We start from the raw sequence: 57,671 nt of genomic DNA on the forward strand, positions 1-57,671 counted from the left end.
GGCCCGAAGGTCCCCCTCTTTGCTCCGAAGAGATTATGCGGTATTAGCCATCGTTTCCAATGGTTATCCCCCACATCAGGGCATATTCCCAGGCATTACTCACCCGTCCGCCGCTCGCCGCCCATAAACGCACCCGAAGGATTGTTTATGTCGCTGCCGCTCGACTTGCATGTGTTAGGCCTGCCGCCAGCGTTCAATCTGAGCCATGATCAAACTCTTCAATTAAAGTTTTGGCTCAATGAATACTGTTAATTCATTACCGAAGTAATGAATGAATTGACTGTGTTCTCCTCATATTCAGCTCAAGGCTGCTTCCGATTCGATTTGGTCACTCAGTTTCATTGATAATTCTTTTGTTGACTATCATTTCACGAGTGCCCACACAGATTGCATGGTCAAATTGTTAAAGAACAATACTGATTGGTTAGCGGCTTAAGTTGCCGTGCTCCGTGTCAGTGAGGCGGCATTATAGAGACTTGATTCATCCTGACAAGGGTTTTCTTTAAAAAAATTTCCACCTGCCGATTATTTCAACTAATGTGAGATAAACGGCTCTAATTTCAACATTAGAGGGCCGTCACACTCACAATCTAGCAATTCCAAGTCAATGAAAGTAATATCAATGTGACTTTGTTGTTAAAATAACCAAAAACGCCTTCTTTCTTTTTTCTTATGACGATGTAGTTAACTTATGAAATTATCCAAACAATCTCTTATGCCGGTTCTCGCAATCGCCGTTGTTGGGGGCTTAGTATTTAGTTTTCTCCCCATAGCCTCCGGTATTGCCTTTGCACTTGGTGCTATTTGTACTGCTTATATCCTACCGCTTATTCCTACCCAATCTTCTTCTGCAGAATCAAATACCGCGCAAGCCAGTAAAACCCTTTATGTTGGTAACCTGCCTTACCGAGCCAATGAAAGTGAAGTAAAGAAGTTATTCTCTGAACACGGTGAAGTATTTGCCGTTCGCCTTATGAAAGACAAGCGAACAGGCAAAAGACGTGGATTTGGCTTTGTTGTAATGAGCAGTAATGATGCCGATAACGCTATTGCTCAATTAAATGACAAGGAATACGGCCAGCGCACTCTGAAAGTACGTGAAGCCAATGAACCTAAAGGCGGGGATAATGCAGAGATCTAACGGGCTCTAGTTGCATTGCAGCCAAACTAGTATTGAGTGCCGCTGCGTTTATACCAGCGGCACTATTGTATGTAAGGTTTGGCTCTTTGCTGGTCGCTGTCACTTCCCCCAGCAAATCTTTCACCCTATTGGCGATAGCACGCCCTGAATCAACAATAGTGACATCCCCATCGAGTGCTTGGGTGATCTCATCCCTTATTAATGGGAAATGGGTACATCCCAAAACAATACAGTCAACCCGATTTCGCCAAGGCTGTAAAATCGCTTCAAGCTCCCTAATTGAAATGGTTTGTCCGCGAAGCTTTTGCTCGGCCATTTCAACTAACCGCGTGGAGCCTATTCTCAATACTTCACAGTGGCTAGCAAATTGACTGATCAATAATTCGGTATATTCACGTTGTACTGTTGCAGGGGTTGCCAATAAACCAATCACTTTTCGCTGGCTCAAAGTGGCTGCCGGTTTAATTGCCGGAACAACGCCGACAACAGGAATAGACAAAACGTCACGTAAGGTTGGTAACACAATGGTACTGGCAGTATTGCAAGCGACAACAACTAAATCGACAGAGTGGCGTTCAACCAAAAGCGAAACTATATGACGGGTGCGAGCTATTAATTCGCCTTCAGGCAATTCACCATAAGGAAATGCTGCATCGTCGAATGCATAGATATATTGAACGTTAGGCAACTGCGCATATATTTCCTGATATACGGACAACCCACCTACACCGGAATCAAAAATCAGTACCCGCTTCACTCTTAGACTCTGTCGTATTACTTACAAGGTGCAACATCATACTGCGAATTGTATAGCTAACCCAAATAACCGAGGTTATTTTTAAGTTAGACAGTAGCGCTGATAATGAAAGCGGCTTTGCTGCTCTATTTCCGTCAAGGCAATATCCAGTTTGCCATCAAAGCATGGGGCTTCAACAACAAGCGTGTGGAATTCACCGTCTTCACCACACGGATCGACGCCCTCTGGCAACGACTCTATGAGTTCGCGGTTATACCACCGACCACAAAAGTCACCATCTAATTGGCTGGTATCAATCGTCGTCAGTAAGGTTTTGATCCCGCGTAGGAGTATCTCATCAGCCAAGATGCGGCTGTCTTGCCCCATTAAAGGGAATACACACTGCCAGCCAACCGGTTCTATATAACTACGGCGATAGTCGGCAATGCCATTACAGAACATATCCCCGAAAGCGACAGCCTCAACCCCCAAACCGCAGACTCGTAACCCATCTATGACCAGTGATTGATAAACATCATTCGATGGGAACACTTCAGGCAAGGGTATTTCGACTAATGGTAGACCTGTCAAAGCGGCCTGGGCACGGACAACATCAAGAGGTGTAGCCTGAAAAGGTACTTCATCTTCCACATAGGTGGTGTATAAACCCACTACGTCATAGCGAGGATCTTCAAGCAGGCGGATAAGCGTGAGGGTGGAGTCTTTGCCGGAGGACCAGCTAATAATCACTTTCTTCATCTATAAATCTCAAAAAGCCGCCCGAAGGCGGCTTATCTTAAAACTCGTAACTAGCATTCATATAAAAGGCACGTTCCGGCGCAGGGTAACCAGCGGCCGTTTCATAATCTTCGTCGAATACATTATCAATTCGAGCATTTAAAGTGAGATGCTCATTCGCGTAATAGTTAGCTGACAAGTCAAACAGGTTATACGCATCAAGGTCCCCACCAAAATCAGGACGCTCACCAACATACTGATACCCTAGTGAGACATCAACGACATCAAAGCTTGCAATGGCGTTGTACTTGAACATCTTTTTCGCTCGACGTACAAGTTGCTCACCATTTCTATCTTCAGGGTCTTTAAAGTCAGCACTTAATTGATGTGAAATGAAAGCAGTATCGAATTCAGTGACAATCTCAATACCTTGCAATTTACTCTCACCATTAACGTTGTAGTACCTACTTGTCGATGAGTTAAAATCAATTAAATCATCAATACGCGTATCGTAACCAGTTACAGACCAGTGAACATCAGCCAATAAGCCACTTACCGTAAGTTCAAAAGAATCTGCTGACTCTGGTTTGAGTGACTGGTTTCCGTAAAGACCATTATAGAGTTGATATAGGTTTGGAGCTTTAAAAGATGTTCCATAAGAAGTTGTAATGGCAAGTAGCTCTGAGAAGCGATACCCCAAACCTAGGTTATAAGTCGACTCGCTACCAAACTGCTCATTATCATCGAGGCGAAGGGATAACTCACCAAAAAAGGCATCATAGTCTGCAACGGCAATACCATAAACGGCCAGGTTGTCACGCTCAAATTTATCACCGCTAGTCTTCACTTTGTAAGTCTCATCGCGCCAATCAACGCCACCGGCAAACGTTATCTGCTGCGTCAATTGATACTGAGCATTCCATTGAAGATTAAGTTGGTCTAACTCGTCGTTGCTGGCACCCGAGGATCCCTTCCCTTCTGATTGGATATAATCCCAATCTTCTTGGTTCTGCCAATTTACAGAAAATTGGGAAGATACGGCATTTCGTTGATATTCAACACCAGAAGAGAGCGCATAGTTTTCTACTTCTGCTTCCCTCAATTGCCGAGAAGTAAAGGTACCATCATATTGATAAGTGTTGTCAAAAATACGGAAGTTAGCAAAAGCGGACCATGAGTCGTCAAAACGGTGTGAGTAACCCGCGAGGCCGTTCAAAGACTCAAACCCATGACGATCACCATCATTAATGCCAGGCTGAGGCTTCACGTTGTAGCCATCATCAGCGTCGTAACCAAGTGCCAAATTAAGATGGCCTTGTTCACCGACCTCCACACCAGTGGTCAGAGAGGCTTCTCGGTAATCTAGGCTACCAACACCAGCAGCCAATTTAGTGGTATTGTTTGTCTTGGAGTTAGCAAGCGTAATAATGTTGATAACACCGCCAATCGCTTCAGAGCCATAAACTGAGGCTCGAGCCCCCCTAACATATTCAATCCGATCGACAAAGTTGACAGGCACTTGGCTAAAGTCGACCGACCCTTTAGTCGCTCGGTTAAAGCGAACACCATCAACAAGCACCAACACCTGATCAGCGTTCGCACCGCGTACAAAAATAGACGCCAGCTGTCCTCTGCCACCATTTTGCGTCACCTGGACACCAGTTAAACGACGGAAAACATCGATTAGAGATTTGGCTTGGATACGTTCTATATCGTCACGAGTAACAACCTCAACCTGGGCTGCAACAGACTGTGTACTTTGTTCAATTCGGTTGGCGGTCACGACCATCACTTCATCGGTTGAAGTGTCGGCATAGACCATAGACGGTAGGCACACTTGTGCCAACGCCACTGCTAAAAGCGTTTTTTTCATTATTTAGATATCCTAAGTCGCGTTGATTACTGAGCTTTGGGTAGCTCAATACACTGGTCGGTCTTCGGACTTAAGAGCGTGGCCGGACGGCCGCCTAGGCAACAACTTCCCACTTCAGGCACCTGCATTGCGCAGATTGTAGAAGCAGTGTTCGGAACTGTACGTCCATGTGCTTTCGTTCTCTATCACCGCTGCGCGTCAGTCACGGAGTTTCACCGTGTTCCCCAGCCTGCAAGCAGGCTAACCAGCGCAATTGCATGCTAATTATCCTACATTCGAATGTCTAGTTGTTATTGCTTTGAGCGCGAAATAACGACGTATTCACGATTTTATCCGGTACAACACTGGACATCGGTCAACAATACAATAAAATCTGGCGCTCTTATTTTGAGCAGTTTGAGGCAACCTTTATGGCAACCACCACTATCAATCCAGCTGAGTACCAATCGCAGCTAGATGAAAAAGCAGCGCGTATTCAAAATATCTTTGCCGATTTTGATACACCTGAGCTTGAGGTGTTTGCCTCTCCTGCCGAGCATTACCGTATGCGTGCTGAGTTCCGTGTATGGCATGAAGGTGAAGATCTTTACTACATCATGTTCAACCAAGAGACACGCGAAAAGTACCGCGTGGATCAGTTTCCAGCAGCCAGTCGTCTGATCAATGACCTAATGCCGCTGTTGATTGATGCATTAAAACCAGTAAAAGCCCTTCGCCACAAACTGTTCCAGGTAGATTTTCTGTCTACCCTAAGCGGTGAAATTTTGGTTTCCCTGCTTTACCACCGCCAGCTAGATGCCGAGTGGGAAAAGGAAGCCAAAGCACTTAAGCAACGCCTGAATGACGAAGGCTTCAACCTGAACTTCATTGGCCGCGCCCGTAAACAAAAGATTGTCCTAGACCAAGAGTTCGTAATTGAAAAACTTCAGGTTAATGACCGTGTACTGACTTATAAGCAGGTGGAAAACAGCTTCACCCAGCCAAATGGTGAAGTGGCTCAGAAGATGCTGGAGTGGGCGGTTGACTGCACCCAGGAAAGCCAAGGTGATCTACTGGAGTTGTACTGTGGTAACGGTAACTTTTCACTGGCCCTTGCCCAAAACTTCGAACGCGTTCTGGCAACAGAGTTGGCCAAGCCATCCGTTGACTCGGCACAATACAATATTGCCGTGAACAACATCGACAATGTACAAATCATCCGTATGTCTGCAGAAGACTTTACTGATGCAATGGAAGGCCGTCGTGAGTTCCGCCGTCTTAAAGATCAGAATATCGACCTGCAAAGCTACAACTGCAACACGATTTTCGTTGATCCACCACGTTCAGGCATGGATGAAGGCACCTGCCGTATGGTTCAGGGCTATGACCGTATCATGTATATTTCATGCAACCCAGATACGCTGAAGGACAACCTAGAGATTTTGTCTGAGACGCACCGCATTACTCGCTTTGCCCTGTTTGACCAGTTCCCATACACCCATCATATGGAAGCTGGGGTACTACTCGAGCGTAAATAACAAATGATAAAAAAGGCGCCTTCCGGCGCCTTTTTTAATATCAATGTCTAGGGGCTATTAAGCTTCAGACTGTGATTTAGGAGACATGATACCAAGCTTATACGCCACCCAGATGATCAAGCTTAGCGATACGATCAACTGGAAGTAGTTCGAGCCCATGTCCGGTACTTGCGCACGGACAAAGCCTGAATATCCAAATGCACCGACGAGGAAACAGGCAAATGCGATCGCAGGTGTCCCTTCGGCCATTGGCTTGCTCAAGTACTCCTGATACAGGCAGTACAGCGCCAATGCGAATGCAATCACTGGGAAGATAGAAAACGCCACCGCGCTTGAAGTAAACACTGCCAGTGTCGCATTACCACACAGGCCCGCTAGCAATGACAATACCAGCGTTTTGCGTTCAGCTTTAGTTTGTTCCTTGTTCATATCCTTTCACCAACATAATAAAGTTAGAGTTTTTGCCTGAGCTCTCTACGCTCACGCTCTTTGCGGTACCAATAAGCACCTTTTGCAATCATTCTTAATTGCATAATCAATCTTTCTGCATGCTCACCGCGGGCTTGGCTGTCCAAATCCAAAGCTTCTGCCCCAGAACTGAAGACCAAGGTCACCGAGGCTTCGGCCTGGGTAAAGGCCTCCTCATGGGTGACACCGGTTTTGGCCACGAGATATTCCGTTAGTTCCGCGACAAAATGCTGGATCTCCCGGGCAACAGCTGCACGGAATGCCGGCGAGGTACCGGAACGCTCACGCAACAGCAAACGGAATACGTTCGGGCTACTCTCGATGAACTCCATAAAGGTTTCAACCGAGGTGCGGATCACACTGCCTTCTTTGGCAATGCGCTGACGGGCTTGGCGCATCAGCTGACGTAAGATCAAGCCACCTTCATCAACCATTGTCAGGCCAAGCTCATCCATATCTTTAAAGTGGCGATAAAATGATGTCGGCGCAATGCCGGCCTCTCTGGCCACTTCCCGTAAACTTAAGTTAGAAAAGCTACGTTCAGCACTTAACTGATTGAAGGCAGCATCAATCAGTGAACGGCGGGTTTTTTCTTTCTGCTGAGCCCTGATTCCCATGGGGTTTTTGTTTCTCTTTGAATTATCTTGCGTCAAATTAATAGTCACTATACGCGCTTTTTCACTGCCATCAAAACATAGTAAATCCTGACTGGCGCTTAATCAAAGTCGTTCTTGCCAGTTTTTCTGCTAGCTCACAAACTCCGCCACCGCTCGGCACTAAACAAAACCCCCACCTACCTCCAACTTTTGCTGCAAAAATAATGCAGCAACGTGATCGCCCGCTCCCTATCGCAGCGCACTCATTCTACCTTGCTTTAGAAGAAGTTAAAATAACACGGTAGCAATGTTGCAAGGATGATAAATAAGGCCAAGCATGACAAAAAGCAAACACTCTTCTACCCAACACTTTGATGCCATTATCATTGGCAGTGGTCCAGGTGGTGAAGGGGCGGCCATGGGGCTAACCAAAGCCGGATTCAATGTGGCAATAATTGAACGTGAAGACAGTGTTGGTGGCGGCTGTACCCACTGGGGAACCATCCCTTCCAAAGCGCTACGCCATGCTGTCAGCCGTATTATCGAATACAACCAGAACCCGCTCTATTGCAAGAATAACTCCAGCCTGCACAGCACCTTCAGCCAAATCCTCGGTCACGCCCAAGACGTGGTTAACAAGCAGACCCGGATGCGTCAGGGTTTTTACGACCGTAACCAGTGCAGCATCATTTTTGGTGAGGCGTGTTTTACCGGCACCCACAGTGTCGTAGTGAAAAAGCCCGATGGTAGCCGAGAGCACTACAGTGCCGACAAATTTGTCATCGCTACCGGTTCGCGTCCTTACCAACCTAGTGACGTCGACTTTACCCATAACCGGATCTACGACAGTGATTCTATTTTGCAGCTTAAGCATGATCCCCGCCATATCATCATCTATGGCGCAGGTGTTATCGGCAGTGAGTATGCCTCAATTTTCCGCGGCCTTGGGGTCAAGGTCGACTTGATTAACACCCGGGACCGTCTGCTGGAATTTCTCGACAACGAAATCTCCGATTCCCTGTCCTACCATTTCTGGAACAGTGGGGTAATGATCCGCAATGGAGAGGTCTACGACCAGATTGAGGGGACCGAAGACGGGGTGATCCTCCACCTGAAGTCAGGCAAAAAGATGCGTGCCGATTGCCTGCTGTATGCCAACGGACGTACGGGTAATACGGACAAACTCCATTTGGACAAAGTCGGCCTGAAACCTGATTCCCGAGGCCAACTCAAGGTCAACCAGAACTACTGCACTGATGTAGAGCACATCTATGCTGTAGGGGATGTGATTGGCTACCCTAGCCTTGCCAGTGCTGCTTATGACCAAGGCCGTTTTGTGGCCCAGGCCATTGCCAACGGCGCAGCCGAAGGCCAGCTTATCGACCATATCCCCACCGGGATCTATACCATTCCTGAAATCAGCTCGGTAGGTAAAACCGAACAAGAGCTAACCGCAGAAAAAGTCCCCTACGAGGTTGGCCGTTCGCAGTTCAAACACCTGGCCCGGGCCCAGATCGCCGGAACGGAAGTGGGTAGTTTGAAAATCCTATTCCACCGCGAAACCCGGGAGATCCTCGGGATCCACTGCTTCGGTGAACGTGCTGCAGAGATCATTCACATCGGTCAGGCGATCATGGAACAAAAAGGGGAAGGCAATAGCCTCGACTATTTCGTCAATACCACCTTCAACTACCCGACGATGGCAGAGGCTTACCGGGTTGCTGCCCTCAACGGCCTTAACCGGTTGTTCTAACCCCTAATCCATTTACAATAAACCAAACAAAAACGGAGCCAATTGGCTCCGTTTTTTTGTCAGTCGACTTCCATCAACCGATTATCCGGCGTCAATATCGACGACCACGGCAGGCTCTCATCACCCAGGGTAATAAAGTTAGGGTTCTCTAGCGTATCGCGCTCGTTATAGGACAGAGGCGTTAGGTGGGTATTAAGAATACGCCCCCCTGCTTCTTCAACAATACACTGGGTCGCTGCCGTATCCCACTCTCCCGTTGGTCCGAGGCGCAGGTAACAATCCACCGCCCCTTCCGCTACCAAACAAGACTTGAGTGCAGCAGAGCCGAGCGGTACTAAATCATAATTCAGGGCTGGATCTAACCGGTTAGTGATAGCACTGATATCTTGACGGCGGCTGATCGCGACAGCAATCGACTGAGTCGGTAACTCATGCTTATGGGTAGAAATACGTACCGTCTCGCCTTCCGGCGTTGTTTTCCATGCACCTTTGCCGTTGTAAGCATAATACACGACGCCTGATACCGGCGCATAAACAACCCCCATTACCGGGCTGTTGTTATCGACCAAGGCAATAATCGTCGCGAAGTCACCGCTCCCGGCAATAAATTCCTGCGTGCCGTCTAACGGATCCACCAGCCAATACCGTTGCCACTTGGCCCGCTCGGTCAATGGGACATCAGCATCTTCTTCCGACAACACCGGAATATCTGGCGTTAACTCTGACAAACGCTGAACAACCAACTTGTGGGCTGCCAAGTCAGCACTGGTGACTGGGGTGTTGTCATGCTTTACTTGTTTTTCAAACTGGCCGCGCTGGTAGATATCCAGGATCACTTGCCCTGAAGAGCGAGCAATATCGATAACTTGTGGCAACAGGTGAGATAAGTCCATATTCGCTCCTATTTTCCAAGTTGCTTTAATGCCAGGAACAAGGCTGTGATACTTCTTGCTTCGGCAAAATCCATATGATGTAGCAGCTCTTCCGCCTGACTCAGCGGCCAGCGCACGATTTGAAGAGGCTCTGGCTCATCACCATCGAGTTTTTCCGGGTAAAGATCCTGAGCTAAGAACAAGGTCATTTTGCTCGAGAAGTATGACGGTGCCAACACCACTTCCTTTAGTGGTTGCAGTGCCTTGGCGCCAAAGCCGATTTCTTCTTTCAATTCACGATTAGCCGCTTCGGCTGCCGATTCACCTTGGTCAATCAGCCCTTTCGGAAAGCCAAGCTCATAACGCTCGGTCCCGGCAGAGTACTCTCGGATCAGTAGCAGATCACCCTGCTCTGTCACTGGCACAACCAACACAGCATGACGACCTGACGGTTTCATCCGCTCGTAGGTTCGCTCAACACCATTAGAAAAACGCAAATCGAGCGACTCAATCTTGAACAGTCGGGATTGGGCAACCACTTCTGTCGCCAAAATTTCAGGTTTGTTGTGTTCCGCAGTCATGTTATGTCCTATTCCTGGGAAAGCGGTCTACCGCCATTGAAGCGGAAACCAAGACAATAACTGCTATTTAATGGCAAGCCGCAAAGGAAATAAAGTAGTTTGTGGGGAAAACGTTAACCCGACTAAAAAAGTCGGGTATTACGATTAAAGGCGTCCGTTATACGAAATTTTGTACTGTCCCTTGGGATCGGGGTTACCCAACCACTTAAGTTGCTCGCCAAGCTGAGGCGGAAATTGCGCCCCCGGTTTGAACCAACCAGACAAGGAATAGGTATTGCCAGGGGCTAGGGAAGCCTGCCATTCACTGGCCACATCGTCAGAAGATTGAGCGACATCGGCTAGCAACTTGCCCTGATCACAGGTTAAGTCAGCAATAACCGGGCCGGGTTCCAAGGCGCCTAACGGTGAAGAGACTTGAGCGGCAGTCCATGCCAAAGCACCGTCTAGTTGGGCACAATAGGGTGCTGCAAACTGGTAGTTGCGCAGCGTCAGTTCTAAATTCCCATTGACCACAACCGGCAACGCCGTTGGGGAATACTTGATAACTTCACTGGCGGGCATGGAGACCAGCAGGTTCTCGGCAAACGGACCACTGCTGGCATAGCCAACCAAACCCCGCCCTTGCAAGTTCATTTCACTGCCTTGGCCAAAGCGGACATCCATTTTCAATTTACCCGTCAGCAAAGAGAAAACTTGCATATCCCACTGCACCCGGCCAAAATTCTTGCCCTGCCAGCGGATTTGGGCTGCTGTCCCCTGCCAAGGGGTACCACGTATGCCCGATATATCTAATCCTTGAATAGCTGGTGCCTGCTGCCATACCCAACTTGCAGGAATATGTGCCACTAGGCTTCCAACAAACACCGCACCAAACGAGGCACCCAGTAATAACTTATATTTCACGCTTACCCCCGCCCTAACTGCAAGCGGTTAACTTCAACAACACCTGTACGATCGGCTTTAGATACATCCAAAAACTGGGCATCAATACCGTGCTCATCACGCAAAAAGGCCAACCAGTTGATCAAGGTATTGAACGGTAGTGGTTGCACCCATACCTGAACGGCTTCACTGCGAGGCTGCATACGGATCAATTCAATATTGAACTGGCGAGTGGTTTCATTAACGACCTGATTCAACCCTTTATCGCTAACCGAACCCGTTGAACCGGTTGACGCCCGCAGTGACAAGATTTCATCAGCCTTGGTTGATACCCAACTTAGCAACTGGCGCTCAGATTGCAGGCGGCGCTCAGCATTCTCGGCATTGTTTGCCAACGGTTGCCAAATTCCCCAATAGAGGATGGCGATAAACAAGGCGATACCGCCGCCTAGTACTAGCCTTTGCTCACGCTGGCTTAGCCCTTTCCACCATGCATTCATGACTTTCTCCTTAGCACGATGGCACCAGTTACTTGGGTCCCCTCGCGGTTCAACTGACCTAGCTCGACATCAAAGTCTTCATCTAACAGGGTCCTTAGCTGCTCAAAATGCTGGAACTCCGAGGCAATAGCCTGAAAGCGCATCTCGTTACGGTTTTGGTCATAACGGAAGTTCTGCACCGACAGCTGCGAAACTTTGGCCAGTGATGGTTGCAATTCAGCTAGCCAAAGCAAAATACCTTCCGTGCTGCCGCCACCACCCAACCGGGACAACTCACTGTCCATTTGTCGTCTTAGGTAACTCTGTGACGGGACACGCTGGAACTGGGGCAGCACCTGGCGGAAAATACGCTCGCTTTCCGCTTTATAGGCCTGTGCTTGCGCTTCCATCGCCTGTACCGAAATCACATGCTCTACGACCAGTACCGACAACAAGACCCCAGCGGCGATAGCCACCTTACGCCAAGGTTTTAAATACTTACGCCACGCTGGTTGCTGCTTGTACTGGCCCGACAGTAAGTTGACCTTACTCTCTGCGGCTCCCTGAGCAAGAAGCTGCATCACCAGTTCTGGTGTTTCCGCCTGCCAGACACCCGGCATCCCCTCAGGCGCCTGGGTATAGTAATGCACCACAAGTTCATCACTTGCCGGCTCATCATCTTGCTGCGACTCTTGATCGTCAGTGGCTTCACTAACTTCGTCATTCTGGGCTGGCGCTACCATCTGTGATTGCAGCCAAGGTGCTAACCAGGATCGATCCGCACCCACACCCAGAGAATCCGATTGGCGGATCAGCCACATGCCATCAAGCTCAGCGGCCGTAAAACCATTGTCGAATAGCGGTAAACACAGACAGTCAGGGATCAGCGCCTTGGCTTCGATGCCGGCATCTTCCAGCGCGGCCAGCCATAAGGCGACTTTCTGGTGTTCCACCACCGCCACCTGCGCCATATCACCACTTTTCTGCAGTAGATGGACATGTAGGTTATCAACATCCTGAGCCAGCTCTTCTTCCAATAAGAATGGCAATACGGCGGATAACTGACGACTGCTCCCTGCCGGGATGGCAACTTCCGTCATCAACACATCGGCAGCCGGTGCCAGTACGTACACAACGCGTTGGCTGGCATAGTCAGCTATCTCGTTGAGTTGACTGATGGCATCTAGCTGGCCCGATGCGATGACTTCTTTTTGTTGTGGCGACCAGACAAGCCATTGCACCGGCTGGTCAGCACGGCTACTTAGCCTGATTGTCAGAAATTCGCTCACTGATTCCTCCATAGCGGCGACGTACAACCGTCACCGAATCTTCACTATCTCGTTTGAGCAAGGCCACCAGCCTTACCCTGGACCGATCGACCAATACCTCGGTATCCATCTGAAAATAATCACTGCTGACCGCCAGAAAATTCTTGGCCTGCTCTTTTATGTCGGCGCTAATGCTGCTTAGTTGCGACTCCCCAAGGAAGTCATCCACACTATCCCAACCATCGTAAGGCCGGTCGGCAATCAATTTCTGGGCATCTGACAACGACAACCGTGATGAAAACAATGCCACCAAGATAGGGGCTTGATGTTCATAAAGCGTATTAACATTAATGGCCAATGTGGTGGTCGGAATCGCACACACCTGATGACGGACCTTGTCAAAAATCGCGGCCGTTACCCCATTGACTGCTCGCAACTCACTGGCATCAGCCATCCAATCCCGTGGCGGTAAATAAGGCGGCCGGAACCCCTCATAAGTACTGTCCCCAGCCCCAAAAGCGGCATTGACCCTTTCATCAGTATCAACATATTCCCATACCGAATCTGCTACCACCTCAGCATCATAACTATCAACACCAGTTTCTTCGATCAGGGTCTGCAAAACGGTCACGATGTAAGGCTTGGTGCTACTTCCAGTTTCCGGTTGCACACCTGACAACGCATTTAGGTTAAAGCATGCCTGGCGGTCAATAATGTCGCCGATAGCTTCGCCGCCATCGAGTGGGTAGCGCTGACCTTGTGTTGCCCAAGCCTGGCTCAAGTTGACCGTATCACTATCATCAACCCCTTGTTTGATCGCCACCTTGGCCAATTCTTCCATCCCCTGTGCATACCAGTAGGCTTGCTGGTTCTGGATTTGGTTTTCGACCCGGTAGAAATTGAGGTGTAGCCTTTCGGTCATCTGTACGGCCAACAAGGTCATCAGTGACAGCAGCAACAGCACCACAATCAAGGCCACACCACGCTGCTGTTTAGGCGGTACACATTTACGTGTCATTACTCGTCTCCAATGCCGAGGTTGGCAGCATGTAGACCCGCTCAATTTCACCGTAGTCTTCAAGCGTTAGTTTGATCATGACACCTTCTGGCAAGGCCGCTGGTTTATCCCAGGTCTCCAGCCATTTTTTTTCACTGTAGAAGCGGAACGACATCTCCTCGACCCCAGGCAAAATTGGCCTGATCAAGGCTTCGGTACCGACCACACTGTCAGGGTATCTAAACCAAACCCGCTCTAGCTGATCATCGATAATCCGATAGCCCACCTTGACGTTTTCGCCTCGCGGAAACATCTGCTGCGGGTTTTGCCAACCCGTACGGGTGAACAAAATGCCGTAGCTCGATGAGTCCATCAGATATTCACTGCTCTGAAAAATACGGTCGCTGACTGTCTCACCTTGATTGCGGACCTTGCGAGCCACCACCTGACGGAAATCATTATCCATCATCACCATCGCCCGCTGGATATCCTTAAGCCGCTCACTGTGTTCGCGAGACTGTTCGTCACTACGCTGTACGCCGTTCATCACCTGGTAGGCTGACAGACTCAGCATGGCAAACACCGCAATCGCTACCAATACCTCCAGTAAGGTAAAGCCCGCTTGTTTTGCGTTATTCAAGCGAGGGGATTGGGATTGTTGGCCGGAAGTCGTTTTAATTCTCAACATAAGTTCTCAGCGTTACTACCGACTGCTTGCGTGCTTCATCTGTAGTTACCGTGACGTCCAATGCACGCAAAAAGCCATCTGCCGTCTGGGTGCTTGTTATCGACCAATACCACTCGCGCCCAGCCAGTTCGGATTTCCCGCGTTTGGCTGTGGTTGGGATCTCTCCCGACAGCCTGATCTTGGCCATTTCGTTGTCGGCGACCATGGCTGCAAAGGTCTTCTCCTCAAGGTAACCCAAGGTATTGAGGTGCTGGCTAACCGCCTTCATCACACTCAAAGCCGCAGTCGCAAACACCGCCAAGGCGACCAGCACTTCCAGTAAGGTCAGGCCCCGATTCCGCTTGGGTGATGGGGATAGCAGCTTCATGGTTGGGCCTTCTCTTGCACACTGGCAATGGTCTCACCCGGAGGCAGCAGGAATAACTGTCCCAACTCATCAGCCTGTACCCGCCAAAATTGGTTTTCACCCGTCACTTCAAACTCCAAGGTAAATGGGGTGTATTCACCACTGGCCATCACCACCACCTGAGGTGGTTTAATCTTGTCTTTGTCAGTTTGCTCAGCAAACAAGTCTTCATTAAACAGCGACCCCGGCTTGAACAAGCGATCCTTGTCCTGCCAAGAGTAACTGCCGATTTCGACCACCAAACGGACATCTTCAGGCATTTCCACCTCGGTGAAAAACTTGGAAGACTCTAGTGGTTGCCAATCCTGACTGGTTAGCTGAAGAAACTGGTACCGGTTACGCTCAACCCGAACGCCGTAGTCGTAACCATTAAGCAGAGCATCCTCGCCCAGCAACTGGACGAGGTGGTGGAAGCGCGCAGCTTCTTCCCTGACTTTATCTTCCTTGCTCTCGGGCAAGGCCACGATGACTGCCACAGCACTGGTTGCCAATAGCACCAGCACCAACAGTATTTCGATCAGGGTAAACCCCGCTGCACGCTTACTCATCATCACGACTTAGAAGTCCAGCATGTTCCAGTTACCGATATCGGTATTCACACCTTCACCGCCTTCTTGGCCATCAGCGCCTAGGCTGAAGATATCAACCGCACCGTGTTCACCCGGCATTACGTACTGGTATGGGTTGCCCCATGGGTCGTTCGGCAAACGGCGGATGTAGCCACCATCACGGTAGTTACGTGGCTCAGGGCTAGAAGAAGGCATGCTGACCAAAGCTTCAAGGCCCTGATCTGTTGTTGGGTACACGCTGTTATCCAGCTTGTACATATCCAGTGCCTGCTCTAACGCGCTGATATCGGTCACGACTTTCTGCTGGTCAGCTTTTTCCTTGTTGCCTAATAGGTTAGGTACGACCAAACTGGCCAATACCCCAAGGATAACGATTACGACCATGACTTCCAGCAGCGTAAAGCCGCGTTGTTTGCGTTGCATTGAAAAAACCTCCAAAAATTACATTCCGACCATATTGTTCAAAGCAATGATCGGCATAAGGGTAGCAATAACAATAAACATCACGATGCCAGCCATCGCGACGATCAATAAGGGCTCGAAAATCCCCAGCGCCATATTTACCAAGGACTCAAAGTCTCGGTCCTGGTTATCAGCTGCACGGGTCAGCATCTGCTCCAGTTCACCACTGCGTTCACCGCTGGCAATCATATGCAGCATCATAGGGGGGAAGAGTTTGGTTTGCTCGAGTGAGATCCGAAGACTGGAGCCTTCACGCACTTTGTCCGCCGCTTCCCGGATCTGTTGGTTGACCCAAGTATTGGTCATCACATCAGAGGCGACCTTCATGCCTTCCAGCAAAGGAATCGCACTTGAAGTACAGATTGAAAGGGTACGGGCAAAACGAGAGGTACTCAGCCCCCTGGCAACTTTACCGATCACCGGCAGGCGCATGACCCAGCGATCCCATTTCAACCTGAAGTCCGGTCGTCTGAGGGCCATCTTGATGATCATGAACAAGGCCGCAATCACCAGCAGCACAACCAGTCCCCAATTCTGGACGAAGTCACTGGCTGCTAGCAAAACCTCGGTGATAGTCGGCAATTGCTGTCCCATTTGGACAAACTGGTCAACAATCTTAGGGACCACCGTTGCCAACAAGAAGGCCACGACAGCGATTGCAATGATAGTCAGCATGGTTGGGTAGATCATTGCCTGCATCAGCTTGCTGCGCATTTTCTGGCGATTCTCGGTGTAGTCCGCCAAGCGGTTGAGCACCGTATCCAAGTGGCCTGATTTCTCACCAGCTGCCACCATGGCGCGGAACAGCTGATCGAAGATATGCGGGTATTCTGCCATCGAATCTGACAGGGTATAGCCTTCAACCACCCGCGAGCGTACTGCCAGCAACATGTTTTTCAGCCGCGGCTTCTCGCTTTGCTCTGCCACTGCTTTGAGACACTCCTCAAGCGGCATCGACGCCTGCACCAAGGTCGCAAGCTGGCGGGTGATCAAAGACAGTTCCGTGGTACTGATCCCTCGGCGCAGCTGAAAACCGCCACTGGCTTTTTTCTTCTCGCGCTCGTGAGTTTGCACCACTTCAACCGGGATCATCCCCTGCTCACGGAGTTGCTGGCGGATCTGCCGCGCGGTATCCCCTTCGAGAACCCCTTTTTTCTGGCGCCCTTTGGCATCCAGGGCTTTGTATTCAAACGCCGCCATCGGTTAGCCCTCCTTGGTCACCCGCATCACTTCCTCAAGGGTAGTGATACCGGCCTTGACCTTCGACAGACCATCATCACGGATACTTGGGGTATGGGCGCGAATGGCTTTTTCTATCGCCATCTCACCAGCCTCACCGTGGATCAACTCCTGTACCTGATCATCAATCATCAGCAGCTCATGGATACCTGTACGGCCGCGATAGCCTTTGTTGTTACACGCTTCACAGCCCTTGGCATGGTAGAGCGTCAAATCTTCATCTGCTGATACACCGAACAACTTCTTCTGCTCATTATCGGCTTCATAGGGTTCGCGACAGGTCGGGCACAAGGTACGGACCAAGCGCTGGGCAAGTACGCCAAGCAGTGAAGAAGACACCAAAAATGGCTCAATCCCCATATCACGCAGACGCGTAATGGCACCGACAGCAGTGTTGGTGTGAAGGGTGGACATCACCATGTGACCGGTCAGCGACGCTTGCACTGCAATAGAAGCCGTCTCGAGGTCACGGATCTCACCGACCATCACCACATCCGGGTCCTGACGCAAAATCGCACGCAGGCCGCGGGCGAAAGTCATATCAACCTTCGGGTTTACCTGAGTCTGGCCGATACCGTCGATATCAAATTCAATCGGATCTTCAACCGTCAGGATATTGCGTTCTTTACCATTGAGCTCCTGCAGGCCGGCATACAAGGTGGTCGACTTACCCGAACCTGTCGGGCCGGTCACCAGGATAATGCCGTGTGGGCGCTCAATAATATGGCGGAAGTTAGCATGGTTGGCTTCAGTCATACCGAGACTATAGAGATCCAAACGGGTTGCGTTCTTATCCAGAAGACGCAATACCACCCGCTCACCATGGGAAGATGGCATGGTTGATACACGCACATCTACCGCACGGCCACCGATACGCAACGAGATACGGCCATCCTGTGGGACCCGCTTCTCGGCAATATCCAACCTTGCCATTACCTTGATACGAGAAACCAACAGCGGGGCCAGTTTGCGGCTTGGCTGCAGGACCTCACGCAACACACCATCGACCCGGAAACGGATCGACAGCACTTTTTCAAAGGTTTCGATATGGATATCCGATGCCGCCTCTTTAATTGCCTCTGCCAGCATGGCATTGATCAATTTGATAATTGGCGCATCGTCTTCCGATTCAAGCAAATCTTCGGTTTCCGGCAGTTCTTCAGCTAGCGAAAAGAAATCATCACTGTCCGAGCCCAAATCTTCCATCAACTGGCGGGCCTCAGACGAGTCGCGCTGATAAGCTTCGGTCAATTTCAGCTCGAATGCCTTGTCTTCCAGTGCATGGGGCACAAAACTACCACCGGCAACCCGACGGATCTCGGCCAGTACCGCACCTGACAACTGGCCGCTGTAATACAAGGCAACATCCTGATCCAATGCTTCAAGCACCACCCGGTGACGTTTGGCAAATGAGAAAGGCAGCCGGAACAGCGGCTGCTTATCCTGTTCCTGGCTTACATCATGCATTACTGATCGTTCTCCAGCTGGGCGACAAAGGCACGTACCTCTGGCGGCAACGAGATATCTTCACCGTATTTTGGCAGAACCGGCACATCGGTTTCAGGCATTAGGCGCAAACCCTTATCTGCCTTGAACAGCTGCTCGGCACGGATATAGTTGTACTTACGCTGGGTAATACCATCCGCCGTCACCCCGTCGCGGATAATGGTCGGCTTGATGAAGACCATTAGGTTGGTTTTAGCGGTGGTGGTATTGGTCGACTTGAACAAGTGGCCCAATACCGGGATATCACCCAAGATAGGAATTTTCTGCTCACTTTCGTTGGTCTGCTCTTGGATCAAACCACCTAACGCCAGCATCTGTCCGTCCTGAATCAAGACATTGGTCGTCAACTGACGCTTGGAGAAACGCACATCGACAGCGCCATCGGCACCTAGTACGTTAGAGACTTCCTGCTCAATTTTGAGCTGAACCGAGTCCCCTTCGTTGATCTGCGGGGTAACGTTGAGCTTGATACCCACTTCTTTACGCTCAACGGTCTGGAAGGGGTTATCGTTGTTCGAACTTGACGTCGAACCTGTTACAACAGGGACTTCCTCACCAACAATGAACGAGGCTTCACCGTTATCCATCACGGTAATACTCGGTGATGACAAGATATTAGAGTTACGGTCCGAGGCAACGGCATTGACCAACATGGTCCAGTCACCCATCACAATACCGAGCGCGGCACCATTCACACCGCCCAGCACGGAAGCCAGGGTGCTGAAATCACCATCTTCGGTGATGGTACGGGTTTCTTCCTGACCGGTATTTGGGTTAATGAAGGTTTCGGTTCTGGTCGATTCTTGCGCTTCTTCAAGACCAATGGCGTACTGGGAGATCGGCACGCCGGAGTTACCAAACTGGATCACCCCACCGCTATCGGTACTGCCCCATTGTACCCCGAAGTTCACGCCATCACCCTCGGCAAGCTCGACAATCATCGCCTCGATCAGAACCTGGGCACGACGGATATCAAGCTGGGCAATAATGTTTTCCAGTGCACGCATGATATCTGGCGGCGCGGTCAGGATCAGCGAGTTGGTATCAACGTGGGCTGATATCATAACCTGAGAATTACTGGTTGACGTCGCCTTGGCATTACCCTGCTTTTCTGCCTGTAGGTTATCGGACACCCCTTTAAGAACGTCTACCATCTCTTCGGCATTGGCATATTTCAGGTACACCACACGGTTATTGCCCGAAGAGGCCATTTCGACATCCAGTTGGCGGATCAAGCGGCGAAGGCGGTCACGAACCTGCGGGTCACCCGATAGCAATACCGAGTTGGTACGGTCATCGGCAACCAGTTTAGGCTGCAGGAATTCTGGCGTTGATTTGGCATCTGCCGTTTTATTCAACGCTTCTACGATACGCACCATCTCCGCTGCCGAGGCATTGCGCAGTTCAACTACATCAATCTCTTTGTCACCAGCACGGTCAACACGCTCGATGATCTCCGCCAAACGGTTTACCGTTGCGGCACGACCGGTGATCATAATGATGTTGGCCGGGTCATAGTGCACCACGTTACCTGCACCGGCATTATCATTAAGCTGACGCAGTAGTGGGGAGAGTTCACGGACCGAGACATTACGTACCGCAATAACGCGGGTTACGACCTGATCGCCAGTGATATTGCTGTTGTCTCCCACCACTGGAATGGCAGAAATCTTGGCATCCTTATCACGGACGACCTTGAGTACACCGTTATCCATCTCAACCACGGCAAAGCCATAGACTTCGAGGACATTGAGGAAAAACTGGTAGTACTGCTCATCATTGAGCAGATCATAACTGCGAACATTGACCTGGCCACGTACCGCAGGATCCACAATGATGGTTTTCTGCAGGTTTCGTCCGACAATGTTGATAAATTCCTGAATGTCTGTTCCTTTGAAGCTGGCACTAAACTCGCTAGCCAATGCAGAACTGCACATCAAGCTGCCTAATAACCAGAGGGCACTTTTACCCATCCATTTTTTCACAAAAAACTCCTGCGTCTTCGCATGTTCGCGTTGGACTGCTATTGCAGCTCAATATAGATATCGTGTAACTGACCTTCTCGCTCGACGGTCAATGTAAAATCTGTGGCACTCGATAGTTCCGTCCACAGTTTCGCCATCACAGCAGCGTCAGTCAGATCATTGCCGTTGAGACTAACGGCCAAGTCATTGGCCTTAAGGCCCACGGCGTCGAACAACGCCCGCTCTTTACCAGGGTTAACCCGGTATCCCACCAACTCACCATCCCTTTTCACTTGGGACAGGCGAATATAGCTAAATAAGGTTTGCGGTTTTTCGAGGATTTCCTGCTTGATGCGGCTCAAGTCTGAGGTTGGCTCAGCCGGTTCGACTTGTCGCGGCTCAGGCTGACGGGGCCTTGACGTACTTTGTGATGCCTTGCTGAAATCGACACCATCTAGCATCAAGGTTTCATCACGGCCACTGTTACGGATGATCACCCTATCTGGATAGACCGCCTGCAACGTCGCACGGGTCCCTTCAATTGCCTCGTTGAGGCCATAGGTATTTTGCTTGCCACGATGGGTAATAACAGCAAGGGCTGTTTGCGGGTTAGAGCTGGCGACCAAGCCAACAAGTGTCAAGCTAAGCCGAGTTTGCGGGGCGTCCTGCTTCACTGGCTGCTTGCGCTCTACCACAGGCGCATTCTGCTGGTAACGGCCAAACAGGTTCATGTTCAGTACCTTGGCCACTTCAGAACGATTGCCACCGGCATTCGATGACACCGCGACCGTTGAAGCCTGCCAATTGGCTGGGGCTTGGGCAGGCTGCAGCGCAAGCCACACCATTCGGCCGACGACCCAAGCGAGCATCACTACCAGCACCCACGTAAGGACGCGGGTCAATGAAGAGATTGAGATCTTGCTCTTGGACTGCAAGCTCCCTAACCAATTTGCTGTAACCATGAAATATCCATCATCCTGCGGAAAAACTAGCGCGTTATACCAAAAGGTAATATCAAAACGTATTACTTATTTGTCGAATCGTTTAATTATCGTGACTAGTCTATCAAAATGCATGAAGAAAAGTTTCTACTACTATCAATAGACTAGCTATTTTCTGTGATTTATTCCTGATTTACTGTTGAAATCCCGATCCCATATCACCATTTAATATCTCTCAACGCCTGCTGACGCTCTGTCGGCAATGTGGTACTTTTAGCGCCCTTATGGGTTAAGGAGCATACTGTGGGCCAACACACATCGCATCAAGACAACATTCAGGTCCGTCTCGATAAGTGGTTATGGGCGGCACGCTTTTATAAGACCCGTTCTATTGCCCGTACCATGATCGATGGCGGCAAGGTGCAATACAACGGCCAACGCTCCAAACCCAGTAAACTGGTCGAAGTGGGTGCTGAGATCCGTTTACGCCAAGGTAATGACGAAAAAACCATTATCATAGAGAAACTCTCAGACACCCGTCGTGGTGCACCTGAAGCACAAACTCTATACCGGGAAACAGAGGAGAGCGCAAAGCGCCGTGAAGAGCATGCTAAAATGCGTCGCCTTCATGCCTACGGCAGCCCTAGTCCCGAAAAGCGCCCTGATAAAAAGCAGCGTCGCGATATAATTAAGTTTAAGAGTCATTCCGACTAAGGGTATTAGTTCAGTGTAGCGCAGAAAAGTTTCGTTATGTTGACGCAAGATACCAAAAATTGGTCAATTAGATACCTGCTGGAGAAATCAAGCTAATGACAAAAGATAGTCTATACCGTTACCTGTTTGACGGTGTATCCGTACGTGGTGAACTGGTTCAGTTGGGCGACACCTACCAACAAATCATTTCCAGCAAGGACTACCCAGCCCCAGTACAGACCCTGTTGGGTGAACTGCTGGTTGCAACAAGCCTGCTGACGGCCACACTGAAATTCGAAGGGTCAATCACTGTCCAGCTACAAGGTGATGGCCCGGTTAAGCTCGCTGTAATTAACGGTGACCACGACCAGAAACTGCGCGGTGTTGCCCGTTGGGACGGCGATGTCCCTGCCGAAGGCAATATCCATGACCTAATGGGCAAGGGCCACATGGTGATCACCATTACCCCAACCAAAGGCGAGCGCTACCAGGGTGTCGTTGGTTTAGAAGGCGACAGCCTTGCGGCATGCCTTGAAGGTTACTTCGAAAACTCAGAGCAGCTAAAGACCCGTATTTGGCTACGTACCGGCGAGCACGAAGGCCAAGCAAAAGCTGCCGGTATGCTGCTGCAGATCCTACCTGACGGCCAAGGCCACGAAGATGATTTCGAGCACCTTGAGCAGCTAACAAGCACCGTTAAGGACGAAGAACTGTTCAGCCTGGAAGCTCAAGATGTCCTTTACCGCCTATACCACCAGGAAACGGTTAAGCTGTTTGACCCACAGGAAGTGATCTTCCAGTGTGGCTGTTCACGTGAACGCAGCGCATCAGCAATCTGCTCTATCGAGCGCGCTGAAGTCGACCGCATCGTTGCTGAAGAAGGCAAGGTTTCCCTGCATTGTGACTACTGTGGCACCAGCTATGACTTTGATAGCATTGACGTTGCCGCACTGTTCGAAAATGCAGCAAAAGACAACAGCAACCAGGTGCATTAATTATTCTTCATAATTAAGCCTGAAACTAACTTACAAAAGCCGGACATTGTCCGGCTTTTTTTCTACCTGAAGCACACTTTCCTTGCTCAAGATGTAAGCAAATAACATGCTAACCCTCGCTTTTTTCAGGGAAAATATTAATTTTTAGAGCTAGCGCAAACGCTTTACAACACGATAAACTTACCGCCTACAATATATTTAAGACTTTTACTTAACCTTAACTTTTTAATGGTTAATTTTTGATAAACCTCCCTGAATTACCCCTTTAGGGTTGCTAGCATGGTCAACAGTTAAACAACATCTTACCCAAGGAGCACCTATGACTGTCATGAACGTCGAAAAAAAGGTTGCAAAAAAATTAGATCTATCTCAATACGGTATCAACAATGTTACAGAGATTGTTCGTAACCCAAGTTACGAAGTTCTGTTCGAAGAAGAGACCAAGCCGGGCCTAGAGGGATACGAAAAAGGTATCGTTACTGAGCTAGGTGCTGTCGCTGTAGATACCGGTATCTTCACTGGCCGTTCCCCGAAAGATAAGTTCATCGTCAAAGATGACACTACCCGCGATACCATGTGGTGGGCAGACCAAGGCAAAAACGATAATAAGAGCATTGGTGTCGAAGCGTGGAACGATCTGAAAGAGCTAGTGACAGGCCAGCTATCTGGCAAGCGCCTGTTTGTCATTGACGGATTCTGCGGTACTAACCCTGATACCCGCCTATGTATCCGTATCATTACTGAAGTGGCTTGGCAGGCTCACTTTGTGAAGAACATGTTCATCCGCCCAACGGAAGAAGAGCTGGAAACTTTCGAGCCTGATTTCGTGGTAATGAATGGTGCCAAGTGCACCAACGAGAAGTGGAAAGAGCATGAAATGAACTCTGAAAACTTCACGGTATTCAACCTGACTGAGAAGATGCAGCTTATCGGCGGTACTTGGTACGGCGGCGAAATGAAGAAGGGTATGTTCGCGATGATGAACTACTTCCTGCCGCTTCGTGATATCGCCTCTATGCACTGTTCTGCCAACATGGGTGAAAACGGTGATGTAGCAGTATTCTTCGGCCTATCAGGCACAGGTAAAACAACCCTGTCTACTGATCCTAAGCGCGCCCTTATCGGTGATGACGAGCACGGCTGGGATGATAACGGTGTCTTCAACTTCGAAGGCGGTTGCTACGCGAAAACCATCAACCTATCTAAAGAAGCCGAGCCAGACATCTACAATGCGATCCGCCGTGACGCATTGCTAGAAAACGTAACTGTACGCAGCGATGGCGCTATCGACTTCGATGATGGCTCGAAAACAGAAAACACCCGTGTTTCTTACCCGATTTACCACATCGAAAACATCGTTAAGCCTATCTCCAAAGGCGGCCATGCCAACAAGGTTATCTTCCTGTCGGCGGATGCATTCGGCGTATTGCCTCCTGTGTCCAAGTTAACCCCAGAGCAAACCAAGTACCACTTCCTGTCTGGCTTCACTGCCAAACTAGCAGGTACTGAGCGTGGTATCACCGAACCAACTCCGACTTTCTCGGCCTGTTTCGGTAATGCATTCCTGACGCTACACCCAACCAAGTACGCAGAAGTACTGGTTAAGCGTATGGAAGCAGCAGGTGCCGAGGCATACTTGGTGAACACCGGCTGGAACGGCTCTGGCAAACGTATCTCTATCCAGGATACCCGTGCCATCATCGATGCTATCCTTGATGGCTCTATCGAAAACACAGAAACGAAGAATATCCCAATCTTCAACCTGGAAGTCCCAACATCGCTACCGCATGTTGACCCAGAGATCCTTGACCCGCGTGATACCTACACCGATCCACTACAGTGGGAAAGCAAGGCGAAAGACTTGGCTGAGCGCTTCATCAACAACTTCGAGAAGTACACCGACAATGCCGAAGGTGCCTCTCTGGTTGCAGCAGGTCCACAGCTTGACTAACCGCTAGTCGCAAACCGAAATACTCTAAGCCCCTCTGATGAGGGGCTTTTTCGTTAAATAAACATCAAAAGTCCTGCCCTGTGCTTGCAGCCGGGAGGAAATTGCCGCCTAATAATCATTGCCTCGGTACCATTATACTGAAGGCAATTGACTGGGAGTTGTCGGATGCTGGGAGCCGCTATGCGTATTATTGGGAAGATTATTGCCACTTTAGCTGTGCTCGCTGCATTGGGAGCGACCATCATCCTGACCCTGCTCCATACCCAGTATGCCGCCCCCATGCTCCGCCAAGCGGTCAACCAACTAACCCCCTACACCTTAGACCTTGCAGATGTTCGCTATCACATCCGTGACCCATGGCACCTGACACTTCTTAGCCCATCATTGAGCATCAATGACAGCCAGCCACCAATGAGTGCTGACCGCATTTCGTTTTGGCTTAGCCCTGACTCACTGACCAAACGCCAATGGCAGTTTGATAGCTTGTTGCTTGATAAGCCGGTTGTGCCCGCTCAGGCACTCAACCAGATCACGCTACCTGAGATACGCAGCCAGCGCCTTGCAATCAGCCGCTTGTACGTAAGCACCAACACGATGGTCCTCGGCCAGGCAGAACTCCAGCTTGATAATTGGCATTACCGCCCTGGCACGACTACACCTTGGTGGCAGCAGTTCAAGGGCAGCTTCCAACTGGCAGCCGACAGCGCCCAGTGGCAGCAATGGGAAACCCAGCAGCTTCTGCTTGATGGGCACTATGGTGACAGCCAATGGACCCTCAATGGCTTTTCGTTCGATTGGCAGCATGCCAGCGTCAATGGCCAACTCGGCTTGGACAGCGACAAAAAAACACTGACTATCCATCAACTGACCTTGTCCGGGCTGCAACTGCAAGACAGCGGATTAACGCAAATAATCCGACATCAGCTCGAGAACTGGGCCTCAGAACAATGGCAGGCGACCCTAAAGCGGGTCGATATCCTCGACAGCAGTATCGAGCTCCCTGCTGTTAGCCTCAACCATGCCAACCTTTCCATCACCAACTGGCAGTGGCCCCGCTCCGCTTATTCACAACAGGACGCCTGGTTATCATTCAATGCAGAGAGTGGCAGTTGGCAGCAGCAGCTATTTACTGATCCCCTATTGGATGTGAACTTCAGGCCGCATGAGGTCATTATCAACGGAGCCTCAGTCAATGCACTGGAAGGATATTGGCGGGTTGAAGGCAAAGCCTCCCCGGGGGCACTGCAACTGGATAACTTCACCAGCAAGGGGATCAAATGGTTCTTACCTGCCGATTGGGCGAACCACCTGTCTTTGGCCCTCTCACCATTTAAGCAAATCAATATCCAATCTTTGGATATCGGTTATGCCCAGCTGACCGCAGCTGACAGTGACACCCCTTGGTATATCAATGGACTCAACGCCAGCGGCAAGAATATCGAGCTCCGTACCCAACCTTATCTCAGCCTATGGCAAGGCAATGTCGCAGCGACTGCCCGCCAGGCTAGCCTCAATACTGTCGACTTATTCGAACCGCTTGTCGAGATGAGCAGTGATAACGGCCAGTGGCAATTGGAACAAGCCTTTCTGCCGTTCAAGGATGGGTTGCTAGAAGCAACGGGGCAGATTGCTCTGAGCAAAGAAGGGCAACCTTGGCAGTTAGCCCTTCAGGGTGATAGCCTGCCAGCCCACATTTTACCACGCTGGCTATCAGTACCTTGGCCCGCTAGCGGCCACATTGATATGACTGCAGCCTTTCAAGGGCTCGGCCAGAACTATGCCAGCCTGTCCCATAGCCTGAACGGCGAGCTGCGGGCAGCATTCCGTGATAGTGCTGTCGAGCTAGGCGGCGAAGTGCTATTCAATGCCTGGCAGCAGGCATCTTCATCGGACATACCAGCAGCCACCAAAGCAGAGGTGGATAAGGCCACACCTCTAGCCATCACACCACTCAAGATCACCAGTGACCGGGGGCGAATGACGATTTCACCGCTCAGCATTACCGGCAAAGAGATAGACGTGCTATTTAAAGGCCAATGGGATTTGGCCACGCCTTCCGGGCAGCAACTGGAATTGGAGGCGAAGATAGGTTGCCAGCGCCTAACCAAGCGCTGGCAGGAAGGTCAGCAAACAGTATCTGGCTCGTTGTGTGACGGCAGCAGCATATAAGTGCCGGTGAACGTCGAAGCCAGTTCATCGCCGCTGTAGACATTGACCTTAACGATAGCCCGGCCCTTACGGTGGGTCGCCAGTCGTTCTACGTCACCCTCAAGATCTTCCACCGTGACCACCGCCCGAGGACGTTCTTTGACGGGTGAGCGATAACGGATGTGGCTATCCACCAGCATGATATCGGCTTTGTACTTGCGCTCTTTGAGCAACATCCAGACAAAGCCCCAGCCAGCCAGTGTTGCCATCGTAAAGATACTGCCAGCAAACATATTGGCTTTGGTATTTAGGTTGGCATTGATAAGGGCACTGACTTCAAACCGGTAACCGGTGTACTGGCTGATCTTCACCCCCATCCGTTCACTGATTGGGATCTGGGACTGCCACAGTTCTTGCAACTCCTGACACCAATCCGGATGGCGCACCACTTCGGTGAGTGGGTCGAGGTGCTTGAGCATTTGCTGGTGTCGTACCGGCCCCTTTTCCTCACTCAACTCACCCTGATTAGCAAAGCCGCTCCGCAGGTAAAACGGAATTGCATCCTCGCGGGCATTACACACCAGGCGTTTCGCTCCTTCCTCACGGGCCAGTGATTCCAGCGCCATCAGGACAATCGCCCCCATCCCCTGGTGGCGGTGATCCGGGTGGACCGCCATGTAGCGGATCTGGCCGTCGTTGTCCGGTGTCATATATAGACGGCCAATCGCGATAGTCTGGCCGTTATCACTGACTATCATCCGGTGGCTGCTCAAATCGTCGTAGGCATCTCGCTCTGAACCGACCGGCATATGCCAGGGTTCACGCAGCATCCGCCAGCGAAAATCATAATAGCTCGCCAGCTCTTCTTCCGTTTGGGGGGTGACAAGTCGAAACATGAAATCCTTCTCCAGCGTTCCTGAGGCAACGGTGCCTATTAGATAATTATACCTGCAACCAGAAGGTTACCGGGCCATCGTTGAGCAGTGCCACTTTCATATCAGCGGCAAAGATGCCCGTTTCCGTCTTGATCCCTGTTTCCTTGCAGCAATCAACAAAGTATTCATACATACGCTCGGCATCTTGCGGTGCCGCACCATTGGAAAACCCCGGGCGCATTCCTTTCTTGGTTTCGGCTGCTAGGGTAAATTGCGATACCACCAACACACTGCCACCGGCTTGCTGGACATTGAGGTTCATCTTGCCCTCTTCGTCCTCGAATACCCGATAGCCTAGCACTTTTTCGCGCAGGCGCTTGGCCTTGGCTTCATCATCGCCTTTTTCGACGCCAAGCAGAACCAGCAAGCCCTTGCCGATAGCACCCGTCACCTGGCCATCAACCGTTACACTCGCTTCGCTCACCCGTTGGATCAGTGCAATCATTCGTTTTTACCTTTTCCTACAATCTGTTGTGAGGCTGTTTGTTCATTCTCTGCCTGAAGATCCACAGCCTGTTGAATATCCGACAGTTCTTCCTGGGTGGGTACGGTAGTTTGCCACCCCTTGGTTTCTGGGTGCCAATGGCTTTTCTCGCCGAGGCTCGCCGTAATTTCCGCCCCGAACAATACAATACACCAGCACAGGTAAACCCATACAAATAAAATCGGCACCACGGCCAACGCGCCGTAGATCACCTGGTAAGAAGGGAAATTAGTGATATAGAGGGCAAAACCTTTCTTGCTCAGTTCAAACAGGATACTGGCAATAACGGCACCAACCAAGGCATGGCGAAACCGTACCTTGGTGTTGGGCACCAATAAGTAAAGCCCGAGAAAGGCGCTGCTCGACATAACGACCGGCAGCCAGCGCAACGAGCGCTGCAGCAGGCCATTAACCGCATCGCTGCCGAGTAAGTTGAGCGAGCCGAGATAAGAGCTGACCGCAATACTGGTTCCGACCAAAATCGGCCCGAGGGTCAGGACCATCCAGTAAATTGAAAAAGAGATCACCGGGCGGCGCTTTTCATGGACCCGCCAGATGTAGTTGAGTGACTTGTCGATAGACGAAATCAGCATCATCGCCACGACAAATAATGCTCCGACCCCCACCGCCGTCATCTTGCCGGCATTGGCCACAAACTCGTTGAGGTATTGCTTGACCACTTCACCGGCTGCCGGGACAAAGTTCTCAATCACAAAGTTTTGCAGCAACTCCCCAAGCCCGGCAAACACCGGAAAGGATGACAGGGCCGACAATACCACAGTGATAAGAGGCACCAAGGACAGCAAAGTCACATAAGCCATCGAGCCCGCTGTCACAGTCAGCCGGTCATGGCCAACCCGGTGGTGCAAATACCCGGTAAATGCCATAGCACTTCGCAGCCTGTCACGCCAGATAGATTTGCTTGTTGCCGTTTTGTCATCCATAGTCATGTCATTAATTGCTTTTAATTACAGTCACTTTTCACATATTAGGACACATGGAGTCAACTATGCCCTATTTGCTTGCCTTCCTTCTCAGCCTAACCGTACTGACCGGTTGCCAAAGTGCCTATTACTCGGCCATGGAACAGGTCGGCATCCACAAACGGGATATCATGGTCGACCGGGTCGAAGATGCCAATGAGGCCCAACAAGACGCCCAACAACAGTTTACCAGTGCACTCGATGCCCTTAAGGCCCTCAACCAGTTCGACGGTGGCGAACTGGAAAGCGCCTACAATCAGGTCAATGACCAGTACGAGGCCAGTAATGATGCCGCTGAAAAAGTGCGTGAGCGCATTGCAGCAATTGAAGATGTCGCCGACGCCCTGTTCGACGAATGGCAAGATGAGCTGGAACTCTACAGCAGCAGCAAACTGCGCCGCGATAGCGAGTCCAAGCTCAACAGCACCAAGGCTTCATACCAACGGATGCTCAGTGCGATGCACCGTGCCGAACAGAAGATGGGCCCAGTACTGGATACCCTACGCGATAACACTTTGTACTTAAAGCATAACCTCAATGCTGCCGCGATTGGTTCTCTACAAGGAGAATTCCAGTCCCTGCAGCGCGATATCCAACGGGCGATCACCGATATGGAAGCAGCGATTGCCGAGTCCGAGCGCTTTATTTCCCAACTGCAACGCAGCTAGCCCGCTGCTGCAGTTAGTCCTGCTTAAGCCGGGCCAGTAACCAGCTGGCCCGCTCTTCGATGCCATCCCACGGAATATCAACCACCTCGTAGCCAAGCTCTCGGTAAGTTTCAATAAGTTGTTGATGGATCTGCCCTGCCTCGGCAAAGCTGTGCGGGCGCTCTTCATCCTGAACATAGATATCGGCGTGCGGCGCGCAAACAAAGACCGTCGGGAAGTAACCCTTGGCCATGGTTTGGTAATGTTCATCTACTTTGACGCCACCGATAGTCAAATAAGCACAGATATCCCCTATTGCGCGGTCAACAAAGGCCGGCATCGTCCCGCGCTTGGCCTGCTCACGCTGGTTGCTCATCCTATCAAGGCAAAGCGCAGCAAAGGACGGCAGATCGGTCCAGGGCAGTGCACCATCAGGTAGGGCAGACTGCTCGCGGATCAAGGTGCGGGACACCTCGGGGAAGGTCATATATCCGCGCCGAGCTAATGCATCGAGCAGCGAGGTTTTCCCTGCACCCGGTCCCCCGGTAATAATGATAGGTTGCATAGTCGTTCTTCTTTTTTGTAGGGTTCAGATACAACAATCCCCCCATGGTAGCACCGATGGGGGGATGGTTTAACGGCTAACAGCTAGCAATTATTTTGCTGAGCGGCTTGCACGCTTACGATCAGTTTCCGTAAGTAGTTTCTTACGAATACGGATGCTTTCAGGTGTTACTTCCACTAGCTCGTCATCATCGATGAACTCAAGTGCTTGCTCAAGCGTGTACTTGATCGGCGGAGTCAGCACCTGCGCGTCATCGGTACCAGATGCACGGACGTTAGTTAGCTGCTTACCTTTCAGGGCATTAACCGTCAGGTCGTTGTCACGGCTGTGAATACCGATAACCATACCTTCGTATACTTCTACACCGTGACCGATGAACATGCGGCCACGCTCCTGCAGGTTGAACAGGGCGTTAGTCAAGGCTTTACCCGCTGCATTAGCAATCAGTACGCCATTGTTACGCTGACCGATGGTACCGCCTTTGTGCGGGCCGTAGTGGTCAAACGTGTGGTACATCAGGCCAGAACCAGAAGTCAGGGTCATGAACTCAGTCTGGAAACCGATCAGGCCACGAGAAGGCATCATGAAGTCCATACGCACACGGCCTTTACCGTCTGGTGCCATGTCAGTCAGCTCACCTTTACGCAGGCCGATGTTCTCCATAATACCGCCCTGGTGCTCTTCCACCACGTCGATAGTTACGGTTTCGAACGGTTCCATCAGCTGACCATCTTCTTCTTTGATGATAACTTCAGGGCGAGATACCGCTAGCTCGAAGCCTTCACGGCGCATGTTCTCGATAAGGATAGACAGGTGAAGTTCACCACGGCCAGATACGCGGAACTTGTCTGGGTCTTCCGTTTCTTCAACGCGCAGGGCAACGTTGTGTACCAATTCTTTTTGCAGACGCTCAAGGATGTTACGTGAAGTCACGTACTTACCTTCTTTACCCGCGAACGGAGAAGTGTTCACCTGGAACGTCATGGTTACGGTTGGCTCGTCAACAGACAAAGCAGGTAGTGCTTCAACCGCGTTCACGTCACAGATAGTGTCAGAAATCTTAAGCTCGCCAAGGCCAGTGATTGCGATGATGTCACCAGCAGTCGCCTGCTCAACTTCGTGACGCTCAAGGCCAAGGTAGCCAAGGATAGTACCGACTTTACCGTTGCGGGTTTTGCCGTCTGCACCGACAACAGTCACTTGCTGGTTCGGCTTCACGCTACCACGGGTAACACGGCCAACACCGATAACACCCACGTATGAGCTGTAGTCAAGCTGAGAGATCTGCATCTGCAGAGAGCCGTCAACGTCAACATTAGGTGCTGCTACGTTGTCAACGATAGCCTGGAACAATGGTTCCATGTCATCGCCAGTCTCGCCTTCTTCCAGAGTTGCCCAGCCGTTAAGCGCTGATGCGTAAACCACTTGGAAGTCTAGCTGCTCATCAGTTGCACCTAGGTTGTCGAATAGGTCGAATACCTGATCCATTACCCAATCAGGGCGTGCACCTGGGCGGTCGATCTTGTTGATTACCACGATCGGCTTCAGGCCGTGGGCAAACGCTTTCTGGGTTACGAAACGCGTCTGAGGCATTGGGCCGTCAACGGCGTCAACAATAAGCAGTACAGAGTCAACCATCGACATGATACGCTCAACTTCACCACCGAAATCGGCGTGTCCTGGGGTATCTACGATGTTGATGCGGTAATCATTCCAGTTAATCGCTGTGTTCTTAGCAAGAATGGTAATACCACGCTCTTTTTCGATGTCGTTGGAATCCATTACGCGTTCTTCAACTTCACCGCGAGACTCTAACGTGCCAGACTGCTGAAGCAGTTTGTCAACCAGGGTGGTTTTACCGTGGTCAACGTGCGCAATAATTGCGATATTTCTTAATTTATCGATCTGTGGATTAGACATGGATTCACATTCACTCAGAACATGCAGCGACCGGATGGCGCTACTTGGTTAAAAAAACGGCTCATAATCTAACAGATTTTACGCCAAAACCCACGTAATATGTGATTTATATCACCGCCTTTTTCTCTCTGGCCGTTCTATTTGGGGTTTTTCCCGCCCCGTCAGCCCACAAACCGCTCTGGCAGACCGGTTTATTGCTTGCCTTTTTCTATTCTGACTAATTGACAATATGCCGCGGTGGGCTAATGTAGTTACGCGCACCATAAAAGGGATAATCACACCAATTGCACCAACTTGGTGCAGTCATTCCCCATAAAGGTGCAAAACATGGACTTAATCAGCCCGAAATACCCGCTAAGTGCGCTATTTTGGGGCTTTGAAAAGTTGGCACGGTTATAGCATTGTATTAGAGCAATAGAGCAGAACACGCTCATTCCTAATTTGTTGTGGCCAATGCCCAACCTAACACCGGAGGTTACTCAAGATGTCAGTAGAAAACGTACTTGCGCTGATCCAGGAAAACGAAGTTAAGTTTGTTGACCTACGCTTTACCGATACTAAAGGTAAAGAGCAGCACATCTCTATCCCAGCCCACCAGATCGATGCTGACTTCTTCGAAGAAGGCAAAATGTTCGATGGCTCTTCTGTTGCTGGTTGGAAAGGTATCAACGAATCAGACATGGTTATGATGCCAGATGCAGCGAGCGCGGTACTTGACCCGTTCACAGAAGATGCAACGCTAAACATCCGCTGTGACATCCTAGAGCCTTCTACTATGCAGGGCTACGACCGTGACCCACGTTCTATTGCCAAGCGTGCAGAAGACTTCATGCGTGCAACAGGCGTTGCAGATACCGTTCTTATCGGTCCTGAGCCAGAGTTCTTCCTATTCGACGACGTGAAGTTCGCAACCGATATGTCTGGTTCTTTCTTCAAGATCGACGACGTAGAAGCAGCTTGGAACACAGGTTCTGACTTCGAAGGCGGTAACAAAGGTCACCGTCCAGGCGTTAAAGGCGGTTACTTCCCAGTAGCGCCAGTTGATTCATCACAAGACATCCGTTCTGCTATGTGTCTAATCATGGAAGAAATGGGTCTAGTTGTTGAAGCACACCACCACGAAGTGGCAACTGCAGGCCAGAACGAAATCGCTACCCGTTTCAACACCCTAACGGACAAAGCTGATGAAATCCAAATCTACAAGTACGTTGTTCACAACGTTGCTCACGCATTTGGTAAAACTGCAACCTTCATGCCTAAGCCACTAGTAGGTGATAACGGTTCTGGTATGCACGTTCACCAGTCTCTAGCTAAAGACGGTGTTAACCTATTCGCTGGCGATAAGTACGGCGGCCTATCTGAGATGGCTCTTTACTACATCGGCGGTATCATCAAGCACGCTCGCGCAATCAACGCATTCGCGAACGCATCAACTAACTCATACAAGCGTCTAGTTCCAGGCTTCGAAGCGCCAGTTATGCTAGCTTACTCAGCTCGTAACCGCTCTGCTTCTATCCGTATCCCAGTGGTACCAAGCCCGAAAGCACGCCGTATCGAAGTTCGTTTCGGTGATCCATCAGCTAACCCATACCTATGCTTTGCAGCAATGCTAATGGCTGGCCTTGACGGTATCCAGAACAAGATCCACCCAGGCGAAGCGATGGACAAAGACCTGTACGACCTACCAGCAGAAGAAGCGGCAGAAATCCCAACTGTTGCTGAGTCTCTACAAGGCGCACTGGCAGCCCTAAACGAAGACCGTGAGTTCCTAACAGCGGGTGGCGTATTCTCTGACGACTTCATCGATTCTTACATCGACCTGAAATCTCAGGACGTTGAGAAAATCAACAGCACTACTCACCCACTAGAGTTCGAACTGTACTACTCAGTTTAAGTAACTGATAAATAAGTCGACATAATAGATTTAGGCCAGCTTCACAAGCTGGCCTTTTTGATCTTGTCCACCCAAGCTGATGCTGTTGAAAATACCCAGAACACCCACAACCCGGAAGACACCATGTATCGGCTTCCCCATGTACTCGCAGCGATGATAGTGGCTTTGGCCGCACTCCCTACCACCACCCCAGCCTCTGAGATCTATACCTGGCAAGATGAAGACGGCACCACCCATTTTTCCGATAAGCCCTATCCCGGTGCAGAACGACTCGATATCCAACTACCAGCACCTGCAACGCCCCTCTTGACAGAAGAGGAGCCGACACCTGCGGGTTTATCGGCCATCGGTGACCAGCTATCCGATGAACCGGCGCTGCCATCCCCCAGCATCCAAATTGATAGCCCAGCGGATCAACAAACCATCCGCGATAATCAGGGCAATATGACCATCATCGCCTCAGCAAACCGGAAACTCAGCCAAGGCCACAGTGCACAGCTGCGACTTAATGGTGAAGTATACGGCCGCTCCCAGGCCCAACTGACTTGGCACCTCACCAATATTGATCGTGGCAGCCAGACCTTACAGGTAGAATTGCTCAAACACGGCAAGGTTATTGCATCTTCTAAAGAAATGACTGTCTTCTTGCACCGTGCCCGTATCAACCAACGCCCAGCACCGCTCCCGGTGCCCAAATAACAGGCGTTCGCCATTTTTTCGTTCACGATACCAGATAGACAGGCTACACTTGATTGCACCAATATGGTGCATTGGCAGCTCAATGCACCATGATGAACTGCACCAACAAGGATGGTATTTGTGACGGCTGACATTTCTTCCCTGATCCTGGACAACCAAGTCACGGCAATCGTGTTGCTCGATGAGTCGCTGACCATACGCTACGTCAATCCGGCGGCAGAGCAGTTGCTATCGTTCAGCAAGCGCCGGCTCAACAACACCCGTTTTTCCGACCTGCTCCAGCATACCTCACTGGACTTAAACCTGATCCCCGAAACACTACAAAGCGGGCAGGGGTTGGCAGACAGTGACGTAACCTTTGTCATTGATGGCCGTCACCACACCCTCGAGCTCAATGCCAGTCCACTGTCATGGCAGCGCGAGCTACTGATCTTGCTCGAGCTAAAACCGATTGACCAACAACGCCGGATCAGCCAAGAGCTCAGCCAACACGCCCAGCAGCAAGCTGCCAAGGAACTGGTGCGCGGGTTGGCCCATGAAATTAAAAACCCGTTGGGTGGACTGCGCGGTGCAGCTCAGCTGTTAGAAAAGACCCTGCCCGACCCGAGCTATACCGAATATACCCAGATGATCATCGAGCAGGCTGACAGGCTGCGCAACCTTGTCGACCGCTTGCTTGGGCCACAGCGCCCCGGTAGCCGCCAGCAAGACAATATCCACGTGGTGTTGGAAAAAGTCCGCCAGCTGATCAGCATTGACTGCGGCGAGAATATTCACCTCCACCGCGACTATGATCCCAGCCTGCCCGACTTCACCATGGATGCCGAGCAGCTCGAGCAGGCCATTCTCAATATTGTCAGCAATGCCTCGCTGGCCCTCAAGCAGCATGGCGGTGGCAATATTACCCTCAAGACCCGTACTGCCCACCAGGCGTTAATTCATGGCAAGCGCTACCGCGTCGCCGCCAAGATCGACATTATCGACGATGGCCCCGGGATCCCCAGCGATATCCAGGACACCCTGTTCTATCCCATGGTGACCGGGCGCGAGGGCGGCACCGGACTCGGGCTTTCCATTGCACAGAACCTGGTCGACCAGCATCAAGGCAAGATAGAAGTTGTCAGCTGGCCGGGCCATACCAAATTCACCTTGTATTTACCGATTATGTAGAGGATTAGCATGAGCAAAGGACTAATTTGGGTCGTCGACGACGACAGCTCTATCCGCTGGGTACTGGAGCGGACCCTCAACGCAGCCGGACTGAAATGTGAAACCTTCGCCAATGCCGACAGCGTGGTAGAAGCACTTGAGCGCAGCGTCCCTGACGTACTGGTCTCCGATATCCGCATGCCAGGGATGGATGGCTTCTCGCTACTCAAGGTGCTACAAGCCGATTACCCGACCCTGCCGGTGATCATCATGACTGCCCACTCCGATCTCGATGCGGCGGTCAATGCCTACCAGGAAGGGGCCTTCGAATACCTGCCAAAACCATTTGATATCGATGAGGCAGTGAGCCTAGTCGAGCGGGCAGTGACCCATAGCCAAGAGCAGAAGCGCCAGCAGCAACCCGAGGCCATTGAAAAGAATGCACCGGAAATCATCGGTGAAGCACCAGCGATGCAGGAAGTTTTCCGCGCCATCGGCCGCCTGTCCCGTTCATCCATCTCGGTGCTGATCAACGGTGAGTCCGGTACCGGTAAAGAGCTCGTGGCCCATGCCCTGCACCGCCACAGCCCACGCAGCCACAAGGAATTCATCGCCCTCAACATGGCAGCGATCCCCAAGGATTTGATTGAGTCGGAGCTGTTCGGCCACGAGAAAGGCGCCTTCACCGGTGCCAACAGTGTCCGCCAGGGCCGCTTCGAGCAAGCCAACGGCGGGACCTTATTCCTCGATGAAATCGGTGATATGCCCTTGGATATCCAGACCCGGCTATTGCGGGTACTGGCCGACGGCCAGTTCTACCGGGTCGGTGGCCACTCCCCGGTCAATGTCGATGTCCGGATCATTGCGGCGACCCACCAGAACCTCGAACGCCTGGTGGCCGAGGGGGATTTCCGTGAAGATTTATTCCACCGCCTCAATGTTATCCGAGTCCACCTGCCGGCGCTCAAAGACCGCCGACAGGATATCCCGCAACTGACCCGCCATTTCCTCAAGCGCGCCTCTGATGAGCTTGGTGTCGAAGTCAAAACCCTGCACCCAGATACCGAAGAAGCCCTAACGACCCTGGATTGGCCCGGTAATGTCCGCCAGCTAGAAAATACCTGCCGTTGGCTCACCGTCATGGCAAGCGGCAAGGAAATCCTCCCTGCTGACTTACCACCGGAACTGTTGGCGCCAAGCGAACCGGAGTCCAGCGAAGGCGGCCACCAGCACTGGCACAATGCACTGGAAAAGTGGGCCTTCGACAACCTGCGCCAAGGCCACCAGAACCTACTCGGTGAAGCGTTGCCGGAATTCGAGAAAATCTTGCTGGAAGCGGCACTGGAGCACACCCATGGTCATAAGCAGGAAGCGGCTCGGCTGCTCGGCTGGGGACGCAACACCTTGACCCGTAAACTCAAAGAGCTCAATGTCGTGACTGACTAATTCGCTTTTCTGTACGGAAGGAAGCTCAACCACACACAGAGCTTCCTTCCGCACAGTGATTGAATGAAAATTCAAACAGGTAAACAGACAGCAGCCTTGAAAATTAAATGCCAATTACTGGCCATTTTTTGACCTACCCCCATTCCATCTTCGCTCATTTTGCGTACAATACCCCCCGACTTCAGCCAAGCCTGAAGCCACACCACACAACGCGAACATAACACCAAGAACACAGTGGAATCCCACCATGCTGGAAAGTTTATTTTCATTCAGCGTGGCAATCCCTGCTGTCAGTGAGATCGCAGCCAATGGCCCGGGCCATTTTGCTGCCGGCATCCTGGCACTGATTGCTGCGGTGAACATGTTTAACGGCTGATAAATCAGCCGATACAAAAAAGCCCCCGAACCGCATGGCTCGGGGGCTTTTTGATTATCTCGGCAACGTGTTCTGGTCAGCGTTAGATAACCCGGGAGAACTGCTGCTGGCGGGCACGGTGGCGCAAGTATTTGTCAAAGCACATACAAATATTGCGGATCAGCAAGCGGCCCTTGAGCGCTACATCAATCGCGTTATCGCTAACCTCTACCAGGCCATCATCGATAAAGGTCTGTAGCAACTCGATATCTTCGGCAAAGTAGCTGTCGAACTCGATACCAAACTGCTGCTCAATGGCTTGTTTGTCGAGGTGGAAGTTACAAATCAGCGACTTGATGACCTCGCGGCGTAACAGGTCATCACTATCCAGCGAGACCCCTTTCCACAGCGCTTCACGCTTCTCGCCAACACTGGCGTAGTACTGCTTGAGCTCTTTCTGGTTCTGGGCATAGCAATCGCCAATCATCGAAATAGCCGAGACACCAAGGCCCAGCAGATCGGTGTCGCCCTGGGTGGTATAGCCCTGGAAGTTGCGGTGTAGGATCCCCTCACGCTGGGCAACAGCCAGTTCATCTTCCGGCAGGGCAAAGTGATCCATACCGATAAACTGGTAACCGGCACCGGTCAGGGTGGCAATCGTCTGCTGTAAAATCGTCAGCTTAGCGTTAGCCTGAGGCAAGTCTGCCTCTTTGATCTTGCGCTGGGCCGCGAACAACTTCGGCATATGGGCGTAGTTGAAAATCGACAAACGGCCCGGGCGCATGGTCAGCACCTGCTGCAGGGTTTGGGCAAACAGCTCAGGCGTCTGCTTTGGCAGGCCATAGATCAAGTCAAGGTTGGTCGAGCGGAAACCCAACTCGCGGGCACGCTCTACCATGGCAAAGATAAAATCTTCATCCTGTTCACGGTTGACCAACTTTTGGACTTCCTTGTTGAAGTCCTGCACCCCGATACTCAGGCGGTTGAAACCCTCGCTGCGTAGGTGGTCAAGCATATCAAGCTCGATTTCACGCGGGTCGACCTCGATGCTGATCTCGGCATCAGGGGCAAAGGTGAACTGCTCGCGCAGCAGCCCCATCAAACGGCTGACCTGCGGCTTGGTCAGGAAGGTTGGCGTACCACCGCCCCAGTGCAACTGGCTGACTGTACGCTCACCCAGCAGTGCCGAACGCTGGCGAATTTCCTGCTCAAGCGCATCAAGGTACTGATCAGCCTTGTGCTGGTGACGGGTGATAATCTTGTTACAGCCGCAGTAGTAACACAGCTTGTGGCAAAACGGGATATGGACATACAACGACAGGTTGCGCTCAGGGTACTGGGCACACGCCATGTCAAATTCCGCTGGCGTGAACGCTTCGTGGAACTCCAGCGCCGTCGGGTATGAAGTATAGCGCGGCCCGGAATAGTTATATTTTTCGATTAAGGCCTGATCCCAAACAATTTGCTCATTTGACATGACTTACTTCCACTAAATTAGAGGGGAGAGAAAACTGACCACCAAGTGTGACACAACTTGGTAAAGATGTAGATAGGAGATAACTAAACTGCTAACCCGATCAGCTTCCCCTGTCTGTAGTATAGACAGGGGAAGACAGTGCTCGGTATTAGGCTGTTGGCTTGGCGGCCAAGATCAGATCCAGCTCTGACTTGATGGTATCTTGCAGGCGGGCTTCAGCTTTCATCCGGATCAGATCCAGCTGCATGCGCTCTTTCTTAGCCAGGGTCTTACGCTGATCACCACGTGGCATATCTTTCACCACTTGGTAGAGCTCATGCATAGCCGGATATTGGCTGGCAAAGTCCACCCGGTGATCACCCTGTAGAACTTCCATCAGCTTGTACAAGCGAATGGCGATCTCAGACATATCGCACTCGTCCTGCTTGCCGGCTTCGGCGATGATCAGCACGCTCTCCATGATATTGGCATTGCGCTGCTTGATCCCTTCTTCCTGTTGGCGCTGGGCCCTGGCAAGAAAAGCCTTATGGCGTTGAGTCTGCTTATATAGCTTAAACAGCAAATAGCCGGCATAGCTTGCCAGTACTGCCACAATCAGCCCGGCCAGTCCTAGCCACAATGTCATATCCTGCAAGGCTTACTCCTTGTCTAAACCGTCAAATTCCATGTTTTCGAACTGATCGAGCAAGTCGTCATCGGAACGAGGGCCGCTAACCGCTACCTCATCCATTTCAGGCTCGTCTTCTTCAAGCAGGCCAAGTTGGTTCATCAATTGCTCGATACGATCCAGTTTCTGGTCAACTTGCTTCTGCAGGCCAGCACCCAGTTTCTCGCCCGCTTCAATACGGTCAAGCAATACCATTAGCTGTGCATCATTTTCCAGCATCTGTAGCTCTTGCTCGGCACTCATGCGGCGCTGTTGTTTAGTTACCGGCTTCTGCGGCTCAACAATCAACGGGATCGCTTTTTTGCTGCCGTGGCGCGGATCTTTACGCTGTGCAGCCTTGCGGGCATCTTCCGGCGATACCATTGAATGGCGGCTACCAGACTTCAGGCCTTTGCGCTTACGATCTTTCTTACGCTGCAGACCATCAAGGTCGTGCTGGGTGCGGGTCTTTACAGTGACTACCTGATCGGACATTCCGGTAGTACGGCTTCTTTTCTTACGGGTCATTACTGGGTTTTCCTCAGCAAAATTACATCATTCCCGACAAACTCCACATCCAGACCGTCTCGTTGGGCCAGATAATGGAAGGTTTCACGGCTAAAAAAGCTCACGTGGGTCGGGTCGTTCTTGTAATGCCATTGCGCAAAGGCATCTGCATCTCGTGCCAGTTTGGTCATCAAGCCCAGCCAACCACCGGGTTTTACCATACCAACCAGCTGCCCCCACTCCTTCGCAGGCGTATAAAAATGTTCTATCGCTTCTGTGCAGGTCACAAAATCATATTGCGTATCCAGCACCGCCGGCTTGTCGGCAAAATAGGGATCATAGACCGCCATATTATGGCCGGCTTCAGCCAACATCAGCGACAAGGTCGGGCCGGGGCCACAACCAAAATCCAAGCCATCGAGCGGTTCACGGCCGACTCGCTCAAGGAGCGGATCCGCTAGCCGGGCAAGAAAGCGCCGGTAACCCATATCTTCCGGGTTATTCTCATGCAAATCATAATGCGCTTTCTCTTCCTGTGGCGACAACCTCGACGCAGGATCAGCGAAAATCAGGGCACATTCACCGCAACGGAAATACTGTCGGCGCCGGTCTTCAAAAAACAGCGCGGTGCTGTGGCAATGGCACAGCGGACAAGGGGCCATCTTCGCTCTCCTGTTAAGTCTAACGCACAGGACAATGCCACGGCGCCAAAATGAAGCCGGGTATAATAGCAGATTTGATTGAGAAATGTGCACTACAAAGGTTAGCAGGGCAAGATGTATAAAAGAAAAAAGCGACAGGTTAGAAAACCTGTCGCTCTGTGGGGTCGCCATTGCTGGCTATATCCTGTCTAGTCTGTCCTTAACCAGTTAGAAACATCCCGGTCTGACAATATCCATTGTTATTGTTGCTTCCATGCCAACTTGTTGTTCTTCATCGTCCTGATGAATTTTTTCCGTCCTTGAACGGCTTTCCTTACCTATACGGTTATCCTTAACCGGCTTTTCCATTAGCGTGTTGCCATCAAGCAACCAGTTCACCATCCGTGTGTGCACCCCGTCCCTAGAATGCTGCTTCCTATGTTGTGTTTTCTTTTCCGTAAGGGTCTTTCCTGACAATCCTTACCACTTCTTGCGGTCTACCCGGCTCCTTGCCAGACATCCTGCGATCCTTCGGGCCACCTGCCCATGCCTTCAATGGCGCTTTCCTTCCTGTGCCAACTCCCTGTTGACAATGCATACTTTACGCCGATACCCGAATGAAACAATGTCCCCGCCACAGAACTCTTAACTGTAACTTTATTTCAATACTCACAACACCATGTTTTATTGGAGTTTTTAGTTGATCACTATTAACAACTTCATCAACATTAACCGATACGAATGGCCGATCTCTCACACACCACGCAGTTATTTGCGTTTTCGGCTGCAAACGCTGTCATTTTCTTGCAGTTCTGCGGATAACAAACCAATAAAAAAGGCAGCCGAAGCTGCCTTTTTCTCACCACCGACTGGAAGCCAGGCTGAAGTAAAATTTAGTGCAAGCCGCCCACATACTGTGACAGGGCGGTAATTTCGTCATCGGTAAGCTTGGCTGCCACCGCACGCATCATGGCATTCATGTCATTAACACGTTGGCCGTCGCGGAATTTCTCCAGTTGTAGCTTGACGTATTCGGCATTCTGGCCAGAGATTTTAGGGAAACCTGACAGGCTGGTGCCATTACCGCGTGGACCGTGGCAAGCGGTACAGGCAGTCACACCACGCTCGGCATCACCGAAACGGTATAGGGTCTGGCCGATTTCAATCGACGATTCAGGTGTGGTGTTATCAGAGATAGGCAGTGAGGCATAGTAGGCCGCCAAATCGGCCATATCCTGCTCGGTCAGCGGCATGGCCATGCCACCCATGACAGGATCATTACGGCCTTGCGCACCACCAGAGCTCATCGCAAGTTTGAAATCTTTGAGCTGTTTTTCGAGGTAACCTGCATGCTGGCCGGCGATCTTAGGGTATTGCGCCATAATCCCATTACCATCTGCACCATGGCAGGCGGCACATGTTGCGGCTTTCGCCTTTCCGGCTTCTGCATCTCCCTGGGCCCAGGCTGAGCAACTGGCCAGCAGAGTCAATATCAGTGCTAATTTCTTCATGACATTCCGTTTATAATTATAGAGCTTCCAGTACCACAAGTAATGCTCAGTAACATGGTATACAATGCGACCACTAACCGAGCTCGGTTTTCGTATATTTTACACAATTTCACATAAAAGTAATCAGTCGACTACATCAAGACTTGACGGAGTTAACAGTGAATCAACCTCTCAACTATAGAAACACAGGATTTATCACAAGTGCACCGACAATCCGACACTTGCCAAACGACACAGGCGTTGAGATCGCATTTGCTGGCCGCTCCAATGCAGGTAAGTCGAGTGCCCTAAACCGCATCACCGACCAAAAAAGCCTAGCCCGTACTTCTAAAACGCCTGGCCGTACCCAATTGATCAACATGTTCGAAGTGGTACCAGGTTGTAACCTGATTGACCTGCCTGGCTATGGCTACGCCCAGGTTCCACTGGAAATGAAACTGAAATGGCAGGAATCGCTGGGTGAATACCTGCAAAAGCGTGAATGCCTGCAGGGCCTGGTGGTATTGATGGATATCCGCCACCCACTTAAAGATCTGGATCAGCAGATGATCATGTGGGCGATCGAAAGCCGCCTGCCAGTACTGGTTCTACTGACCAAGGCCGACAAACTCAAGAGCGGTGCCCGCAAGCAGCAACTGATGAAAGTACGCGACAGCGTCAAGACCTTCGGTGGCGATGTGCAGGTAGAAGCCTTCTCATCCCTCAAAGGGATCGGTGTTGACCAAGTCCGCCGCAAGCTGGACGAATGGTTTGCCCCTGAGCTTGAGCGCCAGTTGGCGATGCTTGAAGAAGACGATATTCAAGACGAAGAATAAGCTTTCGCCAAATACACACCGAAAGCAAGACGAACATCAAAGCTCCCATCCGGGGGCTTTTTTTGCACTTGGCAATATCAAGCAGCAGCCTGAGCTATGCACCACAATAAAAATACCCCACCAGCAAGGCGGGGCAATGGGAGAGAAATAGGAGGTTTTTATATTTGTTTCGAAAGCATCAGTGATTTCCCCCACCAACGCAAGTTTTTTATCCCATAAGTGTGTTTTGGGCAACATCCGGACTCAGATCCTGCCTTGGTTTCCAGCGGTAAATATCCAGTTTTAGGCGGTTGGTGCACTTTACTAGGGAAAGTTGTTTTTTATTGAAAATAAAGATGACAGCAACCCGATGAAGACATCCCAAAGTGGAATAAAATTACAGTTTGATGACAGGCTGGATAAAAAAAAGCCACCCCAAATTCAGGATGGCGATTTCATGTATTTGTTGGCTAGCCGGTTTGAAACCCACTACCGAAAACAAATATGAACAAGAAGCAAACAAGATTATAGCTACCTGCCCAACAAAATTAAAGTAATTACTCTAAAAATTAATGAGGAAAAAACCAGCAAATAGAGTAAACCCTGGCAACAAAAGCTTCCAGTACAAGTATTCGGTAACTAAATAGATGAGTTGGCAACCAATCAGCGCCAATATGATCAAAATATAAACGGGAAGTTTGGGGGGATGAATTTTTCTTTGGCGCAATAAAAAACGCCCTGGTCAAATGACCAGGGCGGCTGAATCAGCCAAATCCAATAACGTGAAACAAAAGGTCTGAAAGATAGAACATCTTACCTCTGTACCCTACGCCTCTAACTGTATATCAATTGCTCAGTCTTGAAAAGACTTTTTGTAATTTTTTTTCAAGATCTCGTAAGTAGTTTCTAAACTTCGTAAGTCGCTGAGCGAATAATTTCAGCAAAAAAATAGCCAGCAAGGCTGGCTAATTTCTTACGTTTTAGAACATTCGAGCTAAATTAGTGCGCCTGATCCCAATTATCACCGGTACCGGCATCGGCAATGAGCGGAACAGCCAGTTCAGCCGCAGATTCCATCAAACGGCGAACCTCGGCAGAAACGTTGTCGACCTCCGACTCCTGTACCTCAAATACAAGTTCGTCATGAACTTGCATTAGAAGGCGAACTCGACCTTCAGGTTGCTGACCGACCCATTCATCCACCAACACCATAGCACGTTTAATAATATCGGCAGCGGTACCCTGCATCGGGGCATTGATCGCCGCACGCTCAGCTGCCTTGCGGCGCATGCCATTACGTGACTTGATATCAGGCAGGTGCAAACGACGGCCAAACAGTGTTTCTACATACCCTTGCTCGCTGGCCTGGTTGCGGGTGCTTTCCATGTATTCCAGTACGCCTGGGTAGCGTTCGAAGTACACATTCATGTAATCCTGCGCTTCGTTACGGCCCATATCCAACTGCTTGGCCAAGCCAAATGCACTCATGCCGTAGATCAGGCCGAAGTTGATTGCCTTGGCACGGCGACGCTGCTCGCTGGTCACCGACTCAAGCGGGATCCCCAAGATTTCAGCTGCGGTTGCGGCGTGAATATCTTTACCGTGGTTGAAGGCATCTAGCAGGGCCTGATCACCGGATAGGTGCGCCATAATACGCAGCTCAATCTGTGAATAGTCGACCGCCAATACCTTATAACCCGTCGGTGCAATGAAAGCTTGGCGAATACGACGTCCTTCATCATTACGAACCGGGATGTTCTGCAGGTTAGGATCACTTGACGACAAACGCCCCGTCGCAGTCACGGCCTGGTGGTATGAGGTATGGACACGGCCTGTTGCCGGGTTCACCATCTTCGGCAGCTTGTCGGTATAGGTTGATTTCAGTTTCGCCAAGCTTCGGTATTCCAGGATCAACTTCGGCAGCGGGTAATCCAATGCCAGCTCCTGCAGTACCTCTTCATTGGTCGAAGGGGTACCTGATGGGGTTTTCTTCAGAACCGGCAGGCCCATTTTCTCAAACAAAATAGCCTGGAGCTGTTTTGGCGAGCTCAGGTTGAATTCATCACCCGCAATCTCGAAAGCTTGCTTTTCCAGCTCATCAAGGCGGGCAGCAATCTCGGTTGACTGCGCGCCAAGCAGCATGCTGTCAATCAATACCCCGGTACGCTCCATGCGTGACAAGACCGGTACCAATGGCATCTCGATATCGTCAAATACTGATTTGAGCTTGTCATCGGCATTTACTTTCTCAAGCAACACATTATGCAAGCGCAGGGTAATGTCCGCATCTTCGGCGGCATAAGGGCCGGCCTGCTCCAGATCGATCTGGTTGAAGGTCAGCTGCTTTTTGCCCTTGCCGGCAATATCTTCAAAGCTGATGGTCTTGTGCTCGAGGTAGCGCAGCGACAGGCTATCCATATCATGGCGACCGACCACGCTATTGAACACGTAAGACTCTAGCATGGTGTCAAAGCGGATCCCCTGCATCTCGATACCATAGCGGGCAAGAATACTGGCATCGAACTTAAGGTTCTGGCCTACCTTGTCCTTGCTCGGGTCTTCCAGCAGCGGCTTGAGTTGGGCCAGTACCCAATCGCGGTCAAGTTGGGCCGGGGCATCGAGATAATCATGGGCAACCGGCACGTAGGCTGCTTTGCCTTCTTCCACGGCAAATGACACACCAACCAGGTTAGCTGTCATATAATCCAAGCCATCAGTCTCGGTATCGAACGCCACCACTTCTGCGGTATTGAGTTTTTCCAGCCACTGGTTGAATGCCGCTTCATCCAGCACGGTTTCATAGCCACTGCGGTCAATCACAGGGGCAACCGGTTTAGCTTCAGCAGCGGGCGCCGCCGATTTTTCATCGGCTACAATACGGCCATCACTGCCATCAAGCATTTCAGAAAGCCAGCGACGGAACTGCAACTGGCCAAACAGCTTAGTCAGTTCATCGGTGTCCGGGGTGGTTTTCACCAACTGATCCGGCGTGACATCCAGCTCGACATCCAGTTTGATTGTCGCCAGCTCATAGGACAAGTATGCCGCTTCCTTGTTATCAAGCAGCTTTTTCGACATGGTTTTCGAGCCACGGAAACCCAGCGGGGCAATATCATCGAGGTTGGCGTACAACGCATCCAAACCACCGATACCGGTCAGCAGGGCCTTGGCCGTCTTTTCGCCAACGCCCGGCACACCCGGGATGTTATCGACCTTGTCGCCCATCAGGGCAAGGTAGTCGATGATCAGCTCTGGGCCGATACCAAACTTATCAACAACCCCAGCTGGATCCATTACCACATCGGTCATGGTGTTGATCAGGGTAATATTCTGATCAACCAGTTGAGCCATATCTTTATCACCGGTACTGATCAATACCGGCATACCCGCTTTAGATGCCTGGCTGGCCAAGGTACCGATCACATCATCGGCTTCTACCCCGGAAATCGAAATCAGCGGCAGGCCCATGGCCTTGATCACGGCATGGAGCGGCTCGATCTGAGAGCGGAGATCATCCGGCATTGGCGGACGGTTGGCCTTGTATTCCGGGTACATCTCGTCGCGGAATGTTTTGCCTTTCGCATCAAAGATGACGGCAATGTGCTCGGTGGAAAACTGGCGCAACATACTGCGCAGCATGTTCACAACACCATACACCGCTCCGGTTGGTTCACCGTCTGAATTAGTGAAGTTAGGCGCAGCGTGGTAGGCACGATAAAGATAAGATGATCCATCAATCAGAATAAGTGGATTTTCTGGGATAGTTGCCATAAAGATATTCTTATATCCGGGGGATGAAAGAGTTAGGGCACTAGGATGCCATGACTACCCCCAACTGTTAACTGCTGTTTTCCAGTTTGGGGGGCACATCTGTGGATAAGTTTGTTGGTAGTTCATTTTAAAGCGTTGATCAAATTTTAACACCACAAAAAACACAGACATAAAAACAATAAAATACAGCAACTTATATCAATATCGCTCAATAGATCCACGATCCTGAAATGATCATTAATTGTGGAAAAAGTTAACAGCACATACTGAAATAAGATGAACTGAGAGTAAAAATAGACAAATCTGACGATAAAGGGAGCCATTATGAAGAAAATCGCAGTTATTTTGAGCGGTTCAGGCGTGTTTGACGGTGCCGAAATCCATGAATCCGTCCTTGCACTGCTTGCCATCGAGCAAGAAGGTGCCAGTTGGCACTGCTTTGCCCCGAATATGGATCAGCACCATGTGATCAACCACCTGACCGGTGAAGAAATGGCAGAAACAAGGAATGTATTGATTGAGGCGGCTCGGATCGCCCGCGGTCAAATCGATGATTTGGCGAGTTTGGATCCCAGCCAGTATGACGCCCTGCTGCTACCCGGCGGCTTCGGTGCAGCCAAGAACCTCTCCGATTTCGCTTTCAAGGGCAGCGAATGCACTATCCACCCAGAGGTTAAGCGGGTGTGCCAGAAGTTTGCTGAGGAAGAAAAACCCGCCGGTTATTTGTGTATTGCCCCTGCTATGATCCCGCTGATCTATGGCCCGGGAGCCAAAGGTACTATTGGCAATGATCCAGATACGGCCAAGGCGTTCACCCTAATGGGGGGCGAGCATATCAAGTGCCCGGTCAGTGATTACGTGTTGGATCAAAAACGCCGTCTACTGACGACGCCTGCCTATATGCTAGCCGGCAGCATTTCCGAGGCGGCAGAGGGGATCAATAAATTGGTCAAGGAATTGGTGAAGATTGCCTAGCACTTTTAGTGCTAATTGCAGATAAAGAAAAAGCGGCACTACTTTCCATTATCAAGACCTGGAAGTAGTTGCCGCTCAGCAGAAGGGATTGTATTTTCAGCCCTACACTAAAAACCCACCCTAGCTAAAGTACACTGGAAGCAATGTGAGCAATGTCGTGCCTTCAAACGAGAACCCTTTGTTACTGTTCTCGCTGAGTGCAAGTTAATAATAACCATTCTCATTTAAGATGCAAGTGTTTTATTGAGAATTGTTGTCATTTAGTTGTTTGATGAAATGCAGGCGGTAATCTTCAATCCCGTCTTTCTTCTCCAAGTGCTCGATTTGGTAACCATTCCTTAGCAATAGACGCAGCATCGCAGGGAAACGGTTGCGAGATTTCACCCTCAGCTCCTGATAGCCTTGCGCCACCACCCATTCTTCCTGTGCCTCTAACAGAGCCTGGGCCACCCCACCCCGTCGGCCAGCCGGCGCCACACCACCCAACCAACTGTAAAAACACTCTTCCGATAATTGATAGCCAATCTTTACCCCGACCAATTCACCGTCTTGCTCGGCCACCAAAATCAGTGCCCGGTGGCCACGAAGCCGTTGTTTGATTTCATCCTCGGTAGCAGGACGGGCAAATTCACTAATGGCGGCCAACACAGTTACCGCTTCTTCAATACTGGCCTCTCGGATATGCATACTTCCTCCTGTATACCAAACGGATTAACCTTCAGAGCGATTAATCCGTTTGAAAATAATAAGGCCAGCAATGCTGGCCTTAAACTGTGCTTATTATGGTGTGAAACCCAAATAAGGGAAAGCTACACACCCTGGGTATTATGCTGCTGGCTGTCCCCTTCCGGCTTGGCCGGCGATAAAGTGGTTAACTTACCAATCAGGTAATTAAGCAGTACACCGTACATCGGCACAAACAAGCCAAGGCTGATAAGCAACTTAAAGCCATAATCTACCAGGGCTATCTCCACCCAGTTCTCAGCCATGAACGCATCTGGGCTGTTATAGAACGCAATCGAGAAGAAGGCCAAGGTATCAAGCGCATTACCAAATAGTGTCGAGCAGCTCGGCGCAACCCACCATTGCTTGGTCTGGCGAAGGCGGTTGAATACCGACACATCCATGATCTGGCCTAGCAGGTAAGCCATGAAGCTGGCAATCGCTATCCGGGCAACGAACAGGTTAAATTCCCCAAGATGACCAAGCCCCTGATACTCTCCCTGATAGAACAGGACAGACAGGACATAGGAAATCAATAGGGCCGGCATCATCACCCGCAGGATAATTTTCCTTGCCATACCCGCCCCGAAAATACGGACCGTCAAGTCTGTTGCCAGAAAGATAAACGGAAAGGTAAAAGCACCCCAGGTAGTATGGAATCCCATCACGGTAAAAGGGAGCTGCACCAGGTAATTGCTCGATGCGATAATAAGCAGGTGGAAAACCACCAGGAAAGAAAGCGCCTTGCGCTGCTGCGCGGGCGAAAATTGAGAAGTCGTCATTGTCAGACCTTTTTGTCATTGGGGGAGAGGGAACCCAAAACACCACTGCCAGCTCTCACACTGCCAGTAGCAACCGAAGGCGGGGATTATACAGCAAACCACCGCTTTGCCCAGTGTTTCACCGCTTGCCGAGCAACCCAGCAAGGAATAACAGTGTTTCCCCAGCATCACTGCCGAGCCCTTCCAGCCACATCTGGCTGCTGTAGTGCTCCCCTTTGAGCAGTAACTGGCAACCTTCAAAATCCACCAGCCACACATGCAAGTCAGCATTGGCCTCTTGCTCTAACACTGTCATGCCGAGGTGTTGCAACAAAGCCTCAGCAACCTCGGCAAAATTATCATAGTCGAAATCAGGGCTACCGATCTCAAGCAGCCTTGCGGCACTGTCAACATGGCGGCACCAGTAAGGTGAGCTTCCAGTCATGGCGCTATATTCCTTTTAACAATGGGAGGTCGCAGAAGGTTTCCTGTAACCAATTGTTTCCTTGCGTATCAAGCAATAACCAGCCTCTAGCCAAGGGGCGAGGTTCATGGTTTTATGAAGTTGTTGCCAATCGGGGAAACCCGGTTAGCAATCGGTGAATTTAACATTCTCACCAAATACGCAAGCTGTTTTGTAGCGAACAGAGCATGCCGGGGCCAAGCCCCAGTTTGTATCTAAAACGCATTTTATACCGGACGCGGATTGTCCGGTATTTTTTTACCTGGCCTTTCTCTCTAGCCGATCCCGAAACCGACTTCTTCACCTGCGGTGAGATGATCTTCGATAAGCCCCATGAAGGCATTACCGTATTTTTCCAGCTTACGGTGCCCGACCCCGTTGACCGCCAACAACTCTCCCGCCGAAGTCGGCAGACGCTCTGCCATCTCCATCAGGCTGGCATCATTGAATACCACATACGGTGGCAAATCTTCCTCATCGGCAATCGCTTTGCGCAGTTTGCGTAGCTTGGCAAACAACTTCTTGTCGTATTGGCGGTTAGCCATTTTATCACTCTTGGCACTGCGGGCCGCAATATCCAACCTCGGCACGGCTAGATCGAGCGGCACTTCGCCCCGCAGGACTTCACGGGCCTTAGCCGTCAGCTGCAAGATCGAACTACGGACAATATTCTGGGTCAGGAAGCCACGGTGGATAAGCTGGCGCAGAATACTGACCCAAAACTCATGGCTGTGCTCACGGCCGATACCATAGGTGCTGAGCTTGTCGTGGCCATGCTCGCGGATCCGCTGGTTCTGCATACCGCGTAGTACTTCCACTACGTGGGTAATACCGAAGCTCTGGTTCACCCGGTATACACAAGACAAGGCCTTCTGCGATACCTCAAGAGCATCAAAGTGCTTGGGCGGGTCAAGGCAGACATCGCAGTTGCCACAGGGTTCTTCCCGCGCCTCACCAAAATAATTGAGCAGCACCTGGCGGCGGCAAGTCTGCGCCTCGGCAAACGCCCCCATGGCATTGAGCTTATGGCTCTCCACCAATTTCTGCGGGCCTTCTTCTTTTTCATCCAAACAGCGGCGCAGCCAAGCAAGATCCGATGGGTCGTAGAACAGGATAGCTTCTGCCGGCAGGCCATCACGCCCCGCTCGCCCGGTTTCCTGATAGTAGGATTCGATATTGCGCGGAATATCATAATGAACCACAAAGCGCACGTTGGACTTGTTGATCCCCATGCCGAAAGCCACGGTCGCAACCACGATCTGGATATCATCACGCTGGAACGCTTCTTGGACCCAAGCTCGCTCATCGTGCTCCATCCCGGCATGATAGGCAGCTGCTCGGACTCCACTCTCGTTGAGCTTCTCGCTGATTTGCTCGACTCGCTTGCGGCTGTTGCAGTAGACAATGCCACACTGGCCACGCATGCCGGATAGGTAGCGGGTCAACTGGGCCATTGGCTTGTATTTTTCCTGCAGGGTATAGCGGATATTTGGCCGGTCAAAACTACCGAGATAGGTATGTTGTTCCTGAAGTGCAAGCCGGGCCACGATGTCCTGACGGGTAGTCTCATCCGCCGTGGCTGTCAGGGCAATCACCGGCACCTTAGGGAAAGCCTGTCGCAAACTACCAATCGCCGCGTATTCTGGACGGAAGTCATGGCCCCACTGTGAAATACAGTGCGCTTCATCGACCGCAATCATACTGAGGGGCAAACTGGCAAGACGTTCGGAAAAATCTCGGCTTAGCAAGCGCTCGGGAGAAACATAGACCAGTTTCAACTGATCCTGGGCCATCGCCTGAAAGGTATCCTGCATGGCTTCCCACGACATGGTGGAGTTAATACAGGCAGCGGCCACCCCGTTAGCCTTGAGTTGGTCGACCTGATCTTTCATTAGGGAAATCAACGGGGAAACCACCAAGGTCAGTCCATCGCGCAGCAAGGCCGGAATTTGATAGCACAGCGACTTACCGCCACCGGTCGGCATGATCACTAGGCAATCCTGGCCAGAGACCACCGCCTCGATAACAGACTGCTGGCCTTCGCGGAATTCCTGATAGCCGAATACCTCCTGCAGGACCTGCTGACAGGTCATTGGGCTCTCGGTCTGGCTCGGCTGGCTTGCTGGCATAACGTTCTCATTGCGCTGGTGATCCGAAGTGGAGCACCTGAAGATGGACAAGGCTGGCTATTCTATACCATTCAGATCACTGATGGGAGTCACACCCGGTTCAAATCATTTGCTCTGCTGGCAGCTATAGTTGTAGAGGAAAAAGGCAATAGTATTGAGATCGATCACGATTTATACTGCCCGTGCATACGCAACTGAATATTTATTTCTCCCCGCCAGCTCGGCACCAACTTTTCAGGTAACCATGGAAACGCAAAATACCCAGACCCAACGCGGCGTCATCCTCGCCCTATCGGCCTACACCATGTGGGGGGTAGCACCGATCTATTTCAAATCCCTCCAGCATGTCAGTGCGATGGAGATTCTCAGCCACCGGGTGATCTGGTCGTTTGTCTTCCTTGCCCTGCTACTGGTTGTCAGCAAGGGTTGGGGGCAGGTCCGGGCCGTACTGGGGCGGCCGAAAGTCGTGATGCTACTGTTGGCCACATCATTGCTGGTCGGGGGCAACTGGCTGATCTTCATTTGGGCAGTGAACAACAACTATATGCTCGATGCCAGCCTCGGCTACTACATCAACCCACTGCTCAATGTCTTGCTTGGGATGATGTTCCTCGGTGAGCGCCTACGCCCACTGCAATGGGTCGCTGTTGCCCTGGCAGCCACAGGTGTTGCTGTCCAGCTGATCCAGTTCGGTTCACTGCCTTGGATTGCCCTGGCACTTGCGGCCAGCTTCGGCCTTTATGGCCTGCTTCGCAAGAAGGTCAACCTCGATGCGGCAACCGGATTGTTCATGGAAACCAGTCTGTTGCTGCCTCTGGCACTCGGCTACGTATTTATCTTTGCCAATAGCGCAACCTCTGATTGGTCGGCTAACCCGATGGGTACCAATTTATTACTGATGGCAGCAGGTATTGTCACCACTCTGCCGCTGCTGTGCTTTACCGGTGCCGCGACCAAGCTCAAGCTCTCGACCCTGGGCTTTTTCCAGTACATCGGCCCGAGCCTGATGTTCCTGCTGGCGATCACCGTTTACGGCGAAAGCTTCACCGCCGACAAAGGCTATACCTTTGCCTTTATCTGGGCAGCACTGATCGTGTTCAGCTTCGAAGGCCTGCGTAACCACCGCAGCAACAAAAAACAAGCGGCCGTCAGCTAAGTTTTCACCCAACTAAAATGCGGTGCTGCATAGTGGCATGTAGCACCGTTGATTTTTTACAAGCGCTACCGCAATGGCTATGGTGTACTTACAATGAATCGCAAAGGGGGGAGCGAATTATGAATAAAATCAGCCATCGCAAAAGCCCCATTGATGACATCAGCCTAATCGATGCCCATTACCAAAGCTTTGCGTTCAAACGCCATTATCACCTCGATTACCATGTCGGACTGATCACCCAGGGCCAGCAGCAATATTTCTACAACGGCAGCAAACACATCGCCGGCGCCGGGCAACTGGTAATCATGCCACCGGACGAAATCCATGACGGCCAACCCAACGAGCAAACCGGATACCAAGTCAAGGTCTTCAGCATCACTCCCGACTGGCTAAGCCAGCAGGCCGACGACGTCTCGGGCAAGGGCCATTACAGTTTCCCGCAAAATAAAATCGCGGATCACACCCTGTTCCAACAGCTGACCCTATTGCACCAGCAGTTGGACAACCCACTGGTGTCACAACTGGCCAAAGACAGCTTGCCGATCGAGTCCTTTTCCTATTTGTTGACCCACTACGGCCAGGTTCGCGAAGCCAATGTCACAGCCCTAGGTTCAAAAGACTTAGCCCAGTTGCGCGACTATGTGATGGCCCACTTGGATCAGAAAATCAGCCTCGAACAGCTATCCAGCCTGTGCGATCTCAGCCCGTCACAACTGCTACGCCAATTCAAGAAAGCCACCGGTATGACCCCTTACGCATGGCTGGCGCGGCTTAGGTTGGAGCATGCCATGTCACTGCTGAAAGCAGGCTACACCAGTACCGAGGTTGCATACCACGTTGGCTTTTACGATCAGGCCCACTTCGCCCATGCCTTCAAGCAAACGTTCGGCGTCGCCCCTTCGCACATCAAATAACAGGCCTTCAATACACGGCATCGCCATCACTGTCATTTTTTTACAAGCGCGAATCCTATCATTAAGGCATCCTACGCCTTGCTGGGCATTGTGCCCTGATGTTTGAAGGATAACGTACGCACTATGATCAACGAAGTAACCACCCTAGCTACCCTAGTCACCGTTCATATCGTCGCCTTGATGAGTCCGGGGCCCGACTTCGCCTTAGTGGTACAGAATGCCGGCCGCTACGGCCGCCAAACCGGTATCATGATCGCTCTCGGCCTATCGCTGGGGATCCTTCTGCATTCGATTCTCAGCCTAACCGGGGCCAGCCTGCTGATCCACCAGCACCCGATGCTGTTTGCCCTATTGCAAGCTGCTGGCGGCAGTTACCTGCTTTGGCTTGGGCTCGGCGCTTTGAAAGGTACATGGCAACATTGGCAGCAGCGTCACCAGACCGAGGCAGGCCAACCAAGCAAACCTGCTCAGCGGGTCCTTGCTAACCGCAAGCAAGCGCTAGCCAAAGGCTTTACCACCAATATCCTCAACCCCAAGGCACTGGTCTTTTTTATCAGCCTACTGTCGACACTGGTGCCAGCCAGCATGTCCCTCGGTGGCAAGGCGACAGCCATCGGCCTACTGTGGGTCACCTCGTTCTTGTGGTTCGCCCTCTTGGCCTGGTTACTGACCGGGGCACGCCTACAACAGAAGCTCAAGCAATGGACACCCTGGATTGATGCCACCTGCGGTGCCCTGTTCACCGTGATCGGCAGCCTGATTTGGGTCAGTATCCTTTCTGCTTAACCATCGGTGCTGCCTGCTACGCAGGTTGACCCGCAGCACAAAAAACGACCAACTGTTAGACATTACCCCCTCTCCTTACTTAGGCTAACTACAGCCTAAGTAAGGAGTAAATGAACCATGGAATGGAACCAACACCGGATTGCCTTGTTGTCAGCTTGCCTGCTGACCCTGCCTGTTACCTCCCTTGCCAAAGATAACCAGCAAAGCGCTGACCAGCTTGCCCCGGAAGCGGCAACCGGCCTGACCGAGCAGCAAGCCGTGACCGGCAAGAACTGGATGGTTGCCTCTGCCAACCCTTATGCCAGCGAAGCCGGTGCCGAAATCCTGCGCCAGGGCGGCAATGCCATTGATGCCATGGTGGCTACCCAGTTGGTACTGGGCCTGACTGAGCCGCAATCCTCAGGCATTGGTGGCGGCGCATTCATGGTCTATTGGGATCAGAAAAAGAAAGCCCTGACCACCTTCGACGGCCGCGAAACTGCTCCGTTTGCCGTGACCCCGCTGCTGTTCCAGGATGAAAAAGGCCAACCGCTCAAGTTCTTTGATGCCGTGGTTGGTGGCCGCTCAGTCGGTACCCCGGGGACCGTCAGGTTGATGTGGTATACCCACCAGCGCCACGGCAAACTGGACTGGAAGAAGTTGTTCGAACCCGCAATTACCCTCGCCAAAGAGGGCTTTGTCGTCAGCCCGAGGCTGGCTGCGTTAGTGGAAAAGGACAAAGCCCACCTGCAGCGATTCGAAGCCACCAAGGCTTATTTCTTCAATGAAGACGGCACGCCTATCCAGGCCGGGCAAACCCTGAAAAACCCAGAGTATGCCGATACCTTGCGGCAAATTGCCGAGCGCGGTGCCAGCGCCTTCTACACCGGTGAGATTGCCAAGGACATCGTCAAGGCGGTACGCACCGCCCCCGGAAACCCGGGCGTACTCAGCACTATGGATTTGGCAACCTACCAAGTTAAGGAGCGCCCTGCGGTCTGTGCCCCTTACCGCCAATATGAGGTTTGCGGGATGGGACCACCGAGCTCCGGTGCTCTAACCCTGGGGCAAATCATGGGCATGCTCAGCCACTATCCGCTTAGCGATTTGGGGCCAGATAACCTCACTAGCTGGCGCTTGCTAGGCGATGCCTCACGCCTCGCCTTTGCCGATCGTGGCCGGTACATGGCCGATAGCGATTATGTACCGATGCCGACCAAAGGATTGCTTGCCGACGACTACCTCCAGCAAAGGGCCGCCTTGCTTAACAGCGACCAAGCCCTGGCCAAGGCCGAAGCCGGTAACCCACCATGGGATCACGCTATGCGCTATGCCATGGACGAATCACTCGAACTGCCTTCAACCAGCCACTTTTCGATTGTCGACAAGGGCCGCAACGTGATTTCAATGACCACCACTATAGAGAACGGCTTTGGCTCACGGGTGATGGTACGCGGCTTCCTGCTCAACAATGAGCTGACTGACTTTTCCTTCCGCAGCCATGATAACGGCAACCCGATAGCCAACCGGGTCGAGCCGGGTAAACGACCACGCTCGTCGATGGCACCGACCATCGTGATGCAAAAAGGCAAGCCGTACCTTGCTATCGGCTCACCGGGTGGCAGCCAAATCATAGGTTATGTCGCCAAAACCCTGGTGGCCCACCTCGACTGGGGAATGGATCTGCAACAGGCTATCAACCTGCCGAACATGAACAACCGCTTCGGCCCATTTGAACTCGAAGCCAATACCGAGGCCGAGCAATGGGCACCGAAATTGGAAACCCTTGGCTTCAAGGTGCAGGTCAAAGAACTCAACTCGGGTGTCCAGGCCATCAAGCTTAGCGACAAAACCCTAACCGGGGCTGCCGACCCGCGCCGCGAAGGCAAGGTCATCGC

At 51.2% G+C, this 57,671-nt stretch carries 55 protein-coding genes, 1 rRNA gene and 1 riboswitch (1 of these 57 running past the window's edge); of the genes, 19 read left to right on the plus strand and 37 right to left on the minus strand.

Annotated elements, in window-relative coordinates; translation table 11 throughout:
• A 16S ribosomal RNA gene (locus C9J01_RS21775) occupies positions 1–225 on the minus strand; the annotation flags it as partial.
• 466 nt (positions 226–691) lie between these two features.
• Here C9J01_RS21775 and C9J01_RS21780 point away from each other — a divergent pair.
• Positions 692–1,141, plus strand: a complete 450-nt coding sequence (locus tag C9J01_RS21780; RefSeq protein ID WP_107300253.1) for an RNA recognition motif domain-containing protein — start codon at positions 692–694, stop codon at positions 1,139–1,141.
• Here the strand turns inward: C9J01_RS21780 and murI are convergent.
• From murI to btuB, 3 genes are all read right to left on the minus strand, one after another.
• Positions 1,113–1,898, minus strand: a complete 786-nt coding sequence (murI, locus tag C9J01_RS21785) for a glutamate racemase (RefSeq protein ID WP_107300254.1) — start codon at positions 1,896–1,898, stop codon at positions 1,113–1,115. The two genes, C9J01_RS21780 and murI, sit on opposite strands and share 29 nt — an antisense overlap.
• Before the next feature lie 81 nt (positions 1,899–1,979).
• The gene (locus C9J01_RS21790) at positions 1,980–2,636 is read right to left on the minus strand and encodes a Dph6-related ATP pyrophosphatase (protein WP_107300255.1); all 657 of its coding nucleotides are present in this window, start codon (positions 2,634–2,636) and stop codon (positions 1,980–1,982) included.
• A 37-nt stretch (positions 2,637–2,673) separates the two neighbouring features.
• A complete protein-coding gene (gene btuB, locus C9J01_RS21795) occupies positions 2,674–4,488 on the minus strand; it encodes a TonB-dependent vitamin B12 receptor (RefSeq protein ID WP_107300256.1) in 1,815 nt (604 codons plus the stop codon).
• Between the two features lie 38 nt (positions 4,489–4,526).
• Positions 4,527–4,752: riboswitch (cobalamin riboswitch) on the minus strand.
• A 146-nt stretch (positions 4,753–4,898) separates the two neighbouring features.
• Between btuB and trmA the strand changes: the two genes are divergently transcribed.
• Positions 4,899–6,005: a tRNA (uridine(54)-C5)-methyltransferase TrmA gene (gene trmA / locus C9J01_RS21800; RefSeq protein WP_107300257.1), complete on the plus strand. Its 1,107-nt coding sequence runs from the start codon at positions 4,899–4,901 to the stop codon at positions 6,003–6,005.
• Positions 6,006–6,062: 57 nt separating this feature from the next.
• Here trmA and C9J01_RS21805 read toward each other — a convergent pair whose 3' ends face one another.
• Together C9J01_RS21805 and fabR are read right to left on the minus strand one after the other, a co-directional pair.
• Entirely contained in the window at positions 6,063–6,434 is a 372-nt protein-coding gene (locus tag C9J01_RS21805; RefSeq protein WP_107300258.1) for a YijD family membrane protein, read from the minus strand.
• A gap of 23 nt (positions 6,435–6,457) precedes the next feature.
• Entirely contained in the window at positions 6,458–7,090 is a 633-nt protein-coding gene (fabR, locus tag C9J01_RS21810; protein WP_107300259.1) for an HTH-type transcriptional repressor FabR, read from the minus strand.
• A gap of 316 nt (positions 7,091–7,406) precedes the next feature.
• Between fabR and sthA the strand changes: the two genes are divergently transcribed.
• A complete protein-coding gene (gene sthA / locus C9J01_RS21815; RefSeq protein WP_107300260.1) occupies positions 7,407–8,822 on the plus strand; it encodes a Si-specific NAD(P)(+) transhydrogenase in 1,416 nt (471 codons plus the stop codon).
• A 59-nt stretch (positions 8,823–8,881) separates the two neighbouring features.
• Here the strand turns inward: sthA and cysQ are convergent, their stop codons facing one another.
• The 14 genes from cysQ to gspC all read right to left on the minus strand — a co-directional run bounded on the left by cysQ (position 8,882) and on the right by gspC (position 21,697).
• Entirely contained in the window at positions 8,882–9,715 is an 834-nt protein-coding gene (gene cysQ / locus C9J01_RS21820) for a 3'(2'),5'-bisphosphate nucleotidase CysQ (protein WP_107300261.1), read from the minus strand.
• Between the two features lie 8 nt (positions 9,716–9,723).
• The gene (gene nudE, locus C9J01_RS21825; RefSeq protein WP_107300262.1) at positions 9,724–10,275 is read right to left on the minus strand and encodes an ADP compounds hydrolase NudE; all 552 of its coding nucleotides are present in this window, start codon (positions 10,273–10,275) and stop codon (positions 9,724–9,726) included.
• A 144-nt stretch (positions 10,276–10,419) separates the two neighbouring features.
• Complete coding sequence (locus C9J01_RS21830) at positions 10,420–11,178, minus strand: type II secretion system protein N (RefSeq protein WP_107300263.1); 759 nt, start codon at positions 11,176–11,178, stop codon at positions 10,420–10,422.
• Between the two features lie 2 nt (positions 11,179–11,180).
• Positions 11,181–11,657 carry a type II secretion system protein M gene (locus tag C9J01_RS21835; RefSeq protein WP_107300264.1) on the minus strand — a complete coding sequence of 159 codons (477 nt, stop codon included), beginning with the start codon at positions 11,655–11,657 and terminating at the stop codon, positions 11,181–11,183.
• Positions 11,654–12,925, minus strand: coding sequence for a type II secretion system protein GspL (gene gspL / locus C9J01_RS21840; RefSeq protein WP_237157040.1), 1,272 nt, complete (start codon positions 12,923–12,925; stop codon positions 11,654–11,656). The genes C9J01_RS21835 and gspL overlap by 4 nt, the downstream gene beginning before the upstream one ends.
• The gene (gene gspK / locus C9J01_RS21845) at positions 12,894–13,922 is read right to left on the minus strand and encodes a type II secretion system minor pseudopilin GspK (protein WP_107300266.1); all 1,029 of its coding nucleotides are present in this window, start codon (positions 13,920–13,922) and stop codon (positions 12,894–12,896) included. Before gspK ends, gspL begins: the two co-directional genes overlap by 32 nt.
• Positions 13,912–14,589 (minus strand): type II secretion system minor pseudopilin GspJ, encoded by a 678-nt coding sequence (gene gspJ / locus C9J01_RS21850; protein WP_107300267.1) that lies wholly within the window; start codon positions 14,587–14,589, stop codon positions 13,912–13,914. The genes gspK and gspJ overlap by 11 nt, the downstream gene beginning before the upstream one ends.
• The gene (gspI, locus tag C9J01_RS21855; protein ID WP_107300268.1) at positions 14,576–14,956 is read right to left on the minus strand and encodes a type II secretion system minor pseudopilin GspI; all 381 of its coding nucleotides are present in this window, start codon (positions 14,954–14,956) and stop codon (positions 14,576–14,578) included. The genes gspJ and gspI overlap by 14 nt, the downstream gene beginning before the upstream one ends.
• Positions 14,953–15,543, minus strand: coding sequence for a type II secretion system minor pseudopilin GspH (gene gspH, locus C9J01_RS21860; RefSeq protein ID WP_107300337.1), 591 nt, complete (start codon positions 15,541–15,543; stop codon positions 14,953–14,955). Before gspH ends, gspI begins: the two co-directional genes overlap by 4 nt.
• Positions 15,544–15,552: 9 nt before the next feature.
• A complete protein-coding gene (gene gspG, locus C9J01_RS21865; protein WP_158264586.1) occupies positions 15,553–15,987 on the minus strand; it encodes a type II secretion system major pseudopilin GspG in 435 nt (144 codons plus the stop codon).
• Positions 15,988–16,005: 18 nt separating this feature from the next.
• The gene (gene gspF / locus C9J01_RS21870) at positions 16,006–17,226 is read right to left on the minus strand and encodes a type II secretion system inner membrane protein GspF (RefSeq protein WP_107300270.1); all 1,221 of its coding nucleotides are present in this window, start codon (positions 17,224–17,226) and stop codon (positions 16,006–16,008) included.
• A gap of 3 nt (positions 17,227–17,229) precedes the next feature.
• Positions 17,230–18,732, minus strand: coding sequence for a type II secretion system ATPase GspE (gene gspE / locus C9J01_RS21875; protein ID WP_107300271.1), 1,503 nt, complete (start codon positions 18,730–18,732; stop codon positions 17,230–17,232).
• Positions 18,732–20,756: a type II secretion system secretin GspD gene (gene gspD / locus C9J01_RS21880; protein ID WP_419687571.1), complete on the minus strand. Its 2,025-nt coding sequence runs from the start codon at positions 20,754–20,756 to the stop codon at positions 18,732–18,734. The genes gspE and gspD overlap by 1 nt, the downstream gene beginning before the upstream one ends.
• 38 nt (positions 20,757–20,794) lie before the next feature.
• The gene (gspC, locus tag C9J01_RS21885) at positions 20,795–21,697 is read right to left on the minus strand and encodes a type II secretion system protein GspC (protein ID WP_107300272.1); all 903 of its coding nucleotides are present in this window, start codon (positions 21,695–21,697) and stop codon (positions 20,795–20,797) included.
• Between the two features lie 282 nt (positions 21,698–21,979).
• Here gspC and hslR point away from each other — a divergent pair, with 282 nt between their 5' ends.
• The 4 genes from hslR to C9J01_RS21905 all read left to right on the plus strand — a co-directional run bounded on the left by hslR (position 21,980) and on the right by C9J01_RS21905 (position 27,484).
• A complete protein-coding gene (gene hslR / locus C9J01_RS21890) occupies positions 21,980–22,390 on the plus strand; it encodes a ribosome-associated heat shock protein Hsp15 (RefSeq protein WP_107300273.1) in 411 nt (136 codons plus the stop codon).
• Positions 22,391–22,485: 95 nt separating this feature from the next.
• Entirely contained in the window at positions 22,486–23,364 is an 879-nt protein-coding gene (gene hslO, locus C9J01_RS21895) for an Hsp33 family molecular chaperone HslO (protein ID WP_107300274.1), read from the plus strand.
• Positions 23,365–23,683: 319 nt separating this feature from the next.
• Positions 23,684–25,315: a phosphoenolpyruvate carboxykinase (ATP) gene (pckA, locus tag C9J01_RS21900; protein ID WP_107300275.1), complete on the plus strand. Its 1,632-nt coding sequence runs from the start codon at positions 23,684–23,686 to the stop codon at positions 25,313–25,315.
• Positions 25,316–25,495: 180 nt separating this feature from the next.
• Positions 25,496–27,484 (plus strand): AsmA family protein, encoded by a 1,989-nt coding sequence (locus C9J01_RS21905; RefSeq protein ID WP_158264587.1) that lies wholly within the window; start codon positions 25,496–25,498, stop codon positions 27,482–27,484.
• On the opposite strand, the gene C9J01_RS21910 is transcribed toward C9J01_RS21905, so the two are convergent.
• Genes C9J01_RS21910 through C9J01_RS21920 form a run of 3 tightly spaced genes read right to left on the minus strand, consistent with a single transcriptional unit; the run spans position 27,439 to position 29,769 of the window.
• Complete coding sequence (locus tag C9J01_RS21910; protein WP_107300277.1) at positions 27,439–28,359, minus strand: bifunctional GNAT family N-acetyltransferase/hotdog fold thioesterase; 921 nt, start codon at positions 28,357–28,359, stop codon at positions 27,439–27,441. The genes C9J01_RS21905 and C9J01_RS21910 overlap by 46 nt on opposite strands.
• Positions 28,360–28,405: 46 nt before the next feature.
• Positions 28,406–28,843 (minus strand): D-aminoacyl-tRNA deacylase, encoded by a 438-nt coding sequence (gene dtd / locus C9J01_RS21915; RefSeq protein ID WP_107300278.1) that lies wholly within the window; start codon positions 28,841–28,843, stop codon positions 28,406–28,408.
• On the minus strand, positions 28,840–29,769 hold the full coding sequence (locus C9J01_RS21920) for a virulence factor BrkB family protein (protein WP_237157041.1): 930 nt from the start codon (positions 29,767–29,769) through the stop codon (positions 28,840–28,842). The genes dtd and C9J01_RS21920 overlap by 4 nt, the downstream gene beginning before the upstream one ends.
• Before the next feature lie 122 nt (positions 29,770–29,891).
• On the opposite strand from C9J01_RS21920, the gene C9J01_RS21925 reads away from it, so the two are divergent.
• Positions 29,892–30,533, plus strand: coding sequence for a DUF2959 domain-containing protein (locus C9J01_RS21925; protein WP_107300279.1), 642 nt, complete (start codon positions 29,892–29,894; stop codon positions 30,531–30,533).
• A 13-nt stretch (positions 30,534–30,546) separates the two neighbouring features.
• Here the strand turns inward: C9J01_RS21925 and C9J01_RS21930 are convergent, their stop codons facing one another.
• Both C9J01_RS21930 and typA read right to left on the minus strand, forming a co-directional pair.
• A complete protein-coding gene (locus C9J01_RS21930; protein WP_107300280.1) occupies positions 30,547–31,077 on the minus strand; it encodes an AAA family ATPase in 531 nt (176 codons plus the stop codon).
• A gap of 90 nt (positions 31,078–31,167) precedes the next feature.
• Positions 31,168–32,997: a translational GTPase TypA gene (gene typA, locus C9J01_RS21935; RefSeq protein ID WP_107300281.1), complete on the minus strand. Its 1,830-nt coding sequence runs from the start codon at positions 32,995–32,997 to the stop codon at positions 31,168–31,170.
• A gap of 484 nt (positions 32,998–33,481) precedes the next feature.
• On the opposite strand from typA, the gene glnA reads away from it, so the two are divergent.
• From glnA to C9J01_RS30075, 5 genes are all read left to right on the plus strand, one after another.
• Positions 33,482–34,891 (plus strand): glutamate--ammonia ligase, encoded by a 1,410-nt coding sequence (gene glnA / locus C9J01_RS21940; RefSeq protein ID WP_107300282.1) that lies wholly within the window; start codon positions 33,482–33,484, stop codon positions 34,889–34,891.
• A gap of 57 nt (positions 34,892–34,948) precedes the next feature.
• Positions 34,949–35,590 (plus strand): DUF4124 domain-containing protein, encoded by a 642-nt coding sequence (locus C9J01_RS21945; protein ID WP_146157108.1) that lies wholly within the window; start codon positions 34,949–34,951, stop codon positions 35,588–35,590.
• A 120-nt stretch (positions 35,591–35,710) separates the two neighbouring features.
• Positions 35,711–36,760 carry a nitrogen regulation protein NR(II) gene (glnL, locus tag C9J01_RS21950; RefSeq protein WP_107300284.1) on the plus strand — a complete coding sequence of 350 codons (1,050 nt, stop codon included), beginning with the start codon at positions 35,711–35,713 and terminating at the stop codon, positions 36,758–36,760.
• A gap of 9 nt (positions 36,761–36,769) precedes the next feature.
• Positions 36,770–38,185 carry a nitrogen regulation protein NR(I) gene (glnG, locus tag C9J01_RS21955; RefSeq protein ID WP_107300285.1) on the plus strand — a complete coding sequence of 472 codons (1,416 nt, stop codon included), beginning with the start codon at positions 36,770–36,772 and terminating at the stop codon, positions 38,183–38,185.
• A 247-nt stretch (positions 38,186–38,432) separates the two neighbouring features.
• Positions 38,433–38,561, plus strand: a complete 129-nt coding sequence (locus tag C9J01_RS30075) for a hypothetical protein (protein WP_255526741.1) — start codon at positions 38,433–38,435, stop codon at positions 38,559–38,561.
• Positions 38,562–38,643: 82 nt separating this feature from the next.
• Here C9J01_RS30075 and hemN read toward each other — a convergent pair whose 3' ends face one another.
• The 6 genes from hemN to C9J01_RS21980 all read right to left on the minus strand — a co-directional run bounded on the left by hemN (position 38,644) and on the right by C9J01_RS21980 (position 43,322).
• The gene (gene hemN / locus C9J01_RS21960; protein ID WP_107300286.1) at positions 38,644–40,017 is read right to left on the minus strand and encodes an oxygen-independent coproporphyrinogen III oxidase; all 1,374 of its coding nucleotides are present in this window, start codon (positions 40,015–40,017) and stop codon (positions 38,644–38,646) included.
• Positions 40,018–40,165: 148 nt separating this feature from the next.
• Positions 40,166–40,651, minus strand: coding sequence for a DUF2489 domain-containing protein (locus C9J01_RS21965; protein ID WP_107300287.1), 486 nt, complete (start codon positions 40,649–40,651; stop codon positions 40,166–40,168).
• Positions 40,652–40,654: 3 nt separating this feature from the next.
• Entirely contained in the window at positions 40,655–41,191 is a 537-nt protein-coding gene (gene yihI, locus C9J01_RS21970) for a Der GTPase-activating protein YihI (RefSeq protein ID WP_107300288.1), read from the minus strand.
• Positions 41,191–41,832: a class I SAM-dependent methyltransferase gene (locus tag C9J01_RS21975; protein ID WP_107300289.1), complete on the minus strand. Its 642-nt coding sequence runs from the start codon at positions 41,830–41,832 to the stop codon at positions 41,191–41,193. The genes yihI and C9J01_RS21975 overlap by 1 nt, the downstream gene beginning before the upstream one ends.
• Positions 41,833–42,039: 207 nt before the next feature.
• Complete coding sequence (locus C9J01_RS29685; protein ID WP_158264588.1) at positions 42,040–42,213, minus strand: hypothetical protein; 174 nt, start codon at positions 42,211–42,213, stop codon at positions 42,040–42,042.
• A gap of 491 nt (positions 42,214–42,704) precedes the next feature.
• Positions 42,705–43,322 (minus strand): c-type cytochrome, encoded by a 618-nt coding sequence (locus C9J01_RS21980; RefSeq protein WP_107300290.1) that lies wholly within the window; start codon positions 43,320–43,322, stop codon positions 42,705–42,707.
• 158 nt (positions 43,323–43,480) lie between these two features.
• On the opposite strand from C9J01_RS21980, the gene yihA reads away from it, so the two are divergent.
• Positions 43,481–44,137, plus strand: a complete 657-nt coding sequence (gene yihA / locus C9J01_RS21985) for a ribosome biogenesis GTP-binding protein YihA/YsxC (RefSeq protein ID WP_107300291.1) — start codon at positions 43,481–43,483, stop codon at positions 44,135–44,137.
• 743 nt (positions 44,138–44,880) lie between these two features.
• Here the strand turns inward: yihA and spfP are convergent.
• Positions 44,881–44,928, minus strand: a complete 48-nt coding sequence (spfP, locus tag C9J01_RS30200; RefSeq protein ID WP_438616993.1) for a small protein SpfP — start codon at positions 44,926–44,928, stop codon at positions 44,881–44,883.
• Between the two features lie 187 nt (positions 44,929–45,115).
• Positions 45,116–47,887 (minus strand): DNA polymerase I, encoded by a 2,772-nt coding sequence (polA, locus tag C9J01_RS21990; RefSeq protein ID WP_107300292.1) that lies wholly within the window; start codon positions 47,885–47,887, stop codon positions 45,116–45,118.
• 324 nt (positions 47,888–48,211) lie between these two features.
• On the opposite strand from polA, the gene elbB reads away from it, so the two are divergent.
• Positions 48,212–48,862 carry an isoprenoid biosynthesis glyoxalase ElbB gene (elbB, locus tag C9J01_RS21995; RefSeq protein WP_107300293.1) on the plus strand — a complete coding sequence of 217 codons (651 nt, stop codon included), beginning with the start codon at positions 48,212–48,214 and terminating at the stop codon, positions 48,860–48,862.
• A 240-nt stretch (positions 48,863–49,102) separates the two neighbouring features.
• Here elbB and C9J01_RS22000 read toward each other — a convergent pair whose 3' ends face one another.
• From C9J01_RS22000 to recQ, 4 genes are all read right to left on the minus strand, one after another.
• Complete coding sequence (locus tag C9J01_RS22000; RefSeq protein ID WP_107300294.1) at positions 49,103–49,549, minus strand: GNAT family N-acetyltransferase; 447 nt, start codon at positions 49,547–49,549, stop codon at positions 49,103–49,105.
• A gap of 122 nt (positions 49,550–49,671) precedes the next feature.
• Positions 49,672–50,367, minus strand: a complete 696-nt coding sequence (locus tag C9J01_RS22005; RefSeq protein ID WP_107300295.1) for a 7-cyano-7-deazaguanine/7-aminomethyl-7-deazaguanine transporter — start codon at positions 50,365–50,367, stop codon at positions 49,672–49,674.
• 118 nt (positions 50,368–50,485) lie between these two features.
• Positions 50,486–50,791 (minus strand): DUF3630 family protein, encoded by a 306-nt coding sequence (locus C9J01_RS22010; RefSeq protein ID WP_107300296.1) that lies wholly within the window; start codon positions 50,789–50,791, stop codon positions 50,486–50,488.
• Between the two features lie 293 nt (positions 50,792–51,084).
• Positions 51,085–52,938, minus strand: a complete 1,854-nt coding sequence (gene recQ / locus C9J01_RS22015) for an ATP-dependent DNA helicase RecQ (RefSeq protein ID WP_107300297.1) — start codon at positions 52,936–52,938, stop codon at positions 51,085–51,087.
• Positions 52,939–53,182: 244 nt separating this feature from the next.
• On the opposite strand from recQ, the gene rarD reads away from it, so the two are divergent.
• The 4 genes from rarD to ggt all read left to right on the plus strand — a co-directional run.
• Positions 53,183–54,094 (plus strand): EamA family transporter RarD, encoded by a 912-nt coding sequence (gene rarD / locus C9J01_RS22020; protein WP_107300298.1) that lies wholly within the window; start codon positions 53,183–53,185, stop codon positions 54,092–54,094.
• Positions 54,095–54,213: 119 nt separating this feature from the next.
• Entirely contained in the window at positions 54,214–55,008 is a 795-nt protein-coding gene (locus C9J01_RS22025) for an AraC family transcriptional regulator (RefSeq protein ID WP_107300299.1), read from the plus strand.
• Positions 55,009–55,134: 126 nt separating this feature from the next.
• Positions 55,135–55,794 (plus strand): LysE family translocator, encoded by a 660-nt coding sequence (locus C9J01_RS22030; RefSeq protein ID WP_107300340.1) that lies wholly within the window; start codon positions 55,135–55,137, stop codon positions 55,792–55,794.
• A 117-nt stretch (positions 55,795–55,911) separates the two neighbouring features.
• Positions 55,912–57,671: the 5' portion of a gamma-glutamyltransferase gene (ggt, locus tag C9J01_RS22035; protein ID WP_107300300.1), read on the plus strand. 7 nt of this gene lie beyond the right edge of the window; the window shows 1,760 of its 1,767 coding nt (coding positions 1–1,760); its start codon is at positions 55,912–55,914; the stop codon falls past the right edge of the window.

The organism is Photobacterium rosenbergii (genome assembly GCF_003026455.1).
Taxonomy (GTDB): domain Bacteria; phylum Pseudomonadota; class Gammaproteobacteria; order Enterobacterales; family Vibrionaceae; genus Photobacterium; species Photobacterium rosenbergii.

Bases quoted from the DNA above. Each gene is read 5' to 3' on its own strand.
- gspK (WP_107300266.1), bottom strand. From the start codon at position 13,922: ATGACACGTAAATGTGTACCGCCTAAACAGCAGCGTGGTGTGGCCTTG.
- gspF (WP_107300270.1), bottom strand. From the start codon at position 17,226: ATGGCGGCGTTTGAATACAAAGCCCTGGATGCCAAAGGGCGCCAGAAA.
- hslO (WP_107300274.1), top strand. From the start codon at position 22,486: ATGACAAAAGATAGTCTATACCGTTACCTGTTTGACGGTGTATCCGTA.
- hemN (WP_107300286.1), bottom strand. From the start codon at position 40,017: ATGTCAAATGAGCAAATTGTTTGGGATCAGGCCTTAATCGAAAAATAT.
- gspG (WP_158264586.1), bottom strand. From the start codon at position 15,987: ATGCAACGCAAACAACGCGGCTTTACGCTGCTGGAAGTCATGGTCGTA.
- C9J01_RS21925 (WP_107300279.1), top strand. From the start codon at position 29,892: ATGCCCTATTTGCTTGCCTTCCTTCTCAGCCTAACCGTACTGACCGGT.
- glnA (WP_107300282.1), top strand. From the start codon at position 33,482: ATGTCAGTAGAAAACGTACTTGCGCTGATCCAGGAAAACGAAGTTAAG.
- C9J01_RS21835 (WP_107300264.1), bottom strand. From the start codon at position 11,657: ATGAATGCATGGTGGAAAGGGCTAAGCCAGCGTGAGCAAAGGCTAGTA.
- C9J01_RS21805 (WP_107300258.1), bottom strand. From the start codon at position 6,434: ATGAACAAGGAACAAACTAAAGCTGAACGCAAAACGCTGGTATTGTCA.
- C9J01_RS21975 (WP_107300289.1), bottom strand. From the start codon at position 41,832: ATGGCCCCTTGTCCGCTGTGCCATTGCCACAGCACCGCGCTGTTTTTT.
- C9J01_RS21905 (WP_158264587.1), top strand. From the start codon at position 25,496: ATGCGTATTATTGGGAAGATTATTGCCACTTTAGCTGTGCTCGCTGCA.
- gspH (WP_107300337.1), bottom strand. From the start codon at position 15,543: ATGAGTAAGCGTGCAGCGGGGTTTACCCTGATCGAAATACTGTTGGTG.
- gspI (WP_107300268.1), bottom strand. From the start codon at position 14,956: ATGAAGCTGCTATCCCCATCACCCAAGCGGAATCGGGGCCTGACCTTA.
- gspJ (WP_107300267.1), bottom strand. From the start codon at position 14,589: ATGTTGAGAATTAAAACGACTTCCGGCCAACAATCCCAATCCCCTCGC.
- gspE (WP_107300271.1), bottom strand. From the start codon at position 18,732: ATGCATGATGTAAGCCAGGAACAGGATAAGCAGCCGCTGTTCCGGCTG.
- yihI (WP_107300288.1), bottom strand. From the start codon at position 41,191: ATGACCCGTAAGAAAAGAAGCCGTACTACCGGAATGTCCGATCAGGTA.
- C9J01_RS22000 (WP_107300294.1), bottom strand. From the start codon at position 49,549: ATGCATATCCGAGAGGCCAGTATTGAAGAAGCGGTAACTGTGTTGGCC.
- C9J01_RS21910 (WP_107300277.1), bottom strand. From the start codon at position 28,359: ATGTTTCGACTTGTCACCCCCCAAACGGAAGAAGAGCTGGCGAGCTAT.
- trmA (WP_107300257.1), top strand. From the start codon at position 4,899: ATGGCAACCACCACTATCAATCCAGCTGAGTACCAATCGCAGCTAGAT.
- C9J01_RS21780 (WP_107300253.1), top strand. From the start codon at position 692: ATGAAATTATCCAAACAATCTCTTATGCCGGTTCTCGCAATCGCCGTT.
- recQ (WP_107300297.1), bottom strand. From the start codon at position 52,938: ATGCCAGCAAGCCAGCCGAGCCAGACCGAGAGCCCAATGACCTGTCAG.
- C9J01_RS29685 (WP_158264588.1), bottom strand. From the start codon at position 42,213: ATGGTGAACTGGTTGCTTGATGGCAACACGCTAATGGAAAAGCCGGTT.
- C9J01_RS21980 (WP_107300290.1), bottom strand. From the start codon at position 43,322: ATGAAGAAATTAGCACTGATATTGACTCTGCTGGCCAGTTGCTCAGCC.
- sthA (WP_107300260.1), top strand. From the start codon at position 7,407: ATGACAAAAAGCAAACACTCTTCTACCCAACACTTTGATGCCATTATC.
- glnG (WP_107300285.1), top strand. From the start codon at position 36,770: ATGAGCAAAGGACTAATTTGGGTCGTCGACGACGACAGCTCTATCCGC.
- dtd (WP_107300278.1), bottom strand. From the start codon at position 28,843: ATGATTGCACTGATCCAACGGGTGAGCGAAGCGAGTGTAACGGTTGAT.
- typA (WP_107300281.1), bottom strand. From the start codon at position 32,997: ATGTCTAATCCACAGATCGATAAATTAAGAAATATCGCAATTATTGCG.
- C9J01_RS21790 (WP_107300255.1), bottom strand. From the start codon at position 2,636: ATGAAGAAAGTGATTATTAGCTGGTCCTCCGGCAAAGACTCCACCCTC.
- C9J01_RS22010 (WP_107300296.1), bottom strand. From the start codon at position 50,791: ATGACTGGAAGCTCACCTTACTGGTGCCGCCATGTTGACAGTGCCGCA.
- cysQ (WP_107300261.1), bottom strand. From the start codon at position 9,715: ATGGACTTATCTCACCTGTTGCCACAAGTTATCGATATTGCTCGCTCT.
- pckA (WP_107300275.1), top strand. From the start codon at position 23,684: ATGACTGTCATGAACGTCGAAAAAAAGGTTGCAAAAAAATTAGATCTA.
- elbB (WP_107300293.1), top strand. From the start codon at position 48,212: ATGAAGAAAATCGCAGTTATTTTGAGCGGTTCAGGCGTGTTTGACGGT.
- nudE (WP_107300262.1), bottom strand. From the start codon at position 10,275: ATGACTGCGGAACACAACAAACCTGAAATTTTGGCGACAGAAGTGGTT.
- btuB (WP_107300256.1), bottom strand. From the start codon at position 4,488: ATGAAAAAAACGCTTTTAGCAGTGGCGTTGGCACAAGTGTGCCTACCG.
- C9J01_RS21920 (WP_237157041.1), bottom strand. From the start codon at position 29,769: ATGGCATTTACCGGGTATTTGCACCACCGGGTTGGCCATGACCGGCTG.
- fabR (WP_107300259.1), bottom strand. From the start codon at position 7,090: ATGGGAATCAGGGCTCAGCAGAAAGAAAAAACCCGCCGTTCACTGATT.
- C9J01_RS22025 (WP_107300299.1), top strand. From the start codon at position 54,214: ATGAATAAAATCAGCCATCGCAAAAGCCCCATTGATGACATCAGCCTA.
- gspC (WP_107300272.1), bottom strand. From the start codon at position 21,697: ATGGTTACAGCAAATTGGTTAGGGAGCTTGCAGTCCAAGAGCAAGATC.
- polA (WP_107300292.1), bottom strand. From the start codon at position 47,887: ATGGCAACTATCCCAGAAAATCCACTTATTCTGATTGATGGATCATCT.
- C9J01_RS22005 (WP_107300295.1), bottom strand. From the start codon at position 50,367: ATGACGACTTCTCAATTTTCGCCCGCGCAGCAGCGCAAGGCGCTTTCT.
- C9J01_RS30075 (WP_255526741.1), top strand. From the start codon at position 38,433: ATGCTGGAAAGTTTATTTTCATTCAGCGTGGCAATCCCTGCTGTCAGT.
- C9J01_RS21930 (WP_107300280.1), bottom strand. From the start codon at position 31,077: ATGCAACCTATCATTATTACCGGGGGACCGGGTGCAGGGAAAACCTCG.
- rarD (WP_107300298.1), top strand. From the start codon at position 53,183: ATGGAAACGCAAAATACCCAGACCCAACGCGGCGTCATCCTCGCCCTA.